The organism is Marinococcus halophilus, from assembly GCF_900166605.1.
Lineage (GTDB): Bacteria > Bacillota > Bacilli > Bacillales > Marinococcaceae > Marinococcus > Marinococcus halophilus.
The window spans coordinates 285,929-343,599 of record NZ_FVZD01000006.1; the positions used below are offsets into that span (position 1 = coordinate 285,929).

General features: G+C 47.0%; 52 protein-coding genes and 1 riboswitch (1 of these 53 cut by a window edge). Of the genes, 36 read left to right on the forward strand and 16 right to left on the reverse strand.

Features of this window, described 5'->3' with window-relative positions:
* Positions 1-64 precede the first annotated feature (64 nt).
* From B5066_RS07570 to B5066_RS07610, 9 genes are all read left to right on the forward strand, one after another.
* Positions 65-838, forward strand: coding sequence for an NAD-dependent epimerase/dehydratase family protein (locus tag B5066_RS07570; RefSeq protein ID WP_079475340.1), 774 nt, complete (start codon positions 65-67; stop codon positions 836-838).
* A 5-nt stretch (positions 839-843) separates the two neighbouring features.
* Entirely contained in the window at positions 844-1,362 is a 519-nt protein-coding gene (locus B5066_RS07575) for a GNAT family N-acetyltransferase (RefSeq protein ID WP_079475341.1), read from the forward strand.
* Between the two features lie 86 nt (positions 1,363-1,448).
* A complete protein-coding gene (locus B5066_RS07580; RefSeq protein WP_079475342.1) occupies positions 1,449-2,672 on the forward strand; it encodes a dicarboxylate/amino acid:cation symporter in 1,224 nt (407 codons plus the stop codon).
* A 53-nt stretch (positions 2,673-2,725) separates the two neighbouring features.
* Positions 2,726-3,817 (forward strand): NAD(P)-dependent alcohol dehydrogenase, encoded by a 1,092-nt coding sequence (locus tag B5066_RS07585; protein ID WP_079475343.1) that lies wholly within the window; start codon positions 2,726-2,728, stop codon positions 3,815-3,817.
* A 59-nt stretch (positions 3,818-3,876) separates the two neighbouring features.
* A complete protein-coding gene (locus tag B5066_RS07590) occupies positions 3,877-4,401 on the forward strand; it encodes a 5' nucleotidase, NT5C type (protein ID WP_079475344.1) in 525 nt (174 codons plus the stop codon).
* A 125-nt stretch (positions 4,402-4,526) separates the two neighbouring features.
* On the forward strand, positions 4,527-5,759 hold the full coding sequence (locus tag B5066_RS07595) for a CynX/NimT family MFS transporter (RefSeq protein WP_079475345.1): 1,233 nt from the start codon (positions 4,527-4,529) through the stop codon (positions 5,757-5,759).
* 110 nt (positions 5,760-5,869) lie between these two features.
* Complete coding sequence (locus B5066_RS07600; RefSeq protein WP_079475346.1) at positions 5,870-6,514, forward strand: DUF4396 domain-containing protein; 645 nt, start codon at positions 5,870-5,872, stop codon at positions 6,512-6,514.
* 115 nt (positions 6,515-6,629) lie between these two features.
* Positions 6,630-7,550, forward strand: a complete 921-nt coding sequence (locus B5066_RS07605; RefSeq protein ID WP_079475347.1) for a DMT family transporter — start codon at positions 6,630-6,632, stop codon at positions 7,548-7,550.
* A 68-nt stretch (positions 7,551-7,618) separates the two neighbouring features.
* Complete coding sequence (locus B5066_RS07610; protein ID WP_079475348.1) at positions 7,619-8,275, forward strand: MOSC domain-containing protein; 657 nt, start codon at positions 7,619-7,621, stop codon at positions 8,273-8,275.
* Between the two features lie 16 nt (positions 8,276-8,291).
* On the opposite strand, the gene fdhD is transcribed toward B5066_RS07610, so the two are convergent.
* The 3 genes from fdhD to B5066_RS07625 form a co-directional block, all read right to left on the reverse strand.
* Complete coding sequence (gene fdhD, locus B5066_RS07615) at positions 8,292-9,101, reverse strand: formate dehydrogenase accessory sulfurtransferase FdhD (RefSeq protein WP_079475349.1); 810 nt, start codon at positions 9,099-9,101, stop codon at positions 8,292-8,294.
* A gap of 140 nt (positions 9,102-9,241) precedes the next feature.
* On the reverse strand, positions 9,242-10,681 hold the full coding sequence (locus B5066_RS07620) for an alanine/glycine:cation symporter family protein (RefSeq protein WP_079475350.1): 1,440 nt from the start codon (positions 10,679-10,681) through the stop codon (positions 9,242-9,244).
* Positions 10,682-10,793: 112 nt separating this feature from the next.
* A complete protein-coding gene (locus tag B5066_RS07625; RefSeq protein WP_079475351.1) occupies positions 10,794-11,312 on the reverse strand; it encodes a sigma-70 family RNA polymerase sigma factor in 519 nt (172 codons plus the stop codon).
* Between the two features lie 157 nt (positions 11,313-11,469).
* Between B5066_RS07625 and B5066_RS07630 the strand changes: the two genes are divergently transcribed.
* The 5 genes from B5066_RS07630 (at position 11,470) to B5066_RS07650 (ending at position 17,344) form a co-directional block, all read left to right on the forward strand.
* On the forward strand, positions 11,470-12,588 hold the full coding sequence (locus B5066_RS07630) for a glycerol dehydrogenase (protein ID WP_079475352.1): 1,119 nt from the start codon (positions 11,470-11,472) through the stop codon (positions 12,586-12,588).
* 140 nt (positions 12,589-12,728) lie between these two features.
* Positions 12,729-13,565 (forward strand): PRD domain-containing protein, encoded by an 837-nt coding sequence (locus B5066_RS07635; RefSeq protein WP_079475353.1) that lies wholly within the window; start codon positions 12,729-12,731, stop codon positions 13,563-13,565.
* A 207-nt stretch (positions 13,566-13,772) separates the two neighbouring features.
* Entirely contained in the window at positions 13,773-15,212 is a 1,440-nt protein-coding gene (locus B5066_RS07640; RefSeq protein WP_079475354.1) for a sucrose-specific PTS transporter subunit IIBC, read from the forward strand.
* A gap of 10 nt (positions 15,213-15,222) precedes the next feature.
* Positions 15,223-16,662, forward strand: a complete 1,440-nt coding sequence (locus B5066_RS07645; protein ID WP_079475355.1) for a glycoside hydrolase family 32 protein — start codon at positions 15,223-15,225, stop codon at positions 16,660-16,662.
* 82 nt (positions 16,663-16,744) lie between these two features.
* Positions 16,745-17,344, forward strand: a complete 600-nt coding sequence (locus tag B5066_RS07650; RefSeq protein ID WP_079475356.1) for a short chain dehydrogenase — start codon at positions 16,745-16,747, stop codon at positions 17,342-17,344.
* 45 nt (positions 17,345-17,389) lie between these two features.
* Here the strand turns inward: B5066_RS07650 and B5066_RS07655 are convergent, their stop codons facing one another.
* Positions 17,390-18,016 carry a uracil-DNA glycosylase gene (locus B5066_RS07655; RefSeq protein WP_094908194.1) on the reverse strand — a complete coding sequence of 209 codons (627 nt, stop codon included), beginning with the start codon at positions 18,014-18,016 and terminating at the stop codon, positions 17,390-17,392.
* A 104-nt stretch (positions 18,017-18,120) separates the two neighbouring features.
* Here B5066_RS07655 and B5066_RS07660 point away from each other — a divergent pair, with 104 nt between their 5' ends.
* The 3 genes from B5066_RS07660 to B5066_RS07670 all read left to right on the forward strand — a co-directional run bounded on the left by B5066_RS07660 (position 18,121) and on the right by B5066_RS07670 (position 21,656).
* Entirely contained in the window at positions 18,121-19,269 is a 1,149-nt protein-coding gene (locus tag B5066_RS07660) for a M14 family metallopeptidase (RefSeq protein WP_158219099.1), read from the forward strand.
* A gap of 108 nt (positions 19,270-19,377) precedes the next feature.
* Positions 19,378-20,028 carry a LytTR family DNA-binding domain-containing protein gene (locus B5066_RS07665; protein ID WP_079475359.1) on the forward strand — a complete coding sequence of 217 codons (651 nt, stop codon included), beginning with the start codon at positions 19,378-19,380 and terminating at the stop codon, positions 20,026-20,028.
* Positions 20,029-20,138: 110 nt separating this feature from the next.
* Positions 20,139-21,656 carry a succinyl-CoA:acetate CoA-transferase ScpC gene (locus B5066_RS07670; RefSeq protein ID WP_079475360.1) on the forward strand — a complete coding sequence of 506 codons (1,518 nt, stop codon included), beginning with the start codon at positions 20,139-20,141 and terminating at the stop codon, positions 21,654-21,656.
* 271 nt (positions 21,657-21,927) lie between these two features.
* Here the strand turns inward: B5066_RS07670 and B5066_RS07675 are convergent, their stop codons facing one another.
* From B5066_RS07675 to B5066_RS07690, 4 genes are all read right to left on the reverse strand, one after another.
* Positions 21,928-23,310, reverse strand: coding sequence for an acetamidase/formamidase family protein (locus B5066_RS07675; RefSeq protein WP_079475361.1), 1,383 nt, complete (start codon positions 23,308-23,310; stop codon positions 21,928-21,930).
* A gap of 195 nt (positions 23,311-23,505) precedes the next feature.
* Positions 23,506-24,750, reverse strand: coding sequence for a metal-dependent hydrolase family protein (locus tag B5066_RS07680; protein ID WP_079475362.1), 1,245 nt, complete (start codon positions 24,748-24,750; stop codon positions 23,506-23,508).
* Between the two features lie 18 nt (positions 24,751-24,768).
* Positions 24,769-25,935 carry a hypothetical protein gene (locus tag B5066_RS07685; RefSeq protein ID WP_079475363.1) on the reverse strand — a complete coding sequence of 389 codons (1,167 nt, stop codon included), beginning with the start codon at positions 25,933-25,935 and terminating at the stop codon, positions 24,769-24,771.
* Between the two features lie 239 nt (positions 25,936-26,174).
* Positions 26,175-27,299 (reverse strand): NADH-dependent flavin oxidoreductase, encoded by a 1,125-nt coding sequence (locus B5066_RS07690; protein ID WP_079475364.1) that lies wholly within the window; start codon positions 27,297-27,299, stop codon positions 26,175-26,177.
* A gap of 213 nt (positions 27,300-27,512) precedes the next feature.
* On the opposite strand from B5066_RS07690, the gene B5066_RS07695 reads away from it, so the two are divergent.
* From B5066_RS07695 to B5066_RS16675, 4 genes are all read left to right on the forward strand, one after another.
* Positions 27,513-27,776 carry a hypothetical protein gene (locus tag B5066_RS07695; protein WP_079475365.1) on the forward strand — a complete coding sequence of 88 codons (264 nt, stop codon included), beginning with the start codon at positions 27,513-27,515 and terminating at the stop codon, positions 27,774-27,776.
* A gap of 248 nt (positions 27,777-28,024) precedes the next feature.
* A complete protein-coding gene (locus B5066_RS07700) occupies positions 28,025-28,231 on the forward strand; it encodes a hypothetical protein (protein WP_079475366.1) in 207 nt (68 codons plus the stop codon).
* 655 nt (positions 28,232-28,886) lie between these two features.
* On the forward strand, positions 28,887-29,402 hold the full coding sequence (locus B5066_RS07705; RefSeq protein ID WP_079475367.1) for a DoxX family protein: 516 nt from the start codon (positions 28,887-28,889) through the stop codon (positions 29,400-29,402).
* 182 nt (positions 29,403-29,584) lie between these two features.
* On the forward strand, positions 29,585-29,731 hold the full coding sequence (locus B5066_RS16675; RefSeq protein ID WP_158219098.1) for a hypothetical protein: 147 nt from the start codon (positions 29,585-29,587) through the stop codon (positions 29,729-29,731).
* A gap of 66 nt (positions 29,732-29,797) precedes the next feature.
* Here the strand turns inward: B5066_RS16675 and B5066_RS07710 are convergent, their stop codons facing one another.
* Entirely contained in the window at positions 29,798-30,115 is a 318-nt protein-coding gene (locus B5066_RS07710) for a DUF3243 family protein (protein ID WP_079475368.1), read from the reverse strand.
* A gap of 231 nt (positions 30,116-30,346) precedes the next feature.
* Positions 30,347-30,453: riboswitch (guanidine-I (ykkC/yxkD leader) on the forward strand.
* A gap of 62 nt (positions 30,454-30,515) precedes the next feature.
* Here B5066_RS07710 and B5066_RS07715 point away from each other — a divergent pair.
* The 5 genes from B5066_RS07715 to B5066_RS07735 are packed head-to-tail and all read left to right on the forward strand — an operon-like array spanning position 30,516 to position 38,785.
* Positions 30,516-31,220: an urea amidolyase associated protein UAAP1 gene (locus B5066_RS07715; protein ID WP_079476978.1), complete on the forward strand. Its 705-nt coding sequence runs from the start codon at positions 30,516-30,518 to the stop codon at positions 31,218-31,220.
* A gap of 19 nt (positions 31,221-31,239) precedes the next feature.
* Positions 31,240-31,884: an urea amidolyase associated protein UAAP2 gene (locus B5066_RS07720; protein WP_371862261.1), complete on the forward strand. Its 645-nt coding sequence runs from the start codon at positions 31,240-31,242 to the stop codon at positions 31,882-31,884.
* Positions 31,885-31,907: 23 nt separating this feature from the next.
* The gene (gene uca / locus B5066_RS07725; RefSeq protein ID WP_079475370.1) at positions 31,908-35,540 is read left to right on the forward strand and encodes an urea carboxylase; all 3,633 of its coding nucleotides are present in this window, start codon (positions 31,908-31,910) and stop codon (positions 35,538-35,540) included.
* Positions 35,537-37,276, forward strand: a complete 1,740-nt coding sequence (atzF, locus tag B5066_RS07730; protein WP_079475371.1) for an allophanate hydrolase — start codon at positions 35,537-35,539, stop codon at positions 37,274-37,276. The genes uca and atzF overlap by 4 nt, the downstream gene beginning before the upstream one ends.
* A gap of 42 nt (positions 37,277-37,318) precedes the next feature.
* Positions 37,319-38,785, forward strand: a complete 1,467-nt coding sequence (locus B5066_RS07735; RefSeq protein ID WP_143745411.1) for a YjiH family protein — start codon at positions 37,319-37,321, stop codon at positions 38,783-38,785.
* Between the two features lie 46 nt (positions 38,786-38,831).
* Here B5066_RS07735 and B5066_RS07740 read toward each other — a convergent pair whose 3' ends face one another.
* Positions 38,832-39,581 carry a GNAT family N-acetyltransferase gene (locus B5066_RS07740; protein ID WP_079475372.1) on the reverse strand — a complete coding sequence of 250 codons (750 nt, stop codon included), beginning with the start codon at positions 39,579-39,581 and terminating at the stop codon, positions 38,832-38,834.
* A gap of 263 nt (positions 39,582-39,844) precedes the next feature.
* A complete protein-coding gene (locus tag B5066_RS07745) occupies positions 39,845-40,471 on the reverse strand; it encodes a uracil-DNA glycosylase (protein ID WP_079475373.1) in 627 nt (208 codons plus the stop codon).
* Between the two features lie 92 nt (positions 40,472-40,563).
* Here B5066_RS07745 and B5066_RS07750 point away from each other — a divergent pair, with 92 nt between their 5' ends.
* From B5066_RS07750 to B5066_RS07760, 3 genes are all read left to right on the forward strand, one after another.
* A complete protein-coding gene (locus tag B5066_RS07750) occupies positions 40,564-41,280 on the forward strand; it encodes a VC0807 family protein (RefSeq protein WP_179124059.1) in 717 nt (238 codons plus the stop codon).
* 128 nt (positions 41,281-41,408) lie between these two features.
* Complete coding sequence (locus tag B5066_RS07755) at positions 41,409-42,173, forward strand: sulfite exporter TauE/SafE family protein (RefSeq protein WP_079475374.1); 765 nt, start codon at positions 41,409-41,411, stop codon at positions 42,171-42,173.
* Between the two features lie 426 nt (positions 42,174-42,599).
* Complete coding sequence (locus tag B5066_RS07760; protein WP_079475375.1) at positions 42,600-43,235, forward strand: NAD(P)-dependent oxidoreductase; 636 nt, start codon at positions 42,600-42,602, stop codon at positions 43,233-43,235.
* 48 nt (positions 43,236-43,283) lie between these two features.
* Here B5066_RS07760 and B5066_RS07765 read toward each other — a convergent pair whose 3' ends face one another.
* From B5066_RS07765 to trhA, 4 genes are all read right to left on the reverse strand, one after another.
* On the reverse strand, positions 43,284-44,402 hold the full coding sequence (locus B5066_RS07765; RefSeq protein WP_079475376.1) for a 5-methyltetrahydropteroyltriglutamate--homocysteine S-methyltransferase: 1,119 nt from the start codon (positions 44,400-44,402) through the stop codon (positions 43,284-43,286).
* 73 nt (positions 44,403-44,475) lie between these two features.
* Positions 44,476-44,772: a hypothetical protein gene (locus B5066_RS07770; RefSeq protein ID WP_079475377.1), complete on the reverse strand. Its 297-nt coding sequence runs from the start codon at positions 44,770-44,772 to the stop codon at positions 44,476-44,478.
* Between the two features lie 182 nt (positions 44,773-44,954).
* A complete protein-coding gene (locus B5066_RS07775; protein WP_079475378.1) occupies positions 44,955-45,959 on the reverse strand; it encodes an aldo/keto reductase in 1,005 nt (334 codons plus the stop codon).
* 140 nt (positions 45,960-46,099) lie between these two features.
* A complete protein-coding gene (trhA, locus tag B5066_RS07780; RefSeq protein WP_079475379.1) occupies positions 46,100-46,747 on the reverse strand; it encodes a PAQR family membrane homeostasis protein TrhA in 648 nt (215 codons plus the stop codon).
* A 110-nt stretch (positions 46,748-46,857) separates the two neighbouring features.
* Here trhA and B5066_RS07785 point away from each other — a divergent pair, with 110 nt between their 5' ends.
* Entirely contained in the window at positions 46,858-47,922 is a 1,065-nt protein-coding gene (locus B5066_RS07785) for a zinc-binding alcohol dehydrogenase family protein (protein WP_079476981.1), read from the forward strand.
* Between the two features lie 481 nt (positions 47,923-48,403).
* Here B5066_RS07785 and B5066_RS07790 read toward each other — a convergent pair whose 3' ends face one another.
* Positions 48,404-50,032, reverse strand: coding sequence for a PucR family transcriptional regulator (locus B5066_RS07790; RefSeq protein WP_079475380.1), 1,629 nt, complete (start codon positions 50,030-50,032; stop codon positions 48,404-48,406).
* A 139-nt stretch (positions 50,033-50,171) separates the two neighbouring features.
* Here B5066_RS07790 and B5066_RS07795 point away from each other — a divergent pair, with 139 nt between their 5' ends.
* From B5066_RS07795 to B5066_RS07820, 6 genes are all read left to right on the forward strand, one after another.
* Entirely contained in the window at positions 50,172-51,524 is a 1,353-nt protein-coding gene (locus tag B5066_RS07795; protein ID WP_079475381.1) for an aspartate aminotransferase family protein, read from the forward strand.
* Between the two features lie 53 nt (positions 51,525-51,577).
* Positions 51,578-53,029, forward strand: a complete 1,452-nt coding sequence (locus tag B5066_RS07800; RefSeq protein WP_079475382.1) for a CoA-acylating methylmalonate-semialdehyde dehydrogenase — start codon at positions 51,578-51,580, stop codon at positions 53,027-53,029.
* 116 nt (positions 53,030-53,145) lie between these two features.
* Entirely contained in the window at positions 53,146-53,304 is a 159-nt protein-coding gene (locus tag B5066_RS16990; protein ID WP_261763958.1) for a DUF3311 domain-containing protein, read from the forward strand.
* 17 nt (positions 53,305-53,321) lie between these two features.
* On the forward strand, positions 53,322-54,791 hold the full coding sequence (locus B5066_RS07810) for a sodium:solute symporter family protein (RefSeq protein ID WP_079475384.1): 1,470 nt from the start codon (positions 53,322-53,324) through the stop codon (positions 54,789-54,791).
* Between the two features lie 14 nt (positions 54,792-54,805).
* Positions 54,806-56,071, forward strand: a complete 1,266-nt coding sequence (locus B5066_RS07815; RefSeq protein ID WP_079475385.1) for a Zn-dependent hydrolase — start codon at positions 54,806-54,808, stop codon at positions 56,069-56,071.
* A gap of 30 nt (positions 56,072-56,101) precedes the next feature.
* Positions 56,102-57,671 carry the 5' portion of an amidohydrolase gene (locus B5066_RS07820; protein WP_079475386.1) on the forward strand. Its footprint extends 23 nt past the window's final position, so 1,570 of the gene's 1,593 nt are visible here — the first part of the coding sequence; the start codon lies at positions 56,102-56,104; its stop codon lies beyond the right edge, outside the window.

The following is a 57,671-nucleotide window of genomic DNA, read 5'->3' on the forward strand; positions in this document are numbered from 1 at the left end:
AGCACGTTTCAAATACAAGAAAAAGGTCTATGGAAGAGTATGCTATAAAACGGGAGGCTTACACATGCAGACAGTATTACTAACGGGAGCGGCGGGCACAATCGGCACCGTGCTCAGAAGCTATCTGTCGAAACGATTTAAACTCGTGCTGACAGACACGAAAGCTCCAGAGGGTTTAACAAATGAAGAAACATTCATGGAAGCAGATATTACAAGCAAAGCGGAGGTCCGCGAGCTGATGCACGGGGTGGATGCGGTTATTCATCTGGGAGGTATCCCGGTTGAGACGGACTTTGAATCAATTGAGCAGGTGAACATAACAGGTACGTTTCATATGATGGAGGCAGCAGCCGAGGCAGGCGTGGAACGATTGATTTTTGCAAGCAGTATCCATGCTGTCGGCTTTTATCCGGCGGACGAATGGGTGGACGAAGCCTCACCAGTGCGGCCTGACACGCTGTATGGAGTCAGTAAGGCATACGGGGAAGTGCTCGGACGTTATTATCACGATAAATTTGGGTTAAAAGGCATCGGGGTGCGCATTTGTAATTTTCAGGAGCGGCCGGCGTCCGGATACGATTTAGAAAACTGGTTCAGTCCCCGTGATGCAGAGCGCTTATTTGAAGCAGCGCTCACCTGTGCGGTGCCCGAGTACCTGATTGTTTACGGTATTTCAAACAACACCCGGGCAAAATTTAAAAACACCCGGGCAAAAGAGATTGGATACGAGCCACAGGATAATGCAGAAGATTACGCCAGTGAAGTGGAGGGAGGAGGCTCTCCGAAAAAAGGAGGAGAGTTTACGGCGAAAGACTTTGGAAAAGAAAACGGGCGGTGAAACGTATGCAGGAAGCGGAGCTGAAGATTTTAGGAGGCGAAGATGCTGAAGCTTACAAAGAGCTTAGGATGCAGGCTTTGGAGGAGAGCCCGGAGGCTTTTGCTTCAACCTTGGAGGAGGAAAGACAGAATTCAGGTCTGGTCCGAAAATATAAAGAAAGACTGGAGGGAAGCCAGTCTTTTACATGGGGCATCGAAGCCGGAAACGAGCTTGCGGGTGTCATCACCCTGCTCCCTATGCAGATGCAGAAGCTTCAGCACAAAGCGACAATTCTGGCTATGTATGTAAAGCCTGCATTCAGGGGATGCGGGTTTGGAGGCAGACTCGTAGAAGCTGCATTGAAGCAGGCAGATAAAAACGGGATCGAACAGGTGCAGTTAACCGTCGTGAGTGAAAACAAGCATGCGCTCCACCTGTACAAAGCCTGCGGCTTTTCTATTTTTTCGACAGAAAAAGAAGCGATGAAAACAGCGGACGGCTACAACGACGAGCACTGGATGGTTCGTTTCTTGAAAAATGTTTAAAGTTCCATAGTTTTCCACTTCAACTTTCCGTATAATAAATAATAATATTTATTATCTTAAAAGTTAAAAGGAAGGGAAGTGAAAGCATGGGATCCTGGAAAGCGTACCGGTTTCCAGTCATTATGCTTGCTGCTATCATTATTGGTAGCATAGCGGGTTTTATTTGGGGCGAGGATGCCATGGCGGTCCAGCCTCTCGGTGATTTATTTTTAAATATGATGTTTACTATTGTAGTGCCGCTTGTGTTTTTCTCTATTGCTTCAGCGGTAGCGGTTATGGATTCAGTAAAGCGGCTCGGCCGTATTCTGGGTTCAATGATGATCGTTTTTATTGTAACCGGCATTATTTCTTCCTGCCTGATGCTGGCGGCTGTTATAGCCTTTCCGCCTGCAGAAAACGTAAGCGTAAACGAAGAGCAGCCCGCCCAGCAGGAAGAACAAGGCTCGTTTGCCGATCAGCTTGTAGAAACGTTTACCGTGTCTGATTTTATAGATATCTTCTCTACTGAGAATATGCTTGCTTTAATTGTTTTTGCAATGCTTGTCGGCGTAGCTACAGGCTTATCAGGAGAAGCGGGAAAGCCATTCGCCAGCTTTTTACAGAGCGGCTCGGAAGTATTCATGAAAATAGTGGCTCTGGTTCTTTATTATGCACCAATCGGGCTGGGCGCTTATTTTGCAGCTCTGGTAGGAGAATACGGCCCTCAATTGATCGGGGAATATGCTAAAGCAGTAGCAGTTTATTACCCGGTAGCTATTTTATATTTTGTTTTTGGTTTTTCTTTTTATGCCTGGATAGCTGGAGGGAAGCAGGGGTTCAGCCGCTTTTGGAAAAATATCTTTGCGCCGGCGGTAACTTCACTTGGTACAGCCAGCAGCGTGGCATCTCTGCCAGTGAATTTAAACGCAGCCAGAAATGCTGGTGTTCCTAAAGACATAAGGGAAACAATACTTCCTATTGGAGCGACCATTCATATGGACGGTTCCTGTCTCTCAGCCATATTAAAAATAGCTTTTGTCTTCGGGGTGTTCCAAATGGAATTTACCGGGTTAGATACATACTTAACTGCTATTGGAATCGCGTTGCTCAGCGGAATGGTGATGAGCGGGGTCCCCGGAGGAGGGTTTATTGGAGAAATCATGATTGTTACGCTTTACGGTCTGCCTATCGAAGCTTTGCCTATTATTACTGCTATTGGAATTGTTGTTGATCCTCCGGCGACAACTGTAAACGTGGCAGGAGACAATGTTTCGAGTATGCTTGTGGCGAGATTTCTGGAAGGAAGGAATTGGATGAACGTTCACTTCTAGTTCTCGGTTTTCCCTTTTATTTTATAGGGAAGAACGAAGCAGGAGGGATAACAATGAAAATCCAGGCGGCGGTAGTCAGTGAAAAAGCTGGCGCCATTCAGCATACAGAAGCAGAACTCGACGAACCGAAAACAGGAGAGGTGAGGGTGAAAGTTGCTGCAGCCGGTATTTGCCACACTGATCTCGGGGTGCAGCAGCAGGAAATTCCGACACCTCTTCCAATTGCGCTGGGCCACGAAGGAGCAGGCGTGGTGGAAAAGGTCGGTGACGGTGTCCAGGACGTCGAACCCGGCGATCATGTGGTTATCACATTTTCACACTGCGGCACCTGCCGCAACTGCCGGGAAGGGCATCCCGGAGCATGCGAAAATTTTAATGCCTTAAATTTCGGAGGTACCATGAACGACGGCACCCACCGTCTGCAAAGTGACGGCACGGAAGTCTCTTCTTTATTCGGACAAGGATCGCTTGCCACATACGCTGTCACCCCCGTTAATAATGTGGTAAAAGTCCGCAATGACGTAGATATTCGTATGCTCGGCCCTTTGGCCTGCGGAGTCCAGACCGGGGCAGGCACGGTTCTCAGCCGTTTGAACGTAGGCGTCGGTGATACGATAGTCATATTTGGCTGCGGAGGGGTCGGAATGAGCGCCGTTATGGCCGCACATCTTGCTGGCGCTCTGCAGGTCATCGCAGTAGACGTTAACGAAGAGCGTCTGGAAATGGCAAAAGAGCTCGGAGCGACCCATACCATCAATGGCAAAAACGAAGATGCCGTTGAAAAAGTAAAAGAGTGGACCGGCGGCGGGGCAGATTTTGCGATTGAATCCACGGGAGTGGCTGCCCTGGCAAAGCAGGCGATGGACGTGCTCCGCTATAAAGGGGAGTCGGCAGTCGTCGGCGCCGGTGCGGACACCGAATTTCACGTGCACCAGAATTTCATCGTGCCAAACGCTACCATGTCAGGTGTCGTAGAGGGAGATGTTGTACCGAAGCTCTTCATTCCAATGCTTGTGGAATACTATAAACAGGGCAAATTTCCTTTTGATAAATTAATTACGACGTATCCCTTTGAAGAACTGGAGCAGGCCCTCGAAGACATGAAAGCCGGCAAAACGATCAAGCCAGTAATTACATTTGAATAGCGGGTAGAAGCTGCGCAAATATGCGCGGCTTCTTCTTACTTTGAAAAAGGAGGTTTCACATGGAACGAATAGCGATTGATATGGATGAAGTGACGGTAAATACGCTTCCAACGCTGTTACATAGGTTTAACAGGGATTACGGGCATAAAGTGACTGCGGAAGATCTCAAAGGTATGAAGCTTGAAGCACTGCACCCGGAGCTTCATGACGAGATTAAAGCTTATTTCTATGAGCCGGCTTTTTTTCGGCATCTAAAGGTCATGGACGGAGCTCCTGAAGTGATTGAGCAGCTTGCCGGTGAATACGAAGTATTTATCACCACAGCTGCGATGGAATTTCCACCCTCGTTTGCTGCGAAATATGAATGGCTGAAGGAACATCTTTCCTTTCTGGGAGATATGAATTTTGTGTTCTGCGGAGATAAAAGTATTATTCATGCGGATTATTTAATCGATGATAATGCCAGACATTTCGAGCGCTTTTCCGGCAAAGGGATTTTGTACACCGCCCCGCACAATATTTACGATACAGTTTATACAAGAGTCGATCACTGGGACGACATTCGGCGTTATTTTTTAACGTAAACGCTTCTTTGTTCTGAAATTGAGAATCTTGGCGCTGACAGGAAGAATAGGGGAGAAAGGTTGTTGTACAATAAAAAAGAATGTAAAGTAAATCAATATGAAAAGCGTTCGTAGGAGAGAGAAGTATGCAGAATGAACAAACTGGAGAACGACTGCGAAAGCGGGGCCAGCATTTATCAACAGCGCAGCTTGCCCTTCTGTTTGCCGGTATCATTATGCTCGCAGTCAATCTCAGGCCGGCGCTAACAAGCGTTGGGCCACTCATCCCGTTAATCCGGGAAGATATTTCCCTCACAAGGGGGACGGCGGGGTTAATTACGACTCTGTCGCTGCTGACATTTGCAGCGGTTTCGCCAGCGGCTCCGAAGATCGGGGCGAAGATTGGACACCAGCGGGCTTTAATGGTGGGGGTAGTGGTACTCATTACGGGTATTGCCATGCGCTATATACCGGAAGCTGTATTTCTGTTTGCCGGGAGCCTGCTTGTAGGAGCGGGCATTGCGATGCTCAACGTGCTCCTGCCCGGGGTTATAAAAGAATCGTTTCCACATAATGTCGGTGTGATGACCAGTATTTATACGACCACGATGGTATTAATGGCTGCAGTCGGGTCAGGGGTCTCAGTACCGCTTGCCTCCGGTGCCGGGCTGGGATGGCAATGGTCGCTTCTGTTCTGGATCGTGCCGGCAATTGCGGCGATGGCCTGCTGGGGTTTTGTGTTGAAAAACCGGCAGCTGCAAATGCCCGGCCGCGTGAAAGCAGTGGAGCGCAGCAAGCCGGAAGGGTCGATCTGGAGGTCCCCGCTTGCCTGGCAGGTTACACTGTTTATGGGTCTGCAGTCCATCGGATTTTATGTGACCATCACCTGGCTGCCGGATATTTTAAATAATCTTGGGAATATGCCGCTTGCAGCTGCAGGCTGGCTTGTAGCATTAATGCAGGTCGCAAGCCTCCCGGCTACATTCTTCACACCAATTCTTGCCGGCAGGTTCCACCACCAACGTGGCATAATTGCTGCGATTGGCGTAGTTGCTGTGCTTGGTCTGCTGCTGCTCATGACAAACACATCGCCGTTTATGCTCACTATTGCGGCGCTGTTTATCGGACTTGCTCAAGGTGGAAGCATCAGCCTGGCGCTCGCGCTGTTAAGCATACGTGCTTCGACGCCGCAGCGGGCTGCGGATTTGTCCGGAATGGCCCAGTCAGTAGGTTATTTTATGGCTGCGCTCGGGCCAATCCTCGTAGGCGCTTCCTTTGACGCCTGGGAGACATGGATGCCGGCACTGCTTATTTTGATGATAGTTTCAGTGCTTCAGGTAGTAGCCGGTATGGGCGCCGGCCGGAATAAAGAGGTATAAATAGAGAAGACTTTCCGCCGGGGGAAGTCTTCTTTAATGTATAGGGGAGGTGTAAAATATACGGATACGGGGTATCGCTATTAGTGGAATAAAAAGAAAAGGAGGATACGATGGACACGATTTCTATTATTGCGGTCGTTTCCCTGGCAGCCGCATTTCTTTCTACGGCGATCGTTATTGTAGATGTGCGAAGAAACCCCCAGCCGATGATGGTCATGAATATTGTCTGGCCGCTCACCGTGTTGTACTCCGGGCCGCTCGGCCTGTTTTTCTATTATTATATCGGCCGGAAGGGGCACGGCGACAAGCCGATGTGGCAGTCGACCGTCGCTTCGACCAGCCACTGCGGCGCCGGGTGTGCACTTGGGGATATGGTAGGCATTCCGATTGTCGTAGCGCTTGGCTGGACGATTGCAGGCACGCGACTGTTTGCCGACTATATCGTAGAATTTATCCTCGCCTATACGTTTGGGATTTTCTTTCAGCTGGCATCCATCCTGCCGATGCATGAACACATGAGTAAAAGCCATGCGGTCAAACAGGCCGCCAAGGCGGACACGCTGTCCCTTGTGGCTTACCAGGTCGGCATGTTTGGTTTTATGGCGCTTGTTCATTTTGTGTTCTTTGCTACTCCGCCGAGTCCGGCCGGCCCGACTTTCTGGTTTATGATGCAGATCGCGATGGTGATCGGATTTTTAACCAGCTATCCGGTAAACTGGTGGCTTGTCGACAAAGGCATTAAGCACGCGATGTAAGCAGAAGGCCATATGGTCTTCTGTTTTTTATGCAGATTTTGTTAGTTGGGCTGAGAGGTATGATAAGCTTAATTTGTATAAATAATACAGTAAAGCGCGAAAAGGAGAGAGAATCATGCCGGCACGGTTAGCGTATCTGCTTGTTTTGGCGGGAGCAGCTCTTTGGGGCACGACAGGGCTGTTTGTGCAAAATTTATATACATATGGTTTTACGCCGTGGGAGGTCGTAGGCATTCGCCTGCTTTTTTCGGCGGTTATTATTACCCTGTTTTTAAGTATTGTGGAGAGAAGCCTGCTGCGCATCCGCTGGCAGGATTTGCCGCTGTTCGTCGGCACTGGTATTATCAGCATTGCTTTTTTTAATTTCTTCTTCTTTTCTGTCATGGAGGTGTCCGGAATTTCTCTGGCAGTGGTGATGCTTTACACGGGTCCGTTATTTGTGGCTATTATTGCCAAATTTATTTTCAAGGAAACGCTGACGGCAGGAAAGATAGCGGCACTCGTCATTATGATTACCGGATGCATGTACGCGGTCGGGCTGATCCCGCTCGGATCAGACAGTGTCGCAGCAGCGGCCGTCCTATTTGGCATCGCTTCTGGTTTCTTTTACGCGCTCTACAGCATTTTTGGAAAATTTTTAAGCGGAAGGTATCATCCGCTGACGATTACGACATATTCCATGATCCTTGGCGGCCTGTTTTTACTGCCTACAAGCCGCCTGTGGGAAAAAGCAGAAGCTTTTACAGAGCCGGGAGTATGGTGGAACGGTATCGGGCTTGCGGTAGCAGCGACCACGGTCGCTTACGTAGCATATACAGCCGGCCTGACCCACGTGGAATCCTCACGTGCATCGATCCTTTCCATCATCGAGCCGGTGGTGGCGATCGTGATCGGCGTAGCTGTTTTCGGGGATTCCTTTACACTCTGGCAGACTTTTGGCATTGTGCTCGTCTTTGCAGCCATTATTGCTACAGTATACGGTGATACGCTGCTTGGCAAATTGCTCGGAAAAACGTCCTTGAACCGTCAGTCATAAATAATAATCAGAGAGCGTATTGGCAGAACGGGTGCCCCCCCGGTACACTGGAGAAAAGGAGGGGGCATATGAATATTCGCGTAATGGAATGGTTTACGGGAAGGCCCGAAGACATATCAGCTGAAAAAGAAAAGCCCATATTTTCGGCTATTAATAAAACAAAGCGCCGGGAGGAGTCCCTGTATTTGTCGGAGACAGGCCTGGAAGGGGATGAACAGGGAGATCAGAAAAATCACGGGGGAGCAGAGAAAGCGGTCTGTGTCTATCCGTGGGAGCATTATGCGTACTGGAGCAGGACGCTTGAGGAACCGTTGCCGCACGGCAGTTTTGGGGAAAACCTGACAGTGCAGAGCGGGGTGGAGGAGGACGTAATGGTCGGCGATGTTTTCCGTTGGGGAAAAGCAGTCGTGGAAATAAGCCAGCCCCGGGAGCCCTGCTATAAGATTGCAAAACGCCACGGCATTAAAAAGCTGCCCCTCTACGTTCGGGAAACCGGCTATTCCGGCTACTATCTGCGGGTACGGCAGGCGGGTATCGTGGAAAAAAACCAGCCGCTTCGTCTCGAAGCGAGAACGACATCTTTGAGTGTTGCGGAAGTGAACCGGATCACATACCATTCGGAAGACCCGGGGGAGATTGAAGAAGCGCTGGAGTGTGCAGCTCTATCGGAGGAATGGAAAAGTTCTCTGCATAAAAAGCTGAATAAGTTAAAAAATAAGCACTGACCCGTAGGGCCGGTGCTTATTTTGTGACAGGAACGTCAGCGCTGATACGTTCGGCGTGAGCATAAACGTTGAAGGTGGAGCCACGGATAAAACCGACGGCGGTGATATTTAAGTCATCTGCGAGGCGGATCGCAAGGTTGGTCGGAGCGGACTTGGATAAAATAATCCCCATGCCCATTTTAGCTGCCTTTGTCAGTACCTCAGAGCTTAAACGTCCACTGAAAACGAGCACCTTGTCGCGCACCTGGATGCCGTTCATTAAACAGTATCCGTACAGCTTATCGAGAGCGTTATGACGGCCGATATCAGAGCGGTCAACGATAATGCCGTCTGTATCGCAGATGGCAGCGTTATGAACGCCGCCGGTATTTTTAAATACGAGACTGTTATCCTGCATCTCCTTCATAAATCCGAGGCACTGCTCCGGTGTCAGCGTGCATTTCGTAACAGCTGTTTTAGCTGTCTGGACGTCGCTCTGAAAATAAAACTGGCGGCTTTTTCCGCAACAGGAGCCGATCACGCGTTTTGAGTAAAAAGAAGCTTCCTTGACCCGGTTGGAATTGATGGAAACGTAAGCAAAGCCTAGATCATCGTCGAGCGAAATTGATTCAATTTCCCGGTGGAATAAAATAACGCCCTCGGATGCGAGGAATCCAACAACAAGTTCTTCAACATGCGTGGGAGTGCATACAAGCGTTGCGAATTCTTCCTCGTTTACGACAATCGTCATTGGTTTTTCCAGGGCCACCTGGTCTTCTGCGGCATAAAGGCCCTGTTCAGGTGAATAGGAGACGATGGGCTGAATGGCGGTGGAGCGGTCCGGCATAGTGGGACTCCTTTCAAAATCCGTGCCCGGCACGGGAGTGTAATTGTACTTTTATCTTATCATGAGAAGCGGCTGATATAGAAAAAAATGCACAAAAAGCCTGCATCCTCTAAAGAAAATGCAGGTCGGATATTGCGTAATTATCGTTTTTTGCCCCAGGCTTTTAAGTTTTTCAATCCCGGGATACTGTCGTTGTAAAATACTGGATCGATGCCTTGTTTGCGCTGATCCAGGTAGTTTTTGAGTGCGGCAGCAGCTATGTGGCCGAGCAGTGCAATCGCAATTAAGTTGACGACCGCCATTAAGCCCATAAACAGATCTGCCATGGCCCATACAAGCTCGAGGCCGCTTGCTGCTCCAAGAAGAACAAACAGCAGGAAACAGACACGGAAAATTTGGACGTAAATGCGCTTTGGAGAGATAAATTCCACGTTTACTTCGCCATAGTAATAATTCCCGAGAAGGGAGCTGAAGGCAAAAAAGAAAATAGCAAGGGAGAGGAAGGTTTGTGCCCAGCCGCCCAGATGGAAGGCAAGAGCATCCTGAGTCAGCTGTATCCCTTCAATATTTGCCCCGGCGTCCGCATACGTACCAGAAAGCAGAATAATAAATGCTGTCGCGCTGCATATAATCAGCGTGTCTGTGAGAACCCCAAGGGACTGGACGAGCCCCTGTTTGACCGGGTGGCTAACGTAAGCAGTGGCTGCTGCGTTCGGCGCGCTACCCATACCGGCTTCGTTGGAAAAGAGGCCGCGCTGAATGCCGAGCATGAGAGCGCCCCCAATAGTACCGCCGGCGACTTCACGAATCCCGAAAGCCTGGCCGAAAATAAGCCCAAATACCTGTGGGACATCTGCAATGTTAATAATCATAATGACAACGGCTGCAATAACGTAAAGCGAAGCAAAAATTGGAACGATAATTTCAGCTACTACAGCAATACGGCGAATGCCGCCATAAATAATGACACCAATCAAAAGCATAATGGCAATCCCGACGTAAACTGATGGGATATTATAAGCACCATTGAACGCCTGGGCGATCGTGTTAGTCTGTACGCCGTTGAAAATAAATCCAAAACAGAGCGTAATCAAAACAGCGAAGACAATGCCGAGCCAGCGGGCATTCAACGCCTGTTCCATGTAATAGGCCGGACCGCCGCGGAACCCGTCCTTATCCTTTACTTTATACATTTGTGCAAGCGTGCTTTCCACGAATCCGGTAGCGGCACCGATAATAGCGATGACCCACATCCAGAAAATGGCGCCCGGTCCGCCGGCACTGATGGCAAGGGCCACCCCGGCGAGGTTTCCGGTGCCGACACGGGCAGCGGTACTGATCGCAAATGCCTGAAAAGCACTCGTGCCCTTTCTGTCTTTAAAGCCGGAACGGTCGGTTCCTTCCTTGAATAAAAGCACGAACATTTCTTTAAGCATCCGGAACTGGACAAAGCCGGTGCGGATGGTAAAATAAACGCCTAAAATAAGTAAAAGTGCGATTAACAAATAACTCCAGATAACGTCACTGAGAGAGCCTACAAGGTTATAAAACCATGTATCAGTTGTTAACCAATTTCCCATATGTATCCTCCTTCAAGTAAGGTTGTATCTATTATACATTTTTCAGAGGCTGTCCGACACTGTTTTCAAGGAATTCCTGTAAATAGAGATAAGAACAAACAAGATTTACTTATCAAGGGAAGCTACGAATGATTTCGAGCTGAGTTTTCAGGATGCGGAGAGATTTTTGTTTAATTTTCGAAACGGCCTGCTGGGATATGCCCATTGCCCTGGCTGTTTCTGTTATTGTACGGCCTTCAATAAATAAGGCGTATAATACGGCTTGTTCCTTTTCCGGCCTCTGCTGAATAATGTCATAAAGCTCCGGATTTTCAATATGGCCGGCAAGCTCCCGTGAACGGCTGCGGTACTGGTCTGTGAAAGAAACAGCCGGAAGAGGTGTGGCGGACGCTTCCTCATCGTTATCTACAGCCAGCGGAAACCGCTCCCGGTGCTTTCTCTCCCGTTTATCATAGTGCACGGCCGCCCAGTAAATCGTTTTCTGCATGAAGACCCGCTTTTTAACATCCAGAAAAAAGTCGCGGAATGCCTCGTCGAGTTGATGTGTGTCGCCGTTACTCCACAGGTATTGATGGTCAGGGGAGTCAAAAAAATGCTGAATGAGCTTTTGCTGATGAAATGCTATTGTCAATGCGCATACCTCCTTGTAGATCGTATGTACAAAAGGCAGTTAATGTAAAAAATGACAACCTTTAATCGAACATATGTTCTTAAATATTGATGCGTAAAATAACGCGTATTAGGGAAGACAACGAGTGAATAAAAAATTAAAACTGGAGGAATCCAAAATGGGAAATAAAGTATTTATCAGTCCAAATAAATACGTGCAGGGCGTCGACGTAGTCGATGAAGTAGGCTCCTATGTAAAAGGAATGGGCAGTAAAGCAGTTGTTATTGCAGATGAATTTGTATGGGATCTGGCTGGTAACCGTGTGGTGGAAAGCCTCAAGCAACAAAGCATCGACGCTGTAAACATTACCTTTAACGGTGAAGCGTCCACTGGGGAAATCAACCGGATTACTGAGGAAGCCAAATCGGCTGGGGCAGAAATGATCGTTGCTGTCGGCGGCGGCAAAACGCTCGACACGGCCAAAGGGGTGCGCGACCAGATTCCGGATGCTTACTGCGTCATTGTTCCGACGACGGCTTCTACCGATGCTCCGACGAGCGCCCTTTCTGTCATTTACTCGGATGAAGGCGTATTTGAATCGTACCGCTTTTACTCAAAAAATCCGGATTTGATTGTAATGGATTCCAAAATCATTGCCGGCGCACCCCCTCGTTTTCTCGCCTCCGGTATAGCGGACGCGATGGCTACATGGGTGGAAGCGCGCATGGCTATTCAGGCAAACGCCAATGCCATGTCCGGCGGGCTTTCCACGATTGCCGGCGCAGCAATCGCAGAAAAATGTGAAGAAACGCTGTTTCAGTATGGACTTCTTGCATATGAATCCAACAAAAGACAGATTGTTACCCATGCCCTTGAGCAGATTGTTGAAGCAAATACGCTGTTGAGCGGCCTTGGTTTTGAAAGCGGGGGCCTTGCGCTTGCGCATGCGATTCACAATGGATTTACCGTTCTCGACGGAGAGGTGCATCATATGACGCACGGGGAAAAGGTAGCCTTTGGCACCCTGAGCCAGCTGACCCTTGAGAACCGTTCGAAAGAAGAGTTTGAAAAGTATGTGGATCTGTATTACCAACTGGAGCTGCCGATTACGCTTGAGGATCTGCACCTCGGAGATGCCTCGGAGGATGAATTAATGAAAGTGGCGGAAGCGGCTTTAACTGAAGGGGAAAGCAGCCACAATATGCCGTTTGCGCTAACGCCTTATGACGTTGTAAGCGCCATGCAGGCAGCCGACCAATACGCGAAAGCGTACAAAAAAGAGCACGGCTTAAAATAAATGTATCTGCATAGTCCTAAAAGCCGCCGGGTTATACGTCCGGCGGCTTTTTGTGTTAACTTTTCCGGGAAAGACGTATGTCCCCCGCGTGAAATCTCGGCCGGAGGGTGATATAGTATCGAAGGAAAGGAGGCCGGTGCATGAAGATCCTGCGTGTACTGAACAACAATGCGGTAGTCGTCCATCACGGTGACCGGGAGAAGATCATTTTCGGTCCGGGGATTGGATTTCAAAAAGGCAAAAATGATCCCGTTAATCAAAAGAAGATTGAAAAGATTTTCAGTATGGAAGAAGAGACGCCAAAATTTGAGCAGCTTTTGAAGACTCTGCCAATTGAAGTTATTGAAGTTGGGGAAGAAATTATCAGCTACGCGGAAGGGGTAATGCATCTGCCGCTCAGTGACCATATTCATATTTCCATCATTGATCACCTGGCGTTTGCACTCGAGCGTATTAAGCAAGGGTTTACTATAGAAAATAAGCTCCTCCATGAAATTAAGGCTCTTTATCAGGAAGAATACAGCATCGGTGTCTGGGCCATTCAGAAGATCAAAAAAGATCTGGGAGTCGAGCTGCCGGAGGATGAAGCAGGGCACATTGCGCTGCATCTGCATACGGCGAAGCTGCAGACCGGATCGATGGAGGAGACGATGCACAGAACCTCACTGATCCAGGAGCTGATTCAAATTGTAGAAGACCGTGCCGGACTCGAGCTTGCGGACCGGGGTATGTCGTATCACCGGCTCGTCGTTCATTTAAACTTCGCACTCTCAAGAGCAGAGGACGGCAAAGTGTTTGATGATATGGATCCCGAAATGCTCGAGCTGATCCAGACGAAATATGAAAAAGCCTATGCTGTTGCATACGAGTTGGCTGATTACGTTAAACAAGAGGCGGGACTGCCGTTTCCTCTGCCGGAAATCGGCTATATTGCGCTTCATATTCAACGAATTTTATCGAACCAGTCGATTTCATAGAAATGAAAAGAAAGCGTTGACATGGATCTTTTCTTTTTGTATACTTTCTGTACATTACACATATCGGGAGTTGTTACTGCTACGGGCAGGCAAGACCCAAAATGAGAACAGGACACGTGTATCCTAGGCACACGTTGACCCTTCTCGTTTTGGGTCTTTTTTATGTCTAAAAACAGCTTCCGTTAGTTTAGCGGAGGGAGTTTCCTGATGGATCATAAACAAATAGCAAAAGAACTGGTACCGCTCCTTGGCGGAAAAGATAATATTATCAGTGCCAGCCACTGCGCCACGAGGCTCCGGCTGGTTATTGACGATGAGAGCAAAATCAATAAGCAGGAAATTGAAGATCTGGAGGGCGTAAAGGGAGCCTTTTCAAGCTCCGGCCAATTTCAGATTATCTTTGGGACCGGCACGGTTAATAAGGTATTTCAGCCATTTGCCGAAGAAATTGGCCTTGATGACGAGTCCACAGAGCATAAACAAAAGCAAATGGATCATAATGAAGCTGTAAAAAAGAAAATGAATCCGGTCTCACGATTTGCGAAAGTACTTTCCAATATTTTTGTACCAATTATTCCGGCGATTGTCGCCGCTGGTATGCTGATGGGCCTTTTAAATCTTATGAACCGATTCGGGTGGGCGGATGGAGACAGTTCCCTATACATTCTGCTTGATATGTTTTCCTCAGCTGCCTTTATTATTCTACCAATTTTGATCGGCTACAGCGCTGCACGTGAATTCGGCGGGAATACGTATTTAGGAGCTGTGGTCGGCGGGATTATGACCCACCCAACTCTTTTGAATCCGTGGGGACTTCAGGAAGGCGGCGTCGAGCCGGAAATGCTCAATTTTGCGGGCATGAATATCGAGCTGCTTGGCTATCAGGGAACGGTTATACCAGTGCTCCTGACGGTGTACGTGATGTGCTGGCTCGAAAGGCTGTTCCGCAAGGTTGTTCCGAATATGGTCGACCTGCTTGTGACACCTTTTTTAACAATCATGACCACCGGCTTTGTAGCATTGATGGTCGTCGGTCCGATTGGCCGTCTGCTCGGTGAAGGTGTAACCACGTCGCTGTCGTTTTTATATGATTCTGGTGCCGGTTTTGCCGGTCTCGTGTTTGGCGGCCTGTATTCGCTCATCGTTTTAACCGGCGTGCACCACAGCTTTCACGCGATCGAAGCAGAAATTCTCGGCCAGGTCGGCTTTAACTACCTCCTCCCTATATGGGCAATGGCTAACGTCGCCCAAGGCGGAGCCGGTCTTGCCGTATGGGTGAAGACGAAGAGCAAAAAAATGAAGGAAATTGCTGGTCCGTCAGCATTCGCGGCCTTTCTGGGCATCACGGAGCCGGTCATCTTCGGGGTTAACCTCCGCTACCGCCGTCCGTTTATCGGTGCTGCAATTGGTGGCGCTCTTGGTGGTGCGTACGTGACGATTACAAACGTTACAGCAAACGGTATCGGGGTGACCGGGCTTCCAATGTTTGCGATCGCAAATGACCCAATTAACTATGCCATCGGTATATTGGTTGCTGTGGGCGGCGCGTTTACAGCAGCGTGGCTGCTCGGCTGGCAGGAAGAAGAACAGCAGCCGAAGAAAGAAGAGACAAAAACAGAAAAAGACAGTGAAGAAAAAGCTGTATAGGGAGGAAGCAATGAAAGAGGAGCACGCTCTTCGAAAAGAAGCAGACCAAATAGTGCAAACGGTCGAAGCGGCAGGTCCCTTTCGACAGCAGTTTCACCTGATGCCTCCAGCAGGCTTAATGAATGATCCGAATGGACTTGTGCAGTGGCAGGGAGTGAATCATGTGTTTTACCAGTGGATGCCGTTTCATACCGGTCACGGCAGCAAATGGTGGGGACACGCGGTGAGCCGGGATTGGGTTCATTGGGAGCTTCTGCCCCCAGCGCTCGCACCGGTGTATGATTTTGAAAAAAACGGCTGCTATTCCGGCAGCGCGGTAGCACATGAGGGTTTTCTATACTTGTTTTATACCGGAAACGTCAAGGATGAACACGGGAACCGGACGAGCTACCAGTGTCTTGCGGTTTCAAGCGACGGAGTGGAGTTTGAAAAGCACGGTCCGGTGATTTATCAGCCGGAAGGCTATACCGCTCACGTCCGCGATCCAAAAGTATGGTTTGAAGCCGGAGTGTGGTGGCTTGTAATCGGTGCCCAGCGTCTTGACCTGGAAGGACAGGTACTGCTTTACCGCTCGAGGGACCTGCGGGAATGGGAGTTTCTCGGGCCGCTAGCCGGAAAGGACGCTACGCTGAGTGCTTCCTTTGGCTATATGTGGGAATGCCCGGACTTTTTCGAGCTGGGTGGCTCCCGGGTGCTGCTTGTGTCTCCACAGGGCCTTGAAGCAGAAGCGTACCGGTACCAGAATCAGTATCAGACCGGCATTTTTACCGGTGAATTCGCCCCGGAAACGGGCACATTTTCCCACGGGGAGTTTCGTGAAATTGACCTGGGCTTTGAATTTTACGCCCCGCAGTCGTTTCTGGATGAGCAGGGCCGGCGTCTGCTGATTGGCTGGATGGGCGTCCCGGACCAGCAGGAACAGGTGCATCCGACGATTGCCGATGGCTGGGTTCACTGTCTGACGGTCCCCCGGGAGCTGACGATGCAAAACGGACATCTGTACCAGCAGCCGATTGAAGAGTGCCGGCAGCTGCGCGGGAGGAACGCCTCGGCGGTCGTTGCTGTAAATGATGAGGCGTTGGTATGGCAGTCGTGGGATGCCCCAGTAGCAGAAATTTATCTGGAAGTGGAGAAAGATAAAAGCTGGACCGTCTCCTGGCGCCGTTATTTTCATATTTCCTATGACGCCGATGATCAGACGCTTACCTTTGAACGGCCGGATCTGGTCACTGGCGGGTCGGTGCGCCGAACCAGTCGGGTAAACGGTGTGCGTTCGCTTCGCTGCCTGTTTGACTGCTCTTCTGTAGAAGTTTTCGTAAATGACGGGGAATACGTTTCTACCTCCCGCCTGTTTCCGGAGCAGGAAGAAGGAGAGCTTCAATTTTCAGCAGAACAGCCGGCTGTTTTTCATGTCGATGCGTGGGAGCTTTATTCTCTGCAATGGACATGATGGAACGTGCTGGTGTTTGTAAGCCGGAAAAAAGAGGAACAATACAGCGTAGAGAATTTTGCAAACAGAAAGGAAGATTTTCATGCGCATATTATTAGTTGGAGCTTCAGGTACGATCGGAAGTGCGGTATATGAACGCTTAAAGGATGACCACGATATTCTTTGTGCCGGGAGAAACGGAAGAGACGTGCAGGTGGATATTACAGATGAAGAAAGCATCCGTCAAATGTATGAATCCACCGGCCGTGTGGACGCAGTTATTACGGCCTCCGGGAGCGCCGGTTTTGCTCCGCTCACCGAGCTCACTCCGGAAAAGAACCAGACGGCCATCAACAGTAAAATGAAGGGCCAGATTAACCTGGTGCTGCTCGGTATTCCATATGTAAATGACGGCGGCAGCTTCACGCTTACATCCGGAATCATGATGGATGACCCGATTCCTCAGGGGACTTCCGCTGCGATGGCAAATGGCGCCGTGAAAGGCTTTGTCACCTCTGCAGCCATTGAGCTGCCAAGAGACATCCGTATTAACAACATCAGTCCGAACCTGCTGGCCGAATCGGCAGATAAGCTTGGCAGCTTTTTCCGCGGTTTCGATCCCGTACCGGGAGATAAGGTTTCCCTGGCATATCAAAAAAGTGTCGAAGGGCAGCAGACCGGTCAGACATACGAAGTCTATTAATGCAAAGCTCCGGAACACAGGCAAATGTCTGTACTCCGGAGCTTTTTAGATATGAAGCGCATGGGCGGCGAGCGTGTTCAGGTATTCCTTCATCGTTTGCTCGAGGCTGCGGTTATACAAAATCGCGGCTGGGTGGTAAATCGGAAAAATATTATAGTTTCTGGCAGTCCAAATGTACGCTTCGTTCGCTTCCTCCCACTGTCGGATCGGATGCGTCTGTATTCTGCCAGTAACGTCACCCAGTCTGGGGCTGGTCCCAAGAAGCCGCCAGTAAGCGATTTTTCCCATCGGCACGATCCACTGCGGCTGCACCCGGTTTATTTCGTAATCCAATACGGGCGCGTGGGCGAGGATTTCCTTCTGGTTCGGGGTCCGGTTGTATTTCCGGCGCACACCGGCCCTGGTCTGTCCCCATTTATAGGGGCGGCTGCGCACGGCACTGGTGACATAAATGTCTTCTCGTTTGATGTTCAAATCGTCGAGATACGAGTCGAAAATGACTCCTGCTCTGCCGCTGAAGGGAATGCCATTGTGAATTTCAGTTTCGCCCGGGGCTTCCCCAACAAACATGATCGTGGCATCGGCCGGCCCGGCGCCCGGCAGAAACCCTTCACAATCGAATGGTTCAATCCGTTCGTTGGCTAGTTGTACTAAAGAAGAAGGCAGCTGCATAATTATCATCCTTTTTGTAGTTTCTTTTTGCCGCTAATAGGTTTGTACCCGAAATGGCGAGGAATAATGAGCGTAAGAGTAATTTTGATAAAGGAGGAAGCAATATGAAACCGTCAGATCAATACTTTTTCCCGACCTACGAGGAAGCAAGAAGAGCCTTCCGGAAAAGAAGCACCGACGTAGCGGCGGTCTGGCCTGAGGCTTCGCTGACCCAGTACGCTGTTGGAAAACCGGAAAACAATAACACCACCGATATTATTGCAGCGGACGCCAAATACCATTCAAACACGCTGATTGTAGTCACCACCGGCGTACACGGAATTGAAGGATATGCAGGGTCGGCGCTTCTGCAGCTGTTTATCGATGAATATCTGACGCAGCTGAATCCAAATACGACTGGCCTACGGCTCGTTCATGCGGTAAATCCGTGGGGAATGAAAAACCGGCGGCGGGTGAGTGAAAACAATGTTGACCTGAATCGTAATTTTATCAAAGACTGGAACAGCGTACCTGCTTCATTGAACGAACGGTTTGAAAAAGAAAAAAAGCACTTTGTGCCGGAGGGGCCAGTGAAAAGCTGGAAAAAACAGCGGAAAAATCTTTTGGGAGCACTTGGGGCAAAGGTGTTTAAACGCGGCGTATCCGGGTTGGAAAAAGCAGCAACGATGGGACAGTATCAGTATCCGACCGGTATTTTTTACGGTGGCGCAGCTCATGAAGAGCCGGTGGAAAAGCTTCTGGCGCACATGGATGAATGGGTAAAGGAGTATGAAACGGTCGTCCATATTGATATTCATACCGGACTTGGTCCTGCCGAACAGCTGTGGCTGCAGGTGCCGCATTCAGATCCAAGGAAAGAAAAGCAGCTCCGAAAGCAGTTCGGCCATCCGGAGGTCAACGACGTGCAAAAGACAGACGTACGGGAAATTAAAGGCGAGGATGCAGAATACGTGAAGGACGTCTATAGCCGGAAGCATCCGGACAAGTACATCTTCTCCTGTCTGCTCGAGTTTGGCACGATCGGCAACCGGCTGCCTGACCAGATGAGGGCGCTCGATATAGTGGTACATGAAAACCAGTATTACTGGTACGGAGCAAAGAAAGAAAAAGATGCTAAAGAGCTGCAGAAGGAATTTCATCAGCTGTTCGACCCGCCCGAGGAAAGCTGGAGACAGGCCGTGCTGAAGAAGGGCAAGGCCGGTTTCAATCTTGTGCTTGAAAAAGAAGCGGGCGTGCAAATCGTTAAAAAATAACCTTGGCATAGAAGTAGAGCATGCAGCGTATTCGAAAACAGAATCATTTGCGGCAGCAGCCGGCTGTATAATATAAGAAGGGAATTTTTAAACAAAAGGAGGAAAAGTATGGATCAATCATCTATTGCGCCGTTGATCGACAGCTTTAAAGAATTATTCCCGAAGGAGACCTCATTCGCTGCTGCAAGTACAGATGCGTTCATTTACTATAAGCCGAGCCGGTCGGTCGACCTGTCAATTACCCCGGGCGACAGGGTGGTACAGGATACGGTCAGCTACCATTCTTTGGCCAGCAAGAAGAAAACGTCCCGGCACGTGAGCAGACACGTCTTCGGTATCCCTTACTACGGAACGTCGGTGCCAATTATTCAAAAAAATGAACTTGTCGGCTGTCTGACCGCCATTACCGTGCCCGGCGAAGCTCCGGAAGAGCTTAAAATATTAACGATGGAGCATGAAAATGGCTGGAAACCTGTTCCCTACAGCGACGTTTCTTACATGGAAGCATACGAACGGAAAACGTGGATGCAGACGAGTGCAGGAAGGGGCACAAACAAATTCACGCTGCATCAGCTGGAATGGCTGCTGCCGGAGGATACATTCATCCGCTGCCACCGTTCATTTATCGTGAATTTAAACAAAATCCGGGACATTCAGCCGGATTCGCATTCCACCTTTACGCTCATTATGGATGAAGGGTCCCGGGTGCCGGTTGGCCAGACGTATGCGAGCACCTTCCGGTGGCGGCTGCAATTCTGATTCATCCGCAAATATGCTGGTTTATTCATGAATACCGGTCGTTTGTGCATAATTGAAAGAATCTTATGACACATCCTGCTACGCTGTACAAAAAGAAATGAGGGTTTACCGTGAACAATAAACTCCAGCAGATGCTCCGGCACAACGGTTTAAAGGAACGCATCGTGGACAGTGAAACAGCAGCAGGATGGATCAAGGACGGAATGACTGTGGGCCTGAGCGGTTTTACACGAGCAGGAGACGTGAAAGCTATGCCCGGGGCTCTCGTAGAAAAAGCGAAGCAGGAAGAGTTCTGTCTTGACGTTTATACCGGGGCTTCGCTTGGTTCGGATACTGACCAGATCATGACTGATGCCGGCATTGTTTGTAAGCGATTACCTTTTCAGGTGGACCAGCGGATGCGGGAAGAGATCAACCAGGGAAATATTTCGTTTATTGACCAGCATCTGTCCCACACGGCAGAAAGTGTAAGGAACGGGTCGCTCAACCGTATTGATGCAGCGATCATAGAAGCAGTGGCAATCACCGAAGAAGGATGGATCGTGCCTTCCACCTCGGTAGGCAATTCGGCAGTTTTTGCAGAAGAGGCTGATATGATTATTGTGGAACTGAACATGGCCCAGCCTGCCGATCTGGAAGGGATGCACGACATCTACCATATGGGCCGGCAGGGAGAAAGAGGGCCGATCCCGTTAAGGGACGTAGAGGACCGTATTGGCACTACCGCCATTCCAGTTAATCCGGAAAAAATCCAGGGGATTATCGTCACGAAGGAGCTGGATTCACCGTCGACCGTTACAAGCCCGGATGAAACAACAAAGGCGATGGCCGGACACCTGATCGATTTCTTGAAAAATGAATACGCTCACGGAAATGCTGAAAAAGAGCTCCCTCCGCTGCAGTCCGGCATCGGCACAGTAGCGAACGCTGTGTTTCACGGGCTATTGGATTCGGAATTCACGAATCTGGAGGTGTACTCCGAGGTGCTCCAGGACGCCGTGTTCGATTTGATGGACGCCGGCAAAGTCCGGTTTGCGTCAGGCTGTTCGATTACTCTTTCCGGGGAGAAAATGAACAAAGTTTTTCCAAAGCTTGAAGACTACCGGGATCAGTTGGTCCTGCGTCCGCAGGAACTATCCAATCACCCGGAAATCATCCGGCGCCTCGGCCTGATTTCCATTAATACGGCCCTCGAAGCAGACATCTACGGCAACGTTAATTCCACTCACGTAAATGGCACGAATATGATGAATGGCATTGGCGGTTCCGGAGACTTCGCCCGCAACGCCCGCACAGCCATTTTTGTAACTAAATCAATTGCCAAAAACGGTGACATTTCCAGCGTGGTGCCGTTTGTCTCCCATGTGGATCATACGGAGCACGACGTTGATATTCTAGTGACAGAGCAGGGCTATGCCGACCTCCGGGGGCTTGCGCCGCGGGAGAGAGCTGCAGAAATTATTCAGCACTGCGTGCATCCGCTGTATAAGGAGCAGTTGTGGAGTTATTTTCAGCGCGCCTGTGAGGAAGCCGGCGGCCAGACACCGCATCTTCTGGAAGAAGCCCTCACCTGGCATGTACAGATGCAGAAGGAAGGGACAATGCGGGAAGCAGCGATGAAAATCTAAAGTCAGGAAATGGAGCCCAAACCTCGGTTTTATGTACGTGGGCCCGGAAGATTACGGGCGGGGCTCCAAACCGTAGTTATTCCTCCTTGCGGTGAAGGGGTCAAATCCTCGTAGCAGAATTTATGCTGAATGTTTCTGGAGCCAGGAAAGTTCAGGGAAGATTAACAAGCGAGTGTTACCCAATGGGAATTATGGGGTTATCTCCTTCAGAATATAAAGCATCGAACACCTAAAGAACCAGCAGAAGGTTAATTTCTGCTGGTTCTTGTCTTTAAACAGATCGTTTCTTTTGGAATAGCCATAAACCACTTCCAAAGGCAAGCAACGTTCCTAAAAGTATATATAGAATAGTATTTGTTGAAGTATCAGGAAGTTCGCCTCCGCCTTCTTCTTCCGATTCAGTATGTTCTGTTTCTTCTGCCGGCATTTCATCTTGATTTATTTTTTCATCAAAGTGGGCTTTTTGGATAAGCGCATGGATGCCTTTTGTCTTGTCTACTACTTGAGAAACTTCATAATCTGTGGCAGCACTTAAATAAGCATAAGCTTTTGCTCTATCCATTCCAAGTTCTTCAGATAGAAAATCGATAGACTCTCTTGTGGATTCTTTCATGGCTTCATCCAAATCTTCATCCAGTCCAATAGGAATCCAATAATCATCTGTTTCTCCAAATGGTTGATCAAATGTGTCATTTTCTCCAGGAATGCTCTCTTCGCCATCTTCTAACACAGTTAATCGAAAGGTGCCTCTAAGGGACCCTTCAAGAGCAGTTAAAGCTACTTCTCCATCTCCTTGAGCAAAGTGAGGGTCTCCGGTATAAAACATAGCTCCCGCCACTTCTACAGGGAGATACAGAGTAGAGCCGACCCCGAGTTCATTAATATCGATATTACCGCCTGTTTCACTTGGGGGCACAGAGTTTACATACTCATCGGTATCTGAAGCAACTCCCATTAAGCCCATAAATGGATCAATAGGAAAGTATACGTCTTCGCCTGGAATTTCTGCCATCCACTCGCCATTTCGTTGTTCTATTGGAGTGAATGTTGACACGTTATTGTACAGTTCTGGGTTTTCCGCGCTGGCTCCTTCCTCTGGGCCTTCATTCTCCGGAAACTCTTCTGGGAGCGCTCCTTTATAATGACGATTGGAGATGACTCCGTAGGGAACTCTAGGTGTTAATGACATAACTTCTACTTTTAATACGTCGCCCGGTTCAGCTCCTTTTACTTCAACTGGGCCAGTAACCACGTGAGGTCCATGATCTTCGAAGTCGTGTTCAATATTTGAAGCTGTTATTTCTTTAGCCTCTTCTAGTACTTGGTCTTCCTCAATTCCATGCTGGCTGAAATATTCTACTGGATCTCTTCCCTGATCTTCAAGTATCCCTTCATGGGACACAGTATCAAAAGTGACAGTTTCGCCTGATTGAATACTTTCAACCGCCTGGCTTTCACGGTTAGGCAAATCCCCCCAATGAATATTTTCTACTGAAGAAGGCACATAATATTCGCCTTCTGCTTCTTCAGCATTAATTTCATTTAATGGAAAATCTGGTGTCTCCTCAGCATGTGCAGTTGTTTCTAAGGCAGGCATGGCAGCTAAAATTCCTGTGGTAGTCAAAACCCCTAGTTTTCTTTTTACATTCCCCAACTAATTTCCCCCTTAAAGCAATATAGCCACTACCTTATCAAAAAAATAACCATAAAGGGATTTTATGTAAGAAAATGTACGGAAGATTTTATGTATTTAATAATCTATTATGCGACATATTATCTAAGGAAATTGAGTATTAACATCGCTTTGAATTTAAAAAAGGCGCCCACAGTGGTGGACGCTATTAACAAATTATAAGGTTGATTTATAAACTTTTCCTTCTTTCATGACGAATAGAATATTTTTTTCGTTTTCTAATAAGCGAATGTCTTCCAGAGGGTTTTTATCAACAATTACAAGGTCAGCCCATTTCCCTTCTTCCACTGTGCCGGTATATTCTCCCCATCCAAGACACTCAGCGGCTGTTTTTGTTGTAGCGATAAGGGCATCCATAGGGGACATGCCAATATCGCACATTAATCCCAATTCGCGCAAATTCGTCCCGTGCTTCATAACGCCGGCATCTGTGCCCATGGCTATAGTTACTCCAGCTTCATAAGCTCTTTTAATACTTTCTCTGTGATGTTCAATAACTTCCCGTGATTTTTCCATCGCATATTCACTCATATTACCTTCATTTTCTCCATCCTCTAAAACAGCTACAGGTGCCAGCAGTGTCGGGACCAGGTAGGTACCATTCTTGATCATTAGTTCGATGGCTTCGTCATCTAAGAAAATCCCATGCTCAATGGAATGAATACCTGCTCTAATAGCATTTTTAATTCCCTCACTTCCTTGCGCATGAGCCATAACCTTTTTACCTTTACGGAAGCTGGCTTCTTCCACCATTACTTCCAGTTCTTCCTGGGTGAATTGAGTGAATTCTGGGTGATCAGTAGGACTGGTTACACCCCCCGTAGCATGTACTTTAATAACATCTGCCCCAGCCCGCAGCATTTTTCGTACCGTTTTTCTTACTTCTTCTGTTCCGTCGCAAACGCCATTTGGCATGCCCGGATGATCAACTCCGGTGAGATAGGCGTCCACCCCTGATCTCATCCAATGATCGCCGTGGCCGCCGGTAATCGTAAGTGGATTAATGCTAATTTGCATTCGGGGCCCCTTAACAAGTTCATCATTAACAGCCTGCTTTAATCCTGCGTCTGCAAAACCTGCGTCTCGCACCGAGGTGATCCCCGTTTGAATGGTCCTTTCTAAGTAATGAACACTTTCATAAAAGCGATATGAAAAAGGAGTGGTGAGCGTTTTTTGCATGCTTTTCATTTCAAGCATCATATGTACATGAGTGTCTATAAACCCGGGTAGTACATATTTTCCTTCTGCATCGATCACTGAGGTATTATCCGCTGCTTTTAACTCTGCCTCTGGCCCAATAGCTTGAATTTTGTCATCCTGTATTAATACTGAAGCGTTTGTAATAGGGTCATTACCTTTCCCATCAATTAATGTGCCATTTTTGATTAACGTATTTTCCATTTTTATTCTTCCTTTCGATTAATTGAGTGTACCGACTAGAATACTTGCGATAATAATAGAGCCAATGCTGACTGAGGTGAAACCACCTATCAGCATAGGGGCCACCAGCTCATCCATAATTCTTTTCCGTTCAATTTCCGTACGTCCAACACTCCTGCTTACTTCTTCTACGATTAAGTAGTCTCCAGGAAATCCATACATCGCAGTTAGTGCTACTGGAATTGATTTAGTTGGGTGCCATCCGAGCCATTTGCCCCCAAGCCAGCCTCCTAATGTCAGCCCCACTGTACCTAAAGCCATAATTACTAATGCGGGGACCAAAGATGCGATAATTTGTTCAAAAGTAATGCCAACGAGGCTTCCAATAACGACAAATATTAATGCAATCATAGTGATACCTGAACTATTAGCTTTATCCAGGGCATGGTCTGGATAAATTCGGAGTGCTGCTCCAGCAATACCGATCAAAAGACCCCAAATACTACTATTGATAAATCCAGTGATACTGCCAAGAAAAGTGGCGAGAGAACCACCAATTAGCAGAAGAAATAATAGAAAAAAACTGCTTTGCATCAATCTGTCGGGGAAGAGTAATGGAGATGCGGTTTGTTCATCGTGCTGAACGGTAGCTGCTGTTTCCGTATCTGCTGGGTTTTCACCTCGAATCAACAAAGCATATTTTCTTAATAAAATAGCCGTTAAAGGCATGCCTACAAGGTTTTGGAGGGCAAAGATAACGACAGGTATAGCTGCTAAAGAGGTCAATCCTGCCTCAGTAAGCCCGTCGCGAGTAATGATATAAGCAAAAATACCTCCTGAAATCGGTCCAGCACCTGCTACTGCACTATTATAGTTAAATAGGAAAGAGACGATCAGCAAAATGATACTGACTGAAATAGCCACTCCTACTAAAGCAGTCAACACCGCTTTATACTGCGCAAAAAGAACTTTTAGAGGGATCATTGTGCCTAAATGCACTAAAAGTACTGGAACCAGCATACTTCCAAAAGCAGTGAAAACAGAAGATTCCACTAAGCTCTCAGGAATAATACCAGTTTGAAATAATACGAGCATACCGAAGACCACGACCAAAAGCGTTGGAACTTTTGCTCTAGTGGAAATCGAGCACAGCTCTCCTAAAGCTATGATAGCAACGATGATAAGTGCAGCGTAAATTGGTTCCACTCATTTCCCTCCCTGTTTCAGCCCAACAAAATTTTCTCAGTATTTTTAGAGAATTGAAACTAGAATAGCAAAAAATTTATCTTAAAAGAAGGAAAAAGCAAAATATTCAAATATCTTACTTATTAAAATAAGGTTTCGGGAAGTAGAAAATCACCTCCGGCATGGACGTTTTAACGTCATACCGGAGGCGTTTTTGCTTCTCCTTCAGCTCGGTTGCATCGTGAGCTGGCGCAAAGATATCAGCCGTCGTTTCTCGGCAGTGGATAAAATCCGTTATAAAGCTGCTGCCATAGCGGCTCTGGAACATGATATTTCGTCGGCTCGTCTGGATCAAAGGTGGCATTGATCTCGTGCTCGCGACCCTCCTGAATTTTTCGCACAAACTGATAATCGAGCAGCAGCTCCCGTCCGAGGCAGACCAATTCCGTGCCCGTCTCCAGAGCACTCAAGGCATCATCTGCCGTGAAAATGGAGCCGATGCCGACTAGCGGAGCACGGCCGTCAATCCAATCATGGATCAGTTGAATCCGTTTCTGTCCATAATACGGACCTTCCCGCGTTTTGGAATGAATATCCATCAGGGACACATGGAAATAATCCAGCGGCTGATCAGCCAGCTTATCAATCAATTCCTTCGTCAACTCCATCGTAATCCCTGGAGATTCGGCTTCTTCCGGGGAAAATCGGTATCCTACAATAAAATCGTCGCCGCCATATTCTCTGGCTGCGGCGGTTACCTTCTCAACAACGGCCAGTGGAAACTTGAATGGGTCGGCCCACTCGTCATCCCGGCGATTATAGTACGGAGACACAAACTGTTGAATGAGATAGTGGTTGGCCCCGTGAATTTCCACGCCGTCAAAGCCTGCCTGGGCCGCACGTCTCGTCGCTTCCCCGAACGCCCGAATTGTTTCTTCGATTTCTTCTTTTGTAATAGGACGAGCCTGGTGCTTTTGTGGCTCGCCAAAGCTTGCCAGTTCAATTTCACTTGGCGCGGCTACATCGCCCCCGGGAGTCAATTTAGGCAGAGACTGGGCTCCGCCGTGGTGAATCTGGGCGACGGCTTTTGCCCCGTTCTTTTTCATGACAGCAGCTTGCTGGCGCAGGCCTTCGATATCCGAGTCTCTGGCGATGGACGGCTGTCCGGGGAACGCTTTCCCTAAAGCTGTCACATTGCTTGCTGCCGTAATAGCCAGGCCGACATCCTCCGATCGTTTTTCAATATATGGAAGTTCGCGGTCAGATATAGTGCCATCCTCATTGGAGGAAACATGGGTTAACGGCGCTAACACAAAGCGATTTCTCAATATTGTACCATTCGGTAATGTTAATGGTTGAAATAGTGGGGTATATTTTTCATTCATTGCATAAGCCCTCCTTCTGCCAACAAACTATAGCACGATCCAAAAGGTCTTCGCGAAAATGTTGCTTAGCGTTATACAGTTAAAATTTTCAACAGAGGGAGTAAAGAGAATGATATTACTTTTTATACGAACGAATACATGTAAAGTTGAACCTAAGGGTATACCAATAAAGGAAATATTTGTTATTAATCAGGGGTGAAAGGAAGAATGGTAATGAAAACTCAGCAAACAACGTTATCGAAATCAAAGCTATATTCATTAGCAGCCTCGGGGGTGCTGCTGATGGCCGCCGTGCTTGTTATGCTTGCCCTGGACTACACCCGCGTTGGGCTGCTTCTCCTTTTTTACGGAGTAGGAGTTCAGCTCATTGCCCGTGCAGTGCTGGAATGGACCGATGGGGTTCCCACATTTTATTGGCGGTTACTGTTGGGAGCAGGAATTATCATCCTAATAAGTTCGTTTCATCTGATATCATAACTGAAAGGTTAGGCATGAGAGCGGCTGAGAAGGCTGTAAGTTATGAGCGGTGCAGGTATCGTTATATGGATACTGACCATCTTTTTTCAGCTAATGGATCAACGGAGTGAAAAACTTAATAAATGAACAGGCGTTTTGGCACCAGTGGACCGGGCGCACTGAAAATGGTGTAGGACTGGGGCTGTTCCCTGGAATTATGATTTGGTTTCCTGGACATTTCCTGTAAAAAACTAATTGAGGAGGGAACTATGAAAGATAGAGAGACGATGAAAAAAGTAATGAAGCGTGTAGTAGGAAGTATTTTTATTATTCTTACGATCGTGTTTATAGCAGTAGGTATTAGAAATGGTGAATGGTATATCCTGGGTTATATTGTTAATCTAATTATTTTTCCAGCGGCTGCATCGGTATGTATTACTTCTTCTTTCCGCCAAGGCCATGAATTTTATTGCTAAATAAAAGCCTAAGAGGAAGGTCTCTGATAACGGTTTGATATACTTCACTGAAGTCAGTAAAAGATTGAAAGAACTTTAGACTATCCTGACTGCTTATTACTTATTTCAAAGTCTTTCGCCCTTAGTGCATATAACGTTTACATGAGGTATATGCCATGATAAGATAAGCATATAAAAGTTCTCTATCATTTTTTCACCAAAAGGAAGAGCCTGGATGCTGGTGACATCCAGGCTCTTTTTGTTGCTTTCATCGCCTGTTCCTGCATTTCTTACGTATTAGCTTTAGCAACATATCAGCAAATACGATTCCTAACACGGTAGATGCGAAAGGAAAAAGAAAGTGCGTTAATAAAAGTTCTGCTACTATTTTTTCACCTCCCTTCTGACACATTTCGCCAGAAGGTGAACAGGCGATAAATCCTATTATACCAAAGCCTAAGCCCTAAAAGAAATCATAGTATATTATGCTTTTGAATAGTGGAAGACGCCACAAGCGAACGTTTGAAATTTATTTTCTTTTTTATTTTTGAAGACTTCTCTTTAACGTTTATGAATACTTTGTGTCCATTCATGTGAAAATATTCACAATAATTTAAAATGCGGTATACTAAAGATAAGAAATATGTGAATAGATTCACAAAAAGGAGGGGTCAAAATGATTATTCGTTTCTTGAAGGAGTCGACGATTGCGGCGGTAGTGTTTCTGCTGGCTCGTATGTACTTAGGTTGGGCATGGCTCACCTCAGGACTGGGAAAAATTACAGAAGGCTTCAACCCCGGCGGGTTTCTGCAGGGAGCTGTCGCTGAACCGGTTATGCAGGGCGGGGAAACGGCAGCAGCTTATCCCTGGTACACTGCTTTCCTGGAAAACGTCGCTATTCCAAATGCCGGACTGTTTGGTTTTCTCGTCATGTGGGGGGAAGTACTGGTAGGTGCCGGCTTAATTGTTGGCTTGTTTACCACCACTGCCGCCTTCTTCGGAGGAACGATGAACATGGCATTTCTGCTGGCAGGTACAGTGTCGACTAATCCGATCATGCTTATTCTTGCAATTCTCATCCTGGTTGGAAAAGGCAACGCCGGTAAAATCGGACTTGATCGCTTCGTTCCAGCTGTAACAGAAAAAATCGGCCGTAAACCAAAAGCGCATGAAACGCCCAAAGCCGCATAGTAGTAAATAAAAAGCCCTTACAGGAGGGCTTTTTGCTTGTACGAATATGTAATAATATCGAAATAATACGGAGAAACGTTTACGAAACAGGAGCGGTGGAAAGATATATGTTAGCAGTATTAAAGCAGAAATTATTTAATAATGTTTGATAGATAGCTGTGGTTGGAAGGGAGGCTGCATTCATGGAATTTATTATAGGTATTCTGCTGCTCATCGTATTCGTTTTCCTGGTTATTCGTATGGCCGGCTGTTTCTTTAAGTTTATCCTGCCGGTGGCCATAGTACTTGTGATTGCTTACTTTATTTATAACGCCATACAGGGCGGATGACAATGATTAAATGAAAATCCCGCTTTTCAGCACCCGCTGAAAAAGCGGGATTTTTTGTGCTTCTTTTTAGTCTTTGTTCGTTTGATCGACCATGCGGACAAGCGCTTTGGCAATAGCGTCTTTTTCATCTTTTTCGGCATTCTGCCAAAGCTCGTTTAATACTTTTTCTTCCCGGTTGCGAGGCTCTTCATGCTTGGAAAGGTGTTCGGCCACACGCTTGGTTGCTTTCGCCAGTCCTTTTTCTCCGAGACCAATGCTTTCGCCTTTTTTCACCTGGTCGCCCAGATAATTTTTAAATGTATTAAAGTTCTGCATGATCTGGTCTTTGTCTTCCTGGTCCAGCTTATCGACGTACTGTTCTGCTTTTTTTGGATCTTCCGCCATTAGTATCTCTCCTTTAGATTGAGTAATAGTAAAGGGTTTCCTTTTTCAAAGATAAAGTAAACAAAAATGAAAAAAGATAAGTCATAATTCACAGGTGAAAGATGCAATTAAAAATAAATCTGAAAATTAATATGTTAGATAAGCTTACGTGAAGATTGTTTTCTGCTGGAATGTTGATTAGACTACAAATCAACAGCAAAAACAGTATATAGGTTTCCGCCAGCTGGAAACGCTAATGCTTTCTAGGGTTCCGCTTCTTGAAAAAGAAGGGCAGGTCCGAGAGAAAGCGGTACAGGCATTGCTGCCTGTATACACGGAGGGACAAAAGCCCGGGAGAGTGAAAACTCTTCCGGGCTTTTTATTTATTTTAGGTGCTTATATTACTAAGGGAGGCTCCATGATGGAAAAAATAATTGAAGCAGGAAGCAAATGGTCGAATGTGTTGGCAAAGGGAAAAGCAGTCCGGTTTACCGCACTTGAAGACGGGGCTAACATTTCACTTCTGCTGTATAACGCCAAAAATACAACAGACCGTTACAATATGCCCGATTCGTTAAAAGCGCAGCACACATCGAAATTTACGAAAGGAAACATTCTGATGACTGATAACGGCCGTGCCATGGCAAGCATTATTGAAGACAGCTCCGGATGGCATGATCCTATCGGCGGTTATTCAACAAGAGCAGGGACCGACAGCCGGTACGGTGAAACCACGTTTCAAAAGCTGTTGAACGATTATTACCGGAGCGGTGAAGAAAACTTCGTCAAGGAGCTGATGCGTCACGGCTTAACAAAAAGAGACCTGGTGCCAAACATCAATTTATTTTCAAAGATCTATGCCGACGAAGCCGGCAGTATGCATTTTGATCCGGAGCATGCCAAAGCGGGGGACACGATAGTGATCCGTCTGGAAATGAACAGCTTAATGATCATCTCAAATACGCCAAACCCTCAGGATCCGGCAACAGACTTTCCGTCAGTACCGGTGAAAATGGAAGTATATGACGTGAAGGAAGCAGACGGGCAGGACTATTGCGTTAACTATCATCCGGAAAACAGACGGGCGTTCGAAAATACATGGGAATATCATTCATTACTAGTATGAAGGGGAGTTTAACATGAATATGCTAGCAAAGGTACAAAGTGAAAGAACCGCGGACACAGCCGTATATGAACAGCTGATTCCGGCCGGCGAAGGCTGGATCAAAGAACTGCAGCCCGGCCAAGTGTTCCGGATTGAAGACGTGGAGGGAAACGAAGCAGCTGATACACTCTTTTTTGATACGCAGCACCCGGAAGATCATTACAGTGCGATTAACACTATTAATGCACAAAACAATATTTATTTAACGACTGGTTCAGTACTAAAAGCCGAATCCGGAAAGGATTTACTTGAAATCACAGCCGACACGGTCGGGCGGCACGACACGCTTGGGGGAGCCTGCTCGTCTCAAAGCAACACGGTCCGCTACGCCCATGACCGGGAGTCGATGCACAACTGTCGTGACACCTTCATGTACCAGCTGGCCAAATATGGTCATGATTACAGTAAGCGCGACATAGCGCCGAATATCAATTTCTTCATGAATGTGCCGGTTACGCCGGAGGGCGGCCTGGATTTTGATGACGGAATTTCAGGGCCCGGCTGCTATGTGGAAATGACAGCCAATTGCGCAGTGACTGCACTCATAAGCAACTGCCCGCAGTTGAATAATCCGTGCAGCGGTTTTAATCCAACGCCACTTCGTGTACTCATCTGGGATAAATAGATTACTAAAAGGAGAGAGGCTGAATGTTTCAAAAGGTACTCATTGCAAATCGTGGAGCGATTGCTGTCAGAATTGAAAGAACATTAAAAAAATTAAATATTCCGTCTGTGGCTGTATACACGAAGGCGGATCGCGATAGTCTGCACGTGGCATACGCCGATGAAGCAGTAAATATCGGTGAAGGGGCACCGCAGGAGAGCTATCTGAATGAACAAAAGATCCTGGAAACAGCGCTTGAGAAAGGAGCAGATGCCATCCACCCGGGGTACGGCTTTTTGAGTGAAAATGCTGATTTTGCGCGTGAATGTGCGAAGCAGAACATTACGTTTATTGGCCCGGAGCCGGAGCAGATGGAGCTGTTCGGACTGAAGCACACGGCCCGTGCTGCTGCGAAAGAAGCGGGCGTCCCTCTGCTTCCGGGCACAGATCTGTTGGATAGCCGGGAGGAAGCGATGGCAGAGGCAGCGGGTATCGGCTACCCGGTCATTTTAAAAAGTACGGCCGGCGGTGGTGGCATCGGCATGCGGATCTGTGAAAATGAAGAGTCGCTTCATGAAGCGTATGAAAACGTCAAGCATTTGGCAGAGGCAAACTTTAACGATGGCGGTATGTTTCTGGAAAAATACATTCCAAGCGCCCGTCACATTGAAGTTCAGATCTTTGGCAATGAAAGCGGGGAGGTTGTCGCATTAGGGGAGCGGGACTGCTCGCTGCAGCGGAGAAATCAAAAAGTGGTGGAAGAAACGCCCGCCCCAAATATTACGGAGGAAACAAGAAAAGCGATGTGGCAGGCAGCCGAACGTCTTGCAGAAACCTCAGGATACAGAAGTGCCGGCACGGTCGAATTCTTATATGATCCGGACGAATGTACATTTTACTTTTTGGAAGTAAATACGCGGCTTCAGGTGGAGCACGGAGTAACAGAGGAAGTGCTCGGCATTGACCTGGTGGAATGGATGGTAAAAGAAGCGGCCGGCTGCTGGCAGAACCTCGCGGCGAAAGTGCCGGCATCGTCAGGCCACAGCATTCAGGCCCGGGTGTACGCTGAAGACTGCGGCCGCGATTTTCGCCCGAGCGCCGGCCATATCGACCACGTGTTGCTGTCGAATAACGCAAGAAATGAGACTTGGATTCAAAACGGCGTGGAGACGACGACGCTGTATGATCCGATGCTTGCCAAAATCATTGTGCACGCCGGCAGCCGGGAGACTGCGCTTGATAAGCTGTATGAGGCGCTTGGAGAAACCCGTTTTTACGGAGTCACCACAAACCGTCAGTACGTCCGTAGGCTTCTGCAGGATTCCCGTGTACGGGAAGGACATGTTTTCACCCGTCTGCTGAATGATTTTGACCCGGCGGAAAAAGCACTGGAGGTGCTGGACGGAGGGATCCAGACGACTGTGCAGGACGTGCCGGGAAGAACCGGTCACTGGGACGTCGGCGTTCCGCCCTGCGGCCCGATGGACCCTTTCGCTTTCAGGCTTGGCAATGCAATTCTGAACAATGCGGAAGACGCGAGCGGTCTGGAGCTGACCCTGCAGGGAGGGTCCTACATTTTCCGGGATGATCTCATGTTCTGTATCACTGGCAGTGACATGGGCGCTGCTCTTGAAGGAGAAGCCGTGGCCTTATACGAAACGGTGAAAGCAAAGAAAGGCCAGACACTGACGTTTGGAAAAACCACCGAAGGCATGAGAACCTACCTGCTGGTTGAAGGGGGATTTGATAAACCGAAGGTGCTCGGAAGTTCCTCCACGTTTACCCTTGGAGAATTTGGCGGCCATGCCGGAAGAGCTCTGCGCCCGGGAGACATCCTCGGTGTCCGCGGAAGTTCGGATAGCCAAAAGCAGCAGTCGCTTGCTGCGGATACGCGCCCGGAATTAAAGAGCGAGTGGACGATTGGCATGATCCCCGGCCCGCACTGCACGCCGGAATTTTTGCAGCCGGAATATTTGCAGCAGCTGGCAGAAGCAGAATGGGAAGTGCATTTTAACAGCTCCCGGACTGGGGTGCGCCTGATTGGATCTGCACCATCCTGGACCCGTGAAGACGGGGGAGAAGCAGGCCTGCACCCATCCAATATTCATGATAACGCTTATGCAGTTGGAACACTTGATTTGACAGGCGATATGCCAATTCTGCTCGGTCCGGACGGGCCAAGCCTGGGAGGTTTTGTCTGCCCGGTGACAACTGCTTCTGCAGAGTTTTGGAAAATCGGCCAGCTGCAGCCCGGGGACAAGGTGCATTTTCAGCTGCTGACGATTGAGCAAGCTAATGATCTTCGAAAAACGCAGGAGCGGCTGATCGAAAGTGTAAGAGCGGGACGGGAAACAGAAGCCATTACGCTGCCAAAGGAAAATGACGTGCTGGATCCGGATTACCCGTTACTCGTCAATGAACGACAGGGCCGCCGTTTTCCTATCACAGTCCGCATGAGCGGGGATGAGTATCTGCTAGTGGAATACGGCGAAATGGAACTGGATCTAAAGCTTCGTTTTCAGGTTCAGGTGCTCATGGAGGCGATCGAAAAAGAAGGCGTGCTCCCGGTTATTGAAATGACTCCAGGGGTGCGGTCTCTGCAGATTCATATTGATCCGCTGCAGATGACAGTCCAGGAGGCTTCGGATCATGTACTTCGCATTGATGAGAATCTTCCGCCGCTGGAGTCGATACAGGTGCCTTCCCGTATTGTAAAGCTGCCGCTCTCATGGAACGACCCGTCTGTGCAGCTTGCCACCGAACGTTACCAGCAAAACGTGCGGCCGGATGCTCCGTGGTGCCCGGATAATCTGGAATTTATCCGGCGAATCAATGGTCTGGAAAGTATTGACGACGTAAAACAGATAGTATTCGACGCAAATTACCTGGTGCTTGGCCTTGGCGATGTGTACCTCGGGGCGCCGCTTGCCACACCGACAGATCCGAGACACCGGCTTGTCACGACCAAATACAACCCGGCACGGACATGGACGCCGGAGAACGCTGTAGGCATAGGCGGAGCGTATATGTGCGTGTACGGCATGGAAGGGCCGGGAGGCTATCAGTTCGTCGGCCGGACGATTCAGATGTGGAACCGGCTGCAGGCAACGGAAAGTTTTGAACCTGGAAAACCGTGGCTGCTTCGCTTTTTTGACCAGATTCAGTATTACCCGGTTTCGCATGAAGAACTGACGGAACTGCGGGAGGATTTCCTGCGCGGCCGGTTTGAAGCAGACATTACAGAAACCACCTTCGATCTGGGCGAATACCTGGCATTTCAGGAATCGATTCAGGAAAGTGCCGCAGCGTTTAAAGAAAATCAGCAGGCAGCCTTTCAGGCAGAGCGTGAACGTTGGAAAGAGCAGGGCATTGCAGAGCATGTAGAGGATGACAACGGAAATGCCGGGGCGCCTGAAGAAGAGCTGCCTACAGATGAAACGGCTGTTCGCTGCTCCATGCCGGGAAGTGTATGGAAGGTCGAAGTGACGGAGGGACAGTACGTGAAAAAGGGCGACGTGCTGGTCATTGAAGAAAGTATGAAAATGGAATTTCCGCAGCAGGCTCCGGAAGAGGGTTATGTGGCTTCCATACATGTGGAGCCCGGAGATGAAGTGCAGGCCGGTCAGTTAATCGTCGGCCTGCGTGCAGAGAAAGAAAGCGGGGTGTCGGTTACATGACAGAGCATTTGACAGTGCAGGAGCTGTTAACGGCTTACCGAAGCAAAAGTATAGACCCCGGAGAAGTGGTAGACAGCATTCTCGAAAGGGCCGTGAAATATAAACACAAAAACATTTGGATCTACCCTCCTTCCAAGGAGCGGATCCAGCCGTATATTGACCGGCTGGCTGCGTTTTCGCCGGAGGAGCTGCCGCTGTGGGGCGTACCATTCGCCGTGAAGGACAATATCGACGTAGCGGGATGGCCGACGACGGCTGGGTGCGAAGCATACACCTACACCCCGGACAAGCACGCCTCCGTAGTGGAGCGTCTCGTCGACGCCGGCGCCATACCGGTTGGGAAAACGAACCTGGATCAGTTTGCAACAGGGCTCGTCGGTACGCGGAGCCCTTATGGAGAAACGCATAACGCACACAAGGATGAACTGATCAGCGGTGGGTCGAGTGCAGGCTCTGCCGTAGCGGTAGCGTGCGGTCTGTCTGCTTTTTCCCTCGGTACAGATACTGCAGGCTCCGGGCGGGTTCCGGCTGCGCTGCATGGACTGATCGGGTGGAAACCCTCGCTTGGTGCCTGGCCGATCAGCGGCGTCGTGCCGGCATGTGAAAGTCTGGATTGTGTGACAGTATTCACCTGGGAGATAAATGATATTCACCTGGTGGATCGGATAGCCCGGGGCATGGACCCAGGTGATCCCTGGTCGAAGCCGTTTAAAAGTTTACAAAAGCAAAAGCCGAAAAAATGGCTGCTGCCGGAAGAAGAACTGGAATTTTATGGGCCATATGAAGAGGAGTACCGGCAGGCATGGAAAAAAACAGTCGAGCAGCTTGAACAAGGGCCAGAGGAAGTGTCCTATGTGAATACGTCCATACTAAGTGAAGCGGCATCGGTGCTGTACGATGGCCCCTGGATTGCTGAACGCTGGGCGGCACTCGGCACATTTGTAGAAAAGCACCGCGACGACGTATTCCCGGTAACCGAAAAAGTACTTTCCAAAGGAGAGGGCAGAGCATACGGGGCGGCAGAGCTGTTTGAGACGATGCACCGGCTGCAGGAAATTAAGCACCACACCGGCCGGTGGCTCGAAAATAATGTGCTCGTGCTTCCGACATGCGGAGGAACGTGGACAAGAGAAGAGGTCCAAAAAGACCCGGTACAGACAAACAGCGATATGGGCAAATATACGAATCACTGCAATTTGCTTGATATGAGTGCAATCGCGCTGCCAGCCGGGCAAGCAGCACCAGAGGTGCCTTTTGGCGTAACGCTGTTCAGCCGTTCAGATGCCGAAAACCTGCTAATGGGGGCAGCAGAAAGCTGGCAGCGGAAAGAGCTTTCTCTGCCGGAAGAACCAGCCGAAAAGCTGATCGCCGTATGCGGGCTTCACATGAGAGGTTTTCCACTTGAAAAACAGATGACCGAACATCGTGCTGAATTCGTGGAAGAAGCATCGACGGCTCCGGAATATAAACTGATACGCCTAAACAGCGAACCGGCCAAGCCCGGCTTAATACGGGAAGAGGCGGGAGAAGAAATCGACGTTGAACTATGGCAGATGCCAATCGAAGAGATAGGAAAGTTTGCCGCAAAGATTCCTGCTCCGTTAGGAATCGGCACGATCAAGCTAAACGATGGACGCGACGTGATGGGGTTTATTTGCGAAAGCAGTGCTAAAGGAGAAGACATCAGCTCCTTTAAAGGATGGAAAAGCGCAGAGGCGGCCAAATCAACGATGTAAAAAGCTAATCAGGTAAAATGTTTCGCAGGAAGGAGTATGTAAATGAAGAATATAGCTGACGAGGATTTGGACCATATGGAAAAAAATCCTGGAGACACAGCACCGCTCGAGGGGAAGGAACTGGATAAACAGAAAATCAGCCGGGGACAGCTGAGAAAAGGATTGATCAAATCATTTCTGCTGACCTCCATTGCTGTAATTGTTTTCTTTGTTCCGGTAGTAGTGGACGGGGAAACTGATGTCGTTTTTGGCTACTTGTATAACTTTCTTTTGAACCTTTCTGTGCCTTTTAGTTTGTGGCTTTTTACGGTAATGGTACTCGCTAATGCCGTCATGAGTATATACGTGAAGTTGTTTCCGGAAAGAAGCGGGCGACTGTTAAACTATTACGGGGGAGACACGGGCGTACACATTTTCTTTTACGTGCTGGGTGCAGTCTTTATGTCAGTCTACGCTCTTCACGACAGCTTGGCTGGATTCACCGGTCCGGAATGGATGGTCGGTCCGGATACAGGCGGCACGATTATCCCTTCGATTGTGCTTACCGTTGGCTGGATCATTCCGCTGGCCGCTGTGTTTATGCCGCTGCTTTTAAATTACGGAGCACTTGATTTTATCGGGTCGATACTGGAGCCGGTTATGCGTCCGTTGTTTAAAGTGCCCGGTAAAAGCACAATCGATGCTATTTCTTCGTTTGTCAGTGCTTCGTCTGTAGCTATTTTGATTACAAGCAGTTTGTATCGCATGAATGTTTACACAAAACGCGAAGCCGTGGCTATTGCTACAAGCTTTAGTGCAGTCAGTGTCGGATTTGCCGTGCTGGTCATTAACACAGCAGGACTGAGTCAGGATTTTCTGCAGGTATATTTTTCCGGTATGCTGATTGCGTTTATTATTTCTTTCTTTATGATTCGGATTCCACCTCTGTCGAAGCAGCCAGACGTTTATTTTGACGGACGGGAGCAGACAGAAGAAGAAAGACAAGGGGAGACAAAGTTTGAGCTTGGCATTGTTCCTCGTGGCTTCCAGCGTGCGGCCAAAAGAGCTGAAACAGCCCGGCCGCTTGGCTCAGAAGTGAAGGCGAGTGTGGCGGGGGCACTCGGTGTGCTTCCGCGGGTAGTGGCAATGCTTGCTTCTATTGGTATTACCGGCCTGATTGTCGCTGAGTATACTCCGTTGTTTAACTGGCTGGGCATGCCATTCATCCCGCTTTTAAATATTCTCGGCGTGCCTAATGCGGCAATGATCGCACCATCGATCCCCGTAGGTATTGCCGAAATGTTTCTGCCGGTTCTTTTGATTGCAGGAGATTTAGCAGCACTTGAAGCAGGAGCGGTTTATTTTGTAACGACGCTCTCGTTAGTACAAATTGTGTTCTTTTCTGAATCGATTGTTGTTATTAAAGCAACGAGAATGCCAGTAAAGCTCTGGGAATTGGTTGTATGTTTTTTTCAGCGTACCTTAATCGCCATTCCCATTATTGCTTTGTTTATGCATATGATGTACTGATTAAAAAAAGACGCCTTTCGCGGGCGTCTTTTGCATAGGACCGTATTTATTGGAAAATAGCGGTGTACTGAAAGCCAAGGCGCTCATAGTTCTGTTTCCGGTACATATCGCGCGGTGTATCTTCCTGGTCTGCCACGAGAAAGACTGCCTTATCGGGGAACAGATTCATGGTGAATTGCTGCAGGGCATGGCCAATGCCTTTGCGCTGCAAATCATCATGGACGAACAGATTATCCATTTCCACAGCGTGACCGCTGGCAATCAGTTCAACAAAGCCGGCAGGGCGGCCGTGGTAATAAGCGATCAGTTGAATAAATGAAGCGTCATAAAACTGCTGCTCGAGCATTTGTTGTTTTTGGGCAGCGTATGCTTCTCCGAAAGGAAGGTCCTGTTCAAGCTGCATAGCGAGAAAAGCGGGAAGGCTCTCCACATCAACGCGCTGGATGCTGCATCCCTCAGGTAGCGCCTGACGGGGAAATTCAGCCGGCTGGATGGCATACAGCTCCATAACGCTCACATCGTAGAGGGAGCTGTGCAGGTACTGGTTTAACGCCTGCGGGAGTTCTGTATTTGGCGGAAAATGAAATTTTAAGTGATTTTGGCCGCGGGCTCTGTGAAAGTCGCGTAGACGGGCTTCGATTTTCTGAAAGTAATCAGTCGTCGGCATTTGTTTAAAGGAGATAAAATTGCTGTCGAAATGATGCTTCCATTCTAAAGAATGGTAGTGGCGAAACTCATTGCGGTCCTCGATGAGCCGTCCCGGGGTATGGACATGGTGAAACGTAATAGGAAGCACTGGTATCAGGCCTTTCAGTAATATAATAAAGAAAAGATACTATTTTACGAGAGCTGTTACGGTAATTATTGTACTTTTGTCCTTGGCAAAATTCCAGTCGGTAAATGTACCTTCCACAAGTTTCCCTCCATGAATAATTTTTTTCGAGCTCGCGCTCTGCTTTTGCTGCTTATTTCCCCGAATTCCCGTTCGTTTTGTTCGTTGATATGTCATAAATGGAATTTACTTTATGGTTATTTTTTAATATATATCATAAAGGGGACTTACGAGCGCGCGGAAAGGAGGCGGGCGAGATCATGGAAGTGCCGGCGTATGATGGTTTCGAGCGAACGGTTATACAGGCTTGCTGCTGGATGGTACAACGGAAAAATCAGGTATCTCTCCCGGCTCCATCTATACTTTTCTGAAGAGATGTCGACCTCCCGTACAGGGGAAGTGAAGTGCCCGCCAGCAATTTCCGGCATACGCGGAGAACGTCCAAGAAGCCGCCAGTACGGGGTGCGTCCCATTGGACAAAGAATCTTAGGCGCAGCCGAGCGTATCTCCTCATCAAGAAGCGGGGCATGAGCCATAATTTCCTTGCGGTTCGGCGTGCGGTTATATTTGCGCGGTTTACCTGCCGGGGTGTGCCCCCAGCGGTACGGACGGCTTTTGATCGTCCGGGTCACGTAGATGTCTTCCACGGGATACGGAAGAAGCTCCAGGTAGGATAGAAACTGCCTGCCGGCTCGCCCATCGTAAGGACCGCCGCCCGTAATTTCTGTTTCTCCCGGTGCTTCCCCGATCATCATTACAATAGGATCATGCGGGTTTGGACCGTCGAGAAAGCCTTCACACCGGTGGCCGTCCATTCTTTTTTTTGCCTCTGTGACTGCAGCTTCTGGCAGCATGTGCTTTCCCTCCTGTGTACGTCCTGACTTTTCTATACCCGGGCGCGAAATATTCTATACTTGTGATAGGATAGATGAAGGAGGTGGGGCGTGTGCAGCAGAAGCACATTATGTGGTTTGACATTATTTTTTACGTCGTCTTTCCAATTTTTATTTGGAACATGGCGCGGGACTATACAGGTGATTATATAGCGATGCTCATATCCTCGGTACCGGGGATTATTTATACAGTGTACCGCTTCGTACTGTTGAAAAAGGTGAATACGTTTGGGATTTACATGATCGCCACCCTGATTATCGGCACTGTTCTCGATCTTGTTGCCGGCGGCGGATTGCAGCTTTTGTGGAACAATATTTACTACGATTTTGTTATGGGTGCATTCTTTATTTTAACGGTTATTTTTAGGCGGCCGATCTGGCTCTTTTTCACCGTCGATTTTATGGAGCTGCAGGGCGGAGACCGCAAGCAGCTGAAAAAGCAGTTTTATGTGCGCAAATACTTATGGGTATTTCAGGCGATCACACTGTTTTTTGCCCTCCGGGAATTTATTCTCGCGTTCGTTAAAATCTGGCTCGTGCAGAGCTACGGCGTAGAAGCCTTTGACGAAGGAATTATTCTGCGGCAGGTGCTTTCATGGACAATGAGCTTTATCGCAGTAATCGGATTTATTTTTATCGCCAAGTGGCTGCATGAAGACGGCATTGACGCCGGAGAAGTTACAAACACCGGGCGAGGTACTGAAAAAGAGGAAAAGAATGAAGAAGCTGAAGAGGAAACACAGGGAGAAACGTCTGGAGAACGAACGTAATATAGAAGAGCAGCCGGCGCCGGCTGCTTTTTATGTTGAAGTGGTTGGAAACAGGTGGAAATCATCGGTCGAAATCGGTAAAATGGCAGGGACATCTTTGGTTTTTACAGAAAGCGGGCTGCATACATATGGATGAGTTTTCATTATCGATTTTATTATTTTTGATTGTGATCGGTTTTCTCGCTGCGTTTGTCGACGCGGTAGTCGGCGGGGGCGGGCTGATTGCCATGCCGGCGCTCCTTTTTACCGGCATGTCGCCGCAGACGGCACTTGGTACGAATAAGCTTGCCGGGACGATGGGCTCCGGGACGAGCATGGTTTCGTTTCTCCGGCACGGCCAGATTAATAAACGTCTTGTATTTACACTTTTTCCGCTGGCCTTTGCGGGCTCGGTGCTCGGCGTAATCGTCGTGCAGAGGATCCCACCCGATATTCTGGAGCCGATTATTTTGATTCTGCTCGTTGTGGTAACGGTCTACACGCTGGTCAATAAAAACCTCGGAAGCCTTTCCACCTTTCAGAGTATCACTCGTAAAGTGTGGCTCATCGGTGCCGTTATCGCTGTTGTGCTTGGATTTTACGACGGGTTTCTCGGACCGGGAACAGGGTCATTTTTACTGTTTGCTTTTATTTTTCTTGGCTTTAACTTTGTCGAAGCGGCAGGGAACGCCAAAGTGCTGAACTTTGCGAGCAACATTGGCGGCCTGCTCGCATTCATCTGGTTTGATTCCATTCATTACGCGTATGGCCTGCCAATGGGGGCCGCGATGATTGCCGGCGCATATGTCGGGGCAAATGTCGCCATTAAAAAAGGATCGGCCTACGTGAAGATGCTGTTTATCATCGTGACGATCGCTTTAATTGCCAAAAATGCCTGGGATTATTTAATGTAAGAGTCTTCGAACGAAGGCTTTTTTATTTTGCTTAAAATTTTTTTATAAAAAAGTGATCCAGTAAACAACTTTGTACGTAAACTAAGTAGTTCTTGCAAAAAAGCATCATGCAGGTAAAAAGATCAACCGGCGGACCTAACATGGTCTGACCCTGAAAAATTATCTGTTTCATCCATCATGTTGACGGCTTCTGCAGAGCCTGGCTTCCACGTTGAGTGGCTTGTTGTTTATGCCGGGCATCCATAAGAAAGTGAACCGGAGGCTTTTAGCAGCAGATTAACACATCGATGGATATAAAGGAGAGCGATTGAGCAACCGGGGCCTCAATCGCTCTCCTTTTATTTATGTTTTCCCTGCTGCGGTTGGGTTTGCTTTGCATCTCCGGTACAATAGAGGAGCAGTGTGAACAAGTAGGAGGGAACCAATATGAAAATAGTTGTATTTGGTGCGACCGGCAACACGGGAAAACGTTTTGTCCGCAAAGCTTTAAAAGAGGGCAGCGAAGTAGTAGTGTACGCCCGCCAACCGGAAAAGCTATTAATTGAAAACGATAATTTAACTGTTCATGAAGGGAAAATTACGAATTACCAGAATGTTTACGATTCTTTGAGGGGGGCTGACGCGGTAGTCAGCCTGCTCGGGCGCAAGGAAGCAGCGAAGGGAACGCCGCTCAGCACCGGTGTGTCCCACATTGTGAATGCGATGCAGGAACGCGGTATCAACCGGCTTGTGGCGGTCACGAGCTCGGATGTGAAAACGCCGCAGGACGGCACGTCCAAGCGGTTCAGCCTTATGACTGCGGGCTGGAAGGTGGCAAAATTTAAAGGCTCGAATGAGCACGCGAATGCAGCCGACATTATCCGCCAGTCGAATCTGGATTGGACGCTTGTGCGGGTGCCGGTGCTTTCCGATAAGCCTTCCGGCGAAAATGCGCCGACGGTGGGCTATCCTGGTCGCCATAATTTAAAAAACACCCTGTACCGCCAGACGCTTGTCGATTTTCTGTACGAACAGCTTGAGACAAGCGATTTTTCAAAAGAATCTCCAGTGTTAAGCAACTAAAGATAATCAAAAAAGCAGGGCCGAAATTTTCGGCCCTGCTTTTTGGTGTTATCCCTGCCATACATCTTTGGCAATAGTCACAACATGCTCCAGTTTTTTCCACTGTTCGTCTTCGGTTAAAATATTTCCTTCTTCTGTCGAAGCAAATCCGCATTGAGGACTCAGGCAGAGCTGCTCGAGCGGCACATACTCAGAAGCTTCCCTGATCCTGGCTTTCACGTCGTCAGCATTTTCAAGGTCGCCGCTTTTAGAAGTAATCAGGCCAAGGATCACCTGAACGTTTTTGCGATTAATGAAGCGAAGTGGTTTGAAATCGCCGGCCCGGTCATTGTCATATTCCAGGAAAAACCCGTCAACGTTGACGCTGCCGAATAAAATATCAGCTACCGGCTCGTATCCGCCGGAAGAAAACCATGTGGAACGGAAGTTGCCGCGGCAGATGTGCATAGTAATGGTCATGTCCTCCGGCTTATAGGCTACAGATTCATTGACCGCCCGGGCATGGCGTTCCACAAGGGAACGGTGATTGATTCCTTCCTGCTCCATGTGCTTGATCTGTTCTTCGGAGCACAGGTGGGCCCAGGATGTGTCGTCAAGCTGCAGGTAGCGGCAGCCGGCGTCATAGAATGCCTGTATCGCTTTCTGATATGCTTTGGCCAGGTCATCGATCATATCTTCTGGGCCACTGTATAAATCGGTGTCGATCTCGCCCCGGAGGTGAAGCATATTCGGGCTTGGAATTGTGAACTTAGCTTCTGTACTTCCGGTAATCTGATGAAGGTAGCGGAAATCTTCAAGCATAGGATGCTTATCGCTAAAGTCAATTTTTCCAGTTACCTTGATCCCGCGTGCTTTCGTCTGCACTCCTTCAAACTGGATGCCGGAATCTTTTTCATAGGCTTCCACGCCGATCAGGTCTTCAAGAAAATCAAAATGCCACCAGGCACGACGGAATTCTCCGTCTGTCACAGCCTGAAGTCCTGTTTCTTTTTGCTTTTCAACGACGCGCTCGATTTCTTTATCTTCTACACGGCGCAGTTCTTCCGTGGAAATAGAGCCATTCGCGTAATTTTCCCGTGCGTCTTTGATGGCGGCCGTACGTAAAAGGCTTCCCACCTGATCCGCCCGATAGGGAGCTTTTGTCCGCCAGGATGCTGATTGTGCCATACTCTCTCTCCTTTAAAAACGATTGATGAAATATCTTGAAGCTTATCAAAATTTTGAATAGAAGTAAATTGTTTCAAAGGGCAACAAGCCTGGAAATAATATATAAAAATAATAAAAACAGCAGAAATAGCGCGGCGCTTCCGGAGATTAAAAAATAAAGGAAGCGTTTTTTGTTTTTCTCTTCAATATAAACGACAAAGTACCTCAGCCCTGCCACCGTGAGGCCGACAGGAAGAATTAAGAAAAGCGGGTGCGTGATGAAAACGAGAAGCTCGTGGGTGTCGAAAAACAGCCGGGTCGTCAACAACACAGCGTAAACGGTCAGAATGGCCAGGGCAGTATTGATATAGGCGTGGGCGCGTGTTGGCAAGCAAAACATCCTTTTGACGTAATTTGACTCTATTATAACAAATTAATATTCGAGCGCGTTGGCCCCGGCGTCAGGTACAGTTTGAACAACACCGTCATTACACTGTTTGGGATTAAAAAACCCGCCCTAAATGGACGGGTTCTTTTAAGGTATTTCGTTTGTTTTTCAGCCAATTGATATATTTATACGTCTGAACGTTCAGGCGGGGCGTAAATATTTAATTGATTGTTCTGAAGCGAAGGGACGTGTTTGGCAAGAATATCTTCAATATGCTCCATTTCTTCCTGGTCGAGTATCCAGCCATCAACGCCTTCGGCTTCTTTGATCTGCTCCGGGGTTCTTGCGCCCCAGAGGCACATGCTTATACCGCTGTTTTCAAGTGTCCAGCGTGCTGCAAGCTGGGCGATGGTTTTGTTTCGCTCGTGAGCGAACTCCTGCAGTTCTCTGACTGCTGCCAAATAGTAGTTTCTGCTATTGCTCTGGTACAGAGGCAGACTTGCGCGGATGTCTTCATCTGTAAACGTGCTTTGGGCATCCACCTTGCCAGTCAGAAGACTGTGTGCGAACGTGCCCCAGGTAATACCTGCAATATGGTTGCGTTCGGCATATTCAAACCACGGCTTCAACTCCCGCTGGAACATATTGTACTGGTTTTGCGTGACATGAAGCGGCACGTACTGGCGCAATTCTTCCATCTCGTCCGGAGTGAAATTACTTACACCAATAGCGCGGATTTTTCCTTTTTCGTACAGCTTATTCATAACATTGCCCATATCTTCCATGCCGGTTTCATGATCCGGCCAGTGAATTTGATATAAATCCAAATAGTCCGTGTTCAGCCGGCGCAGTGTATTATCTATTTCCGTTTCTACTTTATCCGGACGCATGTCCCGGAAAAGCTCTTTGTCTTCGTTCCAGTTAACGCCGGGCTTTCCAAACAGCTGTACTTGCTCCCTTGGAGTGCCCGCCTGATTTAAAGCTTTTCCAATAAACGTTTCGGAATTTCCCAGACCGTAATCCGGTGCCGTATCAATAGTGGTAATGCCTATATCGAGTGCCTGCCGGATTGTTTTCACTGCGGCCTGTTCATCCGGCTCATTCTGCCAGAGCACACCACCCATAGCCCATGTTCCCAGGCCTACACGTGACACTTCGATGTCTGTTTCTCCCAATAAGATTCGTTCCATTAATTGTTGCCTCCACTCGGTTTGTATTTAATATTAGCTTTTACCCGTGCAGAAGAAGGAGTCAAACAAAGAATAATGGCACAAGGAAATGTTGGCAAAAAAGTCTCCCGCCGGCCGGGCCGTGGGAGACGAAGAAAGGTCTATAAAGGGATGATGTAAAAAAATACGGCAGCGAAATGAGCCGTAGAGCCGGCGAGGACAAAAAAGTGCCAGACGGCATGGTGGAAAGGAAAGCTCCGCCACATGTAGAAGACGGTGCCGGCTGTGTACAATATACCTCCGGTAACGAGAAGCACGAGGCCGCCGGGTGGAAGGGCACTCACAAGCGCGGGCCAGGCAATAATGATAATCCAGCCCATACCGATGTAAAACAAGGTTGAAAGAATGCGAAAACGCTTGCTGAAAAAGGCTTTGAAAAGAATGCCGACAAAAGCAATGCCCCAGACAATGCCAAACAGCGTCCAGCTTAAGATGCCTTCCAGTGCATGAAATAGAAATGGCGTATACGTACCGGCAATGAATATATAGATGGCAGAGTGATCAAAGACCTCGAACAGGTCTTTGAGCTTTCCTGCAGGAAAGCTGTGAAGCAGAGTGGAGCAGACGTAGGAAAGAAGCATGGATGTGCCGAAGATAGAAACGCTCACCACATGGAGGGACGAAGCATTCATGGAAGCAAAAACAATCATCACAACAAGTGCAGCCACACTTAGCATTGCTCCGATGCCGTGCGTGAGCGCGTTGGCAAATTCCTCCCGTTTGGTGAATGTGTGGGTTTGATCCTGCATACGCCGCCTTCTTTCCTTAAAATTAGTGCTTTTATTATAACCTAATTCAACGGAAATTTCGAACAGGCATAAGCGGCTTCGGGTTGTTTGCCGGATGGAACTGGATGGGTATGAGAAACAAGAGTGGTTCTAACCAAGTGAAGAAAGAAGGGATTATAGTGAAGGCAATAGGCTTTAAAAAGCACCTTCCAATTGAAGAGGACGCCAGCTTTGAAATGTTTGACATAGCAAAGCCCGAACCGAAAGGGCGGGACCTGCTTGTGCGTGTCCAGGCTGTCTCCGTAAATCCCGTGGATACAAAAATCCGCGGCGCAAATGAAGGGACGGAGGAAGAGCAGCCGCAGATACTCGGCTTCGACGCTGCCGGCATAATTGAAGCTGCGGGCGAAGAAGCTTCCCTGTTCCAGTCCGGCGATGAAGTGTATTACGCCGGAAGCAATCAGCGTTCCGGCTCCAATCAGGAATATCATCTGGTGGACGAGCGTGTCGTGGGAAGACGCCCGAAACAGCTTTCCATGGCCGAAAGTGCCGCCATGCCTTTAACGGCCATTACTGCATACGAAGCGATGTTTGACCGGATCGGCATCGTGCCCGAACGGGACCGCGGCTCTTCGGTACTTGTACTGAACGGTGCCGGCGGAGTTGGTTCTATTGCAATTCAGCTCGCTAAATGGGCCGGACTCGATGTAGTGGCTACTGCTTCGCGTGAAGAGACCACCGCCTGGTGCGAGCAAATGGGTGCAGACAAAGTGATCAATCATCATCAGCCGCTGTTAAAACAGCTTCAGGATGCAGGCTATGACGGAGTGGATTATATTCTCTGCTTTACCGACACGGCGCAGCACTGGGATAGCATGGCGGAGTGCATCCGTCCGCAGGGAGCCATCTGCTCGATTGTGGAGACAGAGAAGCCGCTGCAGCTGACCGACCTGCAGGCAAAAAGCGTCGCCTTTATGTGGGAATTTATGTTCACACGGCCGATGTACCAGACAGAGGATATGATCCGCCAGCACGTTATTTTGGGCGAGCTGGCTGATCTGTTTGACCAGGGAACCATTAAGCCAACGCTGACCGAAACGCTGACGCCGTTGAATGCCAACCAAATGAAAGAAGCGCACCGTAAAGTGGAGTCGGGAAAAGCGATCGGAAAAATCGTGCTCGAAGACTGGGAGTAAATGAAAGGGGCTGGCCCAAAAATGGTTCAGCCCCTGTGCCTTGTCTGTAAACTCTATTTTTGCCAAAATGATCACAAATTCTGAATTCATCGACATTGGACCAACTGTGGTCTGATTTTCTCTCATGATAATCTTGTATGGCAGAACTCAATGTTAGCAAAGTTCTCCGTCTTGGGCATCCGTATGTTTAGTTTTGTATTCTACTATTAATTCACTTCATTCATCGCAATAAGAGGAATCTTCTAGATAGCCATCGCAATACTCGTTAGCGCCTATTGCCGTTAATGTTTCAAATTTTTCAGAACATTTGTCACACGTGTCTAACTGCATGTTCATACACCTTGTCGTTTTAGTTAAAATTCACCCTAAAGATCTTAAAATTTATTTTGATTATTTTTTAACTCCGGATTTCATTCTGCCTTCACCAGAAAATTTCCCTATGAGGTCCCTGTTCCCAGGAAGAAGTAAAAATAGTACATAACTATTTTTTCATGGGCAGCATATCAGCAAACAAGATAGCTAATTCTAATCCTAATCTTTTTTGATAATTATCTTTTATTTTATACCCTAAGTAATTTTCAATTTTTTCTAAACGATAGTATAAAGTTTGTCGAGCAATATATAGTTGTTTGGCTGTATCTTTCTTTACACATTGGCACCTTAGGTATTCACGAAGTGTGTTATATAGGTAGGGATTCTTATTTAATTCCTTCCAAAACGTAGGACCTAACTGCTCTGTTACAAACTCGCTAATATCGTAATTATCTTTTAAATTGTATAGCATCTGGTAGGCTCCTAGATCACTGAAAAATGGAGAAACATTTACTTCTTGATTTTGAAGCATTCGCCCCGTTTGAATTACTTGTGTGGTTTCTCTATAAGCATTACTTGCTTCAATTAATTGGTGGTATATTTGACTGATTCCATATTCATAATTAATAAATTCATTTGTATTTTTTTCAAGAAAACTTTCTATATCTAATAGTTCAGTCTTATTAATACTACTAGACTCAGAGTTTAATATGATGGCTACAAATTGGGAATCTTTCATTTGATTAATAAAAGGATAATGCCCCTTTTGTTTAAAATAGTTTCTTAACACTAAAGCCAAATGGTAGTAAGCATTGTTTGAAGAAAAATTATCAAAATTCTTTTTTGACACTTGCCCCTCTAATGTGAAAACAAAATAATTTATTTTATTTCTATCTATATTCAAGGTGCCTAATTGAGCTCGAGCTGTTGCCTCGTCAGTAATATTTTGATGTATAATCTCATTAACCCATGCTTGTTCCTCATGTAATTTTTTTTCTTCTTGGAACCTATTATATAATAGTTGATTGCTAATAGTCATAGAAGCTCTATCTAACATTAAGTTAATTAATTCATTGGGTTCTTCTATGGGAATTATTATTGCTAAGGTCCCCCATAATTGATTTAAAATTTCTATTCGTTTCAAAACTATTCTTTTATTACCAAAATTAATATCAATACTTTTTGTATTATGGTCGTTTAGTTCTTGAATTTTTGAGATATGTGTTTCCCATTCTTTCCTTTCTAATTCAGGAAAAAAGAGTATATCATTATTAGTAGAAATATATACTGTGGGAAACTTAACATAATCATGTAAACATTTAATAACCTTCACATACCCATTTGGAACCGCCGCAAAAGATTGAAATTGTTGAGACAAACTGTCTAACTTCTTTAGATTATTATAATGGCGATTTATCAATAAAGAATTAATAGATTGCGTAATTTCTACAAATTTAACTTCTTCTTTAAATATAATAATAGGCAAGGAAAATTTGTTAGATAAATCAATCATTTTAGCATCTACTTCATTAACGTAGGTCCCCAACTCTATGCATATACATGAAATTTCTTTTTCTATTAGCTGCTCTAGGTACTCCTGTGGAGAGACTTCATTATTACTTAATCCTATGCCAGTAGTTAATATCATTTCTTGACCGTCAAGTAAAGACGAAAAATCAGTAACTTCCATAATATGAACCCAGCGTACTCTCTTTTCCAATCCTCCCTTTCCAGAAACGATCTCAGCTTTTTTAAATAAATTATTTTTCAATATTTCATTCACAGTTATCGAATTCATAAGACCTCCAAATGTTAAGTAATAATTATAATTTTTTTACACTGTGACTAATGAATTTTCACTATATATATCTTACATTAAATTCATAAGCCATTTTTGTAAACGCTTTCTAAAATTAAAAATGTACTAGGAGGATAATATGAATATTAATACTCATTCAAATTTTTATGACAAGGACCAAAAATACGTGTGGCATCACTTAAAACCCTACAAAAAAAATCAAAACACTATGATTGTTAAAAGTGCTCAAAATGCTTGGATAACTGATATTGAAGAGAACAAATATTTAGACGGTATGTCTGGATTATGGTGCGTAAACGTTGGCTATGGAAGAGAAGAATTAGCAGAGGCAGCCAAGAGTCAAATGAATACTTTACCTTATTATCCACTCTCTAGCAGCCATCTCCCAGCTATTAAGCTTTCAGAAAAATTAAATGATTGGCTTAAAGGTCACTATAAAATTTTCTTCTCGAATAGCGGTTCTGAAGCTAACGAAACTGCTTTTAAGATTGCTAGACAGTACCACCATCAAAATTCTAAACCAGGACGTTACAAGTTCATCTCCCGGTACCGTTCTTATCACGGAAATACATTTGCTGCCCTCTCAGCTACAGGACAATCTCAACGAAAATATATGTATGAACCGTTAGCTCCTGGCTTTATACACGTTGAAGCGCCTGACGAATACCGAAAACCTCTTGAATATACATTTGAAGAATGGAGTATAATCTGTGCAGAGAAATTAGAAGCAACTATACGATACGAGCGTCCTGAAACAGTAGCAGGCTTCATTATGGAACCGATAATTACAGGTGGCGGTGTTCTTATTCCTCACCCTTCCTACGTAAAAAAAGTACAAGAAATATGCCAACGATATGGAATTTTACTAATTATAGATGAAGTTATTTGTGGCTTCGGTCGCACTGGAAAGAAATTCGGTTATCAGCACTTCGATATTCAACCTGATATTGTTTCTATGGCTAAAGGAATAACTAGTGGATATTTGCCCTTAGCTGCTACCGCAGTTAAAGAGGAAATTTATCAAGCTTTTGCCACCGAAAAGGAAGACGCTCATTTTCGTCATGTTAATACGTTTGGTGGAAATCCTGCCGCTTGTGAGGTAGCTTTGAGAAATTTAGAAATTATGGAAGAAGAAAATCTCCCAGAACGCTCAAATGAGCTTGGTAATAAATTGCGATCCAAGCTTTCTTTTTTAGAAGAACATCAAAATGTAGGTGACATTCGTCATCAAGGTTTGCTATTTGGCATTGAGATTGTAGCAGATAAAGAAACAAAAATTCCTGCTTCTAATGAAGTAGTAGCTTCTATTATTGCAAATTGTAAATCAGCAGGCTTAATTGTTGGCAAAAATGGGGATACTGTCAAAGATTTTAATAATATTATCACATTAGCTCCTCCTTTATCTATTTCAGACAAAGATCTTGAGGCAATTGTAGAAAAAATAAGTAAAGGCTTTAATACAGAACTTTAGTTTTTTGAAATAGGTTACTACTTCTAAACTAATAGTGAAAAGGAAGCGATATGATGAAGGAACAAGCAGTAACGACCTTAAAAAATTTTATCGGCGGCGAATGGGTGACCTCCCGGTCCGCCACCGACCAGGTGTACAATCCGGCCACCAGTGAGGTGATCGCCCGCGTCCCGCTTTCCTCGAAGGACGAAGTGAACGAGGCCGTGGAGGCGTCGAAAGCGGCGTACCGCGACTGGTCGACCAAGCCCGTGCCGCAGCGCGCCCGTATCCTGTTTGCCTACCAGCAGCTGCTCGTGAGCCACTGGGACGAGCTCGCCGAGATCATTACGCTCGAAAACGGCAAAAACCTGAAGGAGGCCAAAGGCGAAGTGCAGCGCGGCATCGAATGCGTGGAATTTGCCGCCGGGGCCCCGACGCTCATGATGGGCGACCAGCTCCCGGACATTGCGACGAACATCGAGTCCGGGATGTACCGCTACCCGATCGGCGTCGTCGGCGGGATCACCCCGTTCAACTTCCCGATGATGGTGCCGTGCTGGATGTTTCCGCTCGCGATCGCCTGCGGCAACACGTTCGTGCTGAAGCCGTCCGAGCGGACCCCGATGCTCGCGAACCGGCTCGCCGAGCTGTTCGAGGAAGCGGGCCTCCCGAAGGGCGTCCTGTCCGTGGTGCACGGCGCGCATGACGTCGTGAACGGCCTGCTCGAGCACGGGGACGTGCCGGCGATTTCCTTTGTCGGCTCCCAGCCGGTCGCGGACTACGTGTACAAAACCGGGACGGCGCACGGCAAACGCGTGCAGGCGCTCGCCGGGGCGAAAAACCATACGCTCGTGATGGAGGACGCGGACCTCGATAACGCGGCCTGGCAGATTTTAAACGCCGCCTTCGGCTCCGCGGGCGAACGGTGCATGGCCGCCTCTGTGGTGGCGGTGCAGGAGAGCGTCGCCGACGAGCTGGTGGCCAGGATCCAGGCGTATGCCGACGACGTCACCATCGGCAACGGCCGCGAGAAGGACGTGTTCCTCGGGCCGGTGATCCGCGAGGGACACCTCGAGAAAACGAAGGCCTACATCGACAAAGGCGTCGAGGAAGGCGCGACGCTCGTGCGCGATGGCCGCGAGGATGAGGTGGCCCGGGAGGGCTACTTTATCGGCCCGACGATCTTTGACCACGTGCAGCAGACGATGACCATCTGGCAGGACGAGCTGTTTGCGCCGGTCCTGTCCATCGTGCGGGTGCCGGACCTGACCGCCGGCATCGCGTGGGCGAACGAGTCCCGCTTTGCGAACGGCGCGTGCCTGTTCACAAGCTCCGGGCACCACGTCCGCGAATTCCGGGAAACGATTGATGCCGGGATGCTCGGGGTCAACGTCGGGGTGCCGGCGCCGATGGCGTTCTTCCCGTTTTCGGGCTGGAAGGATTCCTTTTACGGCGACCTGCATGCGAACGGCAAGGACGGCGTGGAGTTCTACACCCGCAAGAAAATGGTCACCGCCCGCTGGTAATGTCTTACGATTTAGGATTTAAATAAAGATCAACCCATATGGTGAAAGGAACATCTAACATGGTAAACAGAAAATTATATGTTTTTTATATTACTGCTACCTTTATTGTTCTTTTTATGTTAGAGAGCCCTATTATTTTAATCGCTAACCGTGTCGAACCTTTTCTCCTCGGGATGCCGTTTCTAGTTTTCTGGGTGTTTTTCTGGTGGTTACTGTGTACTTGCCTATTCTTTGTAGCTTATAAGACCAACTGGGGACGACATTCTAATAATTAAACGTCTGGAGGAGCGCCATGTCTATCAGCGTAATAATCATTCTATTATTTATGCTTATTCCTCTAATTATAGGGTTTATAGCAGCTAGTAAATCACAAAATACAAGTGATGACTATTTCATCCAAGGGCGAGGAATGGGTTCAGTAGCAGCTTTTTTCACGGTATCAGCTACTTGGTGGAGTGCGTTCGCTTTCTTGGGCTCTAACGCTTCTTTTTACACGCAAGGGCCTGTGTACCTCACTGCTTTTGCATGGAACATTTTATTTGGTTTTCTATATTTCATAGTGGGAAAACGGGTTTGGTTTCTCGGAAAGAAATTTAATTACGTAACCCCTTCTGACTTATTAGGCGATTTTTATCAGAGCGAAAAAATGAGATTTTGGGTTACTACGATTCTAATAATATCCACAGTTCCTTATCTTCAGATACAACTTACTGGAGGTGGATACTTAATCGAGGTTGCTTCAGGAGGGACTATTCCTTTTTGGTTAGCAGGTTTAATGTTCTATGCTGTTATCATTATATATGTTTGGGTGGGTGGAATACGTGCAGTTGCCTGGACAGATATTATTTATGGAGCTTTAGTATTTTTTGGTCTACTTTTTGTAGGTTTTTACATTTCAAATGTGGTTGGTGGACCTTTCTCTTTATTCGAACAAATGCGTGCTGAAAATATTGAGCACTTAACCTTGCCAGGTCCTCAAGGAGATTCTGGATATCTATCTTGGATTTCTCTATGTTTTATAACTGCTATCGGAGCTATTATGGGACCACAACTCTGGTTGCGTATGTACGCTGTTAAGAATGGAAACTTATTCAATTTAATGCCTTTTTTAATTTCTTTAGTAGCTGTTACCTATTTTGGTTCTTTACTTGTTAGTTGGACAGGAGTACTCACTATTAATGAAATTGATAACCCAGATCAATTACTTCCGGTAGTACTATATGAATACGCTCCCATCGTTATTGCTACATTAGTGCTAGCTGGCGGAGCTTCCGCGGCGATGTCGACTGCAAACAGTCAAATTCATGCTGTCTCTACGTTAGTAACAAAAGATTTCTACCAAAGGTATAAAAATCCAAATGCTTCCAACAATCAACTACTAAGAATAGGTCGATTTAGTATTTTAATTTTTTCATTAGTAGCTTATTTACTTACTCTATTTGTCCCCGGCTTTCTAGTAACTATTGGCTTAATTGGTTTTGGGGGCTCTGCTCAACTTATAGTTCCCACTTTAGGATCCTTATTTTGGAAAAGATCAAATTCTCCTGGAGCATTGGCAGGTTTGATTTCTGGATTTGTGACATTACTACTTTTTACTTTTATTCCAGGCTGGCAAAACCCTTTAGGTTTGAGTGCTGGGATGTGGGGATTAATGGTCAACGTCATTGCATTTGTTACTGTCACTCTTCTTACTCCTCCACGAAAACAAAATACTTTTGAACGCTTTAATGATGCGATGGAGGAATTCGAATCTAACTATTGATAAAGGAGTCTATAATGAGTACAGAAACGAGTAATTTGCATATTAATCCTCAACGCTTACTTGAGCATATTAATGAGCTTGCCGAAATTGGAAAAATTGGAACTACGGGAGTGCGAAGGTTAGCCCATTCTAAAGATGATTTAAAAGCTTTGGCTTTAGTAGAACAATGGATGAAAGATGCAAACCTCTATACGCGCATTGATGAAGTTGGGAATTTGATTGGACGGCTAGAGGGAGAAGACCCATCGCAACCTATTTTAATGCTCGGATCCCACATTGACAGTCAACCTTATGGCGGTCGTTACGATGGCACAATTGGCGTGCTTGGAGCAATAGAATTAGTTCAAAGCCTGATAGAAGAAGGCCACACTTTCAAAAGAACCATCGAAATAGTTTCTTTTAGCGACGAAGAAGGATCTCGATTTAATAAAGGTATTTTTGGTTCTCGAGGACTAGTTGGAGAATTAGAAAACAATGAGCTTGAAAGAAAAGATGAAGATGGGATTAGCAGACGTGAAGCATTAAAAAGCATGGGACTGGACCCTGAGAAAGTACATGATGCTGCTTATGATTCGGATCGACTTTTTGCTTTTTTAGAAATGCATATTGAACAAGGACCCGTTTTAGAAAATGAAGAGGCGGCAGTTGGTATTGTCACAGGCATTTCTGGACCATTATGGCTTACAGTGACATATAAAGGATTTGCAGGTCATGCAGGGTCAGTCCCTATGCACCTTCGTCAAGATGCTTTCCTCGGCGCTAGTGAAGCCACAAAAGCTTTGCATACTATAGTACAAAAACGCCAACCAGCTTCAACAGTAGGGACAGTCGGACACGTTAAAGTTTTCCCTAATTCCCGTAATATTATTCCAGAGGAAGTAAGCTTTACGATCGATCTGCGTGATATTGATTTAGAGCGCAGAAATGAATGTGAGCGAGAGTTACGAATAGAATTAGAAAAAATAGCTTCCAACCACAATCTAGAACTCGATATTCATGAGGATACTAATAGCGAGCCCCGATACTGCGCCGATTGGATACAAAATATCATGATAAATCAAGCCGAGCACTTGAAAATAAAAACTACGGAATTAATGAGCGGGCCGTTTCACGATGCTATGCCACTCTCTAAGGTATGTGATTACGGGATGATTTTTGTGCGATGCAAAGACGGGATTAGTCATAACCCACTAGAATATAGCTCGGAACAAGACATTATTGAAGGCACAAATTTTTATTATCACACTGTGAAAAACATTCTTACAGAGTACTCTCATTAGACTAATTACTTTAATGGTGGAGGGACAATATTGGCACAAGAAACTGCTTTTATAAACGGGCAAATTGTTACGGCTGATGCACAATCTAATGTTTATGACGCTCTCTTAATTAAAGACGACCGTATAATAAAAGTCGGTTATGAAAAAGAAATGAACGATTATTTGTCCGCTCATACGCACATTATTGATCTGCAAGGTAAAAGTCTGCTTCCTGGATTTATTGATTCTCACGCTCATATTGAATTACAAGGTACTAACATGCTTAATGTAGACTGTAAAAACATTTCTTCTATAGAAGAAATGAAAAAAATATTAAAAGAAAGAGCTTCTTCCACTAAGCAAGGAGAATGGGTCAGAGGTTGGGGGTATAATGATAAAGCTTTACAAGAAAAAAGGCATCCAACTAGAAAAGATTTAGACGAAGTGTCTCAAGAATTACCTATCATTGTTACAAGAACATGTAATCATATTTCTGTCGTTAACAGCAAAGCTATGGAACTTTATGGTCTAAGTGATTATGAAGAGGACCCAGTAGGAGGAGCATTTGGACGACAAGAAAATAAATTAAACGGACAATTGTTTGAATCCGTACATATGGATATGTACGAATTCTCTCAACACTCTGAACAAAACATTTTACAAGGTTATCTTTTAGCTTCTGAACACTATAGTCAATACGGTGTTACTAGCGTCCATGACGCAGGAGGCTATGGAAATAGTCATTTTCCAATGCTCTTTAAAGGGGTACGTGGTAACAGTATCAAACAACGACTGTACGTCTTAGTAGGTTCATTAAGTCGCTCGAAAGAAGTTCTAGAAAATGCCATAAACGGTGGTATGTTAACAGGTATAGGAGACCTTTTTTATAAAATTGGTCCTGCGAAACTTTTTATTGATGGTAGTAGTAGCGGTCCTACTGCGGCTACCCGAGAGCCTTATTCTAGCAATGAAAATGACTCTGGTATTTTGTATTATTCTCAAGAAGAACTTAACGAAACGTTATTGAAAGCTGCAAAAAATGAATTTCAGATTACTTCCCATGCTATCGGCGATCTCGGAATTGAAATGCTTCTTAAATGTATCCACTTAGCTAATTCTGAAACTAACAAAACTCAACGTCATCGTATTGAACATGCAGCTCTAGCACTGCCAGACCTACAAACAAAAATGGTAGAGGAGAACGTTGTTCCTGTGTTAAATCCAGCGTTTATATATGAATTTGGAGATGGATACTTAACAGATTATGGAGAACGTTCTGAATATATATTTCCTGCCAGAGATTTAACTGAAAAAGGACTCAAAGTAGCTTTTGGCTCCGATAATCCCATCACTACTATTAACCCTTTTGTTGGTATTTATTCTGCGATAACAAGAAAAACAAAAACCGGTAAGATAGTAGGATCTGAACAAAGTGTCTCTCTACAGGAAGCTATAAAATTTTATACGTTACATGGAGCTTATGCTAGTTTTGAAGAGGATATTAAAGGAAGCATTGAAGCTGATAAAAAGGCAGATTTTATTATTTTAGACCGTGCTATTTTGAATACTCCTATTGAAGAGATTAAAAATACTAAAGTAGAGAAGACTTTTATAGATGGAA

Coding starts and splice junctions, on each gene's coding strand:
- B5066_RS07630 (WP_079475352.1), top strand. CDS start 11,470: ATGGGAAATAAAGTATTTATCAGTCCAAATAAATACGTGCAGGGCGTC.
- B5066_RS07610 (WP_079475348.1), top strand. CDS start 7,619: ATGAATATTCGCGTAATGGAATGGTTTACGGGAAGGCCCGAAGACATA.
- B5066_RS07600 (WP_079475346.1), top strand. CDS start 5,870: ATGGACACGATTTCTATTATTGCGGTCGTTTCCCTGGCAGCCGCATTT.
- B5066_RS07590 (WP_079475344.1), top strand. CDS start 3,877: ATGGAACGAATAGCGATTGATATGGATGAAGTGACGGTAAATACGCTT.
- B5066_RS07720 (WP_371862261.1), top strand. CDS start 31,240: ATGCTAGCAAAGGTACAAAGTGAAAGAACCGCGGACACAGCCGTATAT.
- atzF (WP_079475371.1), top strand. CDS start 35,537: ATGACAGAGCATTTGACAGTGCAGGAGCTGTTAACGGCTTACCGAAGC.
- B5066_RS16990 (WP_261763958.1), top strand. CDS start 53,146: ATGTTAGAGAGCCCTATTATTTTAATCGCTAACCGTGTCGAACCTTTT.
- trhA (WP_079475379.1), bottom strand. CDS start 46,747: ATGCAGGATCAAACCCACACATTCACCAAACGGGAGGAATTTGCCAAC.
- uca (WP_079475370.1), top strand. CDS start 31,908: ATGTTTCAAAAGGTACTCATTGCAAATCGTGGAGCGATTGCTGTCAGA.
- fdhD (WP_079475349.1), bottom strand. CDS start 9,101: ATGCCGGACCGCTCCACCGCCATTCAGCCCATCGTCTCCTATTCACCT.
- B5066_RS07810 (WP_079475384.1), top strand. CDS start 53,322: ATGTCTATCAGCGTAATAATCATTCTATTATTTATGCTTATTCCTCTA.
- B5066_RS07815 (WP_079475385.1), top strand. CDS start 54,806: ATGAGTACAGAAACGAGTAATTTGCATATTAATCCTCAACGCTTACTT.
- B5066_RS07705 (WP_079475367.1), top strand. CDS start 28,887: ATGATTATTCGTTTCTTGAAGGAGTCGACGATTGCGGCGGTAGTGTTT.
- B5066_RS07760 (WP_079475375.1), top strand. CDS start 42,600: ATGAAAATAGTTGTATTTGGTGCGACCGGCAACACGGGAAAACGTTTT.
- B5066_RS07645 (WP_079475355.1), top strand. CDS start 15,223: ATGAAAGAGGAGCACGCTCTTCGAAAAGAAGCAGACCAAATAGTGCAA.
- B5066_RS07775 (WP_079475378.1), bottom strand. CDS start 45,959: ATGGAACGAATCTTATTGGGAGAAACAGACATCGAAGTGTCACGTGTA.
- B5066_RS07700 (WP_079475366.1), top strand. CDS start 28,025: ATGAAAGATAGAGAGACGATGAAAAAAGTAATGAAGCGTGTAGTAGGA.
- B5066_RS16675 (WP_158219098.1), top strand. CDS start 29,585: ATGGAATTTATTATAGGTATTCTGCTGCTCATCGTATTCGTTTTCCTG.
- B5066_RS07640 (WP_079475354.1), top strand. CDS start 13,773: ATGGATCATAAACAAATAGCAAAAGAACTGGTACCGCTCCTTGGCGGA.
- B5066_RS07660 (WP_158219099.1), top strand. CDS start 18,121: ATGAAACCGTCAGATCAATACTTTTTCCCGACCTACGAGGAAGCAAGA.
- B5066_RS07595 (WP_079475345.1), top strand. CDS start 4,527: ATGCAGAATGAACAAACTGGAGAACGACTGCGAAAGCGGGGCCAGCAT.
- B5066_RS07695 (WP_079475365.1), top strand. CDS start 27,513: ATGAAAACTCAGCAAACAACGTTATCGAAATCAAAGCTATATTCATTA.
- B5066_RS07665 (WP_079475359.1), top strand. CDS start 19,378: ATGGATCAATCATCTATTGCGCCGTTGATCGACAGCTTTAAAGAATTA.
- B5066_RS07735 (WP_143745411.1), top strand. CDS start 37,319: ATGAAGAATATAGCTGACGAGGATTTGGACCATATGGAAAAAAATCCT.
- B5066_RS07585 (WP_079475343.1), top strand. CDS start 2,726: ATGAAAATCCAGGCGGCGGTAGTCAGTGAAAAAGCTGGCGCCATTCAG.
- B5066_RS07575 (WP_079475341.1), top strand. CDS start 844: ATGCAGGAAGCGGAGCTGAAGATTTTAGGAGGCGAAGATGCTGAAGCT.
- B5066_RS07790 (WP_079475380.1), bottom strand. CDS start 50,032: ATGAATTCGATAACTGTGAATGAAATATTGAAAAATAATTTATTTAAA.
- B5066_RS07580 (WP_079475342.1), top strand. CDS start 1,449: ATGGGATCCTGGAAAGCGTACCGGTTTCCAGTCATTATGCTTGCTGCT.
- B5066_RS07680 (WP_079475362.1), bottom strand. CDS start 24,750: ATGGAAAATACGTTAATCAAAAATGGCACATTAATTGATGGGAAAGGT.
- B5066_RS07620 (WP_079475350.1), bottom strand. CDS start 10,681: ATGGGAAATTGGTTAACAACTGATACATGGTTTTATAACCTTGTAGGC.
- B5066_RS07605 (WP_079475347.1), top strand. CDS start 6,630: ATGCCGGCACGGTTAGCGTATCTGCTTGTTTTGGCGGGAGCAGCTCTT.
- B5066_RS07800 (WP_079475382.1), top strand. CDS start 51,578: ATGAAGGAACAAGCAGTAACGACCTTAAAAAATTTTATCGGCGGCGAA.
- B5066_RS07715 (WP_079476978.1), top strand. CDS start 30,516: ATGGAAAAAATAATTGAAGCAGGAAGCAAATGGTCGAATGTGTTGGCA.
- B5066_RS07745 (WP_079475373.1), bottom strand. CDS start 40,471: ATGCTGCCAGAAGCTGCAGTCACAGAGGCAAAAAAAAGAATGGACGGC.
- B5066_RS07650 (WP_079475356.1), top strand. CDS start 16,745: ATGCGCATATTATTAGTTGGAGCTTCAGGTACGATCGGAAGTGCGGTA.
- B5066_RS07690 (WP_079475364.1), bottom strand. CDS start 27,299: ATGAATGAAAAATATACCCCACTATTTCAACCATTAACATTACCGAAT.
- B5066_RS07795 (WP_079475381.1), top strand. CDS start 50,172: ATGAATATTAATACTCATTCAAATTTTTATGACAAGGACCAAAAATAC.
- B5066_RS07655 (WP_094908194.1), bottom strand. CDS start 18,016: ATGCAGCTGCCTTCTTCTTTAGTACAACTAGCCAACGAACGGATTGAA.
- B5066_RS07765 (WP_079475376.1), bottom strand. CDS start 44,402: ATGGCACAATCAGCATCCTGGCGGACAAAAGCTCCCTATCGGGCGGAT.
- B5066_RS07635 (WP_079475353.1), top strand. CDS start 12,729: ATGAAGATCCTGCGTGTACTGAACAACAATGCGGTAGTCGTCCATCAC.
- B5066_RS07710 (WP_079475368.1), bottom strand. CDS start 30,115: ATGGCGGAAGATCCAAAAAAAGCAGAACAGTACGTCGATAAGCTGGAC.
- B5066_RS07755 (WP_079475374.1), top strand. CDS start 41,409: ATGGATGAGTTTTCATTATCGATTTTATTATTTTTGATTGTGATCGGT.
- B5066_RS07785 (WP_079476981.1), top strand. CDS start 46,858: ATGAGAAACAAGAGTGGTTCTAACCAAGTGAAGAAAGAAGGGATTATA.
- B5066_RS07570 (WP_079475340.1), top strand. CDS start 65: ATGCAGACAGTATTACTAACGGGAGCGGCGGGCACAATCGGCACCGTG.